The organism is Chloroflexus sp. (assembly GCF_049970315.1).
Lineage (GTDB): Bacteria > Chloroflexota > Chloroflexia > Chloroflexales > Chloroflexaceae > Chloroflexus.
On record NZ_JBMFNE010000009.1, the window covers coordinates 39,782 to 97,452 of the forward strand.

At 55.1% G+C, this 57,671-nt stretch carries 48 protein-coding genes, 1 other RNA gene and 1 pseudogene (1 of these 50 cut by a window edge); 34 read left to right on the forward strand and 16 right to left on the reverse strand.

The window, feature by feature from the left end; all coding sequences use genetic code 11:
* The first annotated feature begins 664 nt into the window (after positions 1-664).
* From ACP5OT_RS08195 to ACP5OT_RS08235, 9 genes are all read left to right on the forward strand, one after another.
* The gene (locus tag ACP5OT_RS08195) at positions 665-976 is read left to right on the forward strand and encodes an RNA recognition motif domain-containing protein (protein ID WP_424677030.1); all 312 of its coding nucleotides are present in this window, start codon (positions 665-667) and stop codon (positions 974-976) included.
* A 99-nt stretch (positions 977-1,075) separates the two neighbouring features.
* Positions 1,076-2,155 (forward strand): calcium/sodium antiporter, encoded by a 1,080-nt coding sequence (locus ACP5OT_RS08200; RefSeq protein WP_428131875.1) that lies wholly within the window; start codon positions 1,076-1,078, stop codon positions 2,153-2,155.
* Positions 2,156-3,055 carry a histone deacetylase family protein gene (locus ACP5OT_RS08205; RefSeq protein WP_428131877.1) on the forward strand — a complete coding sequence of 300 codons (900 nt, stop codon included), beginning with the start codon at positions 2,156-2,158 and terminating at the stop codon, positions 3,053-3,055. It begins immediately after the preceding gene.
* Positions 3,056-3,173: 118 nt separating this feature from the next.
* On the forward strand, positions 3,174-3,908 hold the full coding sequence (locus ACP5OT_RS08210; protein ID WP_428112744.1) for a hypothetical protein: 735 nt from the start codon (positions 3,174-3,176) through the stop codon (positions 3,906-3,908).
* A 195-nt stretch (positions 3,909-4,103) separates the two neighbouring features.
* On the forward strand, positions 4,104-4,688 hold the full coding sequence (locus ACP5OT_RS08215; protein ID WP_428112743.1) for a sigma-70 family RNA polymerase sigma factor: 585 nt from the start codon (positions 4,104-4,106) through the stop codon (positions 4,686-4,688).
* 5 nt (positions 4,689-4,693) lie between these two features.
* Complete coding sequence (locus ACP5OT_RS08220) at positions 4,694-5,470, forward strand: anti-sigma factor (RefSeq protein ID WP_424675826.1); 777 nt, start codon at positions 4,694-4,696, stop codon at positions 5,468-5,470.
* A gap of 113 nt (positions 5,471-5,583) precedes the next feature.
* On the forward strand, positions 5,584-8,529 hold the full coding sequence (locus ACP5OT_RS08225; protein WP_428112741.1) for a GAF domain-containing protein: 2,946 nt from the start codon (positions 5,584-5,586) through the stop codon (positions 8,527-8,529).
* Positions 8,530-8,701: 172 nt separating this feature from the next.
* Positions 8,702-10,783 carry a putative glycoside hydrolase gene (locus ACP5OT_RS08230; protein WP_428131880.1) on the forward strand — a complete coding sequence of 694 codons (2,082 nt, stop codon included), beginning with the start codon at positions 8,702-8,704 and terminating at the stop codon, positions 10,781-10,783.
* Between the two features lie 167 nt (positions 10,784-10,950).
* Positions 10,951-13,350 (forward strand): DUF5719 family protein, encoded by a 2,400-nt coding sequence (locus ACP5OT_RS08235; RefSeq protein ID WP_428131882.1) that lies wholly within the window; start codon positions 10,951-10,953, stop codon positions 13,348-13,350.
* Between the two features lie 72 nt (positions 13,351-13,422).
* Here the strand turns inward: ACP5OT_RS08235 and ACP5OT_RS08240 are convergent, their stop codons facing one another.
* Together ACP5OT_RS08240 and ACP5OT_RS08245 are read right to left on the reverse strand one after the other, a co-directional pair.
* Complete coding sequence (locus tag ACP5OT_RS08240; protein ID WP_424675830.1) at positions 13,423-14,043, reverse strand: SRPBCC family protein; 621 nt, start codon at positions 14,041-14,043, stop codon at positions 13,423-13,425.
* 106 nt (positions 14,044-14,149) lie between these two features.
* Positions 14,150-14,980 carry an NAD(+)/NADH kinase gene (locus tag ACP5OT_RS08245; protein ID WP_424675831.1) on the reverse strand — a complete coding sequence of 277 codons (831 nt, stop codon included), beginning with the start codon at positions 14,978-14,980 and terminating at the stop codon, positions 14,150-14,152.
* A 136-nt stretch (positions 14,981-15,116) separates the two neighbouring features.
* Between ACP5OT_RS08245 and ACP5OT_RS08250 the strand changes: the two genes are divergently transcribed.
* From ACP5OT_RS08250 to ACP5OT_RS08300, 11 genes are all read left to right on the forward strand, one after another.
* Positions 15,117-16,094, forward strand: a complete 978-nt coding sequence (locus ACP5OT_RS08250; RefSeq protein WP_424675832.1) for an AAA family ATPase — start codon at positions 15,117-15,119, stop codon at positions 16,092-16,094.
* Between the two features lie 23 nt (positions 16,095-16,117).
* A complete protein-coding gene (locus ACP5OT_RS08255; protein ID WP_424675833.1) occupies positions 16,118-16,351 on the forward strand; it encodes a hypothetical protein in 234 nt (77 codons plus the stop codon).
* A complete protein-coding gene (locus ACP5OT_RS08260; RefSeq protein ID WP_428112737.1) occupies positions 16,308-18,362 on the forward strand; it encodes an anti-sigma factor in 2,055 nt (684 codons plus the stop codon). Before ACP5OT_RS08255 ends, ACP5OT_RS08260 begins: the two co-directional genes overlap by 44 nt.
* 456 nt (positions 18,363-18,818) lie before the next feature.
* The gene (locus ACP5OT_RS08265; protein WP_428112736.1) at positions 18,819-19,634 is read left to right on the forward strand and encodes an FAD-binding domain-containing protein; all 816 of its coding nucleotides are present in this window, start codon (positions 18,819-18,821) and stop codon (positions 19,632-19,634) included.
* An 87-nt stretch (positions 19,635-19,721) separates the two neighbouring features.
* Positions 19,722-20,195 (forward strand): hypothetical protein, encoded by a 474-nt coding sequence (locus ACP5OT_RS08270; RefSeq protein ID WP_424675836.1) that lies wholly within the window; start codon positions 19,722-19,724, stop codon positions 20,193-20,195.
* Entirely contained in the window at positions 20,195-20,965 is a 771-nt protein-coding gene (locus ACP5OT_RS08275) for an SDR family NAD(P)-dependent oxidoreductase (protein ID WP_428131885.1), read from the forward strand. Before ACP5OT_RS08270 ends, ACP5OT_RS08275 begins: the two co-directional genes overlap by 1 nt.
* A gap of 25 nt (positions 20,966-20,990) precedes the next feature.
* Positions 20,991-21,239: a molybdopterin converting factor subunit 1 gene (gene moaD / locus ACP5OT_RS08280; protein WP_424675838.1), complete on the forward strand. Its 249-nt coding sequence runs from the start codon at positions 20,991-20,993 to the stop codon at positions 21,237-21,239.
* A gap of 46 nt (positions 21,240-21,285) precedes the next feature.
* The gene (locus tag ACP5OT_RS08285) at positions 21,286-21,699 is read left to right on the forward strand and encodes a molybdenum cofactor biosynthesis protein MoaE (protein WP_424675839.1); all 414 of its coding nucleotides are present in this window, start codon (positions 21,286-21,288) and stop codon (positions 21,697-21,699) included.
* Positions 21,700-21,710: 11 nt separating this feature from the next.
* Positions 21,711-22,538, forward strand: a complete 828-nt coding sequence (gene mutM, locus ACP5OT_RS08290) for a bifunctional DNA-formamidopyrimidine glycosylase/DNA-(apurinic or apyrimidinic site) lyase (RefSeq protein ID WP_424675840.1) — start codon at positions 21,711-21,713, stop codon at positions 22,536-22,538.
* Between the two features lie 77 nt (positions 22,539-22,615).
* On the forward strand, positions 22,616-23,269 hold the full coding sequence (locus ACP5OT_RS08295; protein WP_424675841.1) for a response regulator: 654 nt from the start codon (positions 22,616-22,618) through the stop codon (positions 23,267-23,269).
* 115 nt (positions 23,270-23,384) lie between these two features.
* Positions 23,385-23,942 (forward strand): HD domain-containing protein, encoded by a 558-nt coding sequence (locus ACP5OT_RS08300; protein ID WP_428131887.1) that lies wholly within the window; start codon positions 23,385-23,387, stop codon positions 23,940-23,942.
* 44 nt (positions 23,943-23,986) lie between these two features.
* On the opposite strand, the gene ACP5OT_RS08305 is transcribed toward ACP5OT_RS08300, so the two are convergent.
* The gene (locus tag ACP5OT_RS08305) at positions 23,987-25,108 is read right to left on the reverse strand and encodes a trans-sulfuration enzyme family protein (RefSeq protein WP_428112733.1); all 1,122 of its coding nucleotides are present in this window, start codon (positions 25,106-25,108) and stop codon (positions 23,987-23,989) included.
* Between the two features lie 382 nt (positions 25,109-25,490).
* Here ACP5OT_RS08305 and ACP5OT_RS08310 point away from each other — a divergent pair, with 382 nt between their 5' ends.
* Positions 25,491-26,675: a glycosyltransferase family 4 protein gene (locus ACP5OT_RS08310; RefSeq protein WP_424675844.1), complete on the forward strand. Its 1,185-nt coding sequence runs from the start codon at positions 25,491-25,493 to the stop codon at positions 26,673-26,675.
* 164 nt (positions 26,676-26,839) lie between these two features.
* On the opposite strand, the gene ACP5OT_RS08315 is transcribed toward ACP5OT_RS08310, so the two are convergent.
* The 4 genes from ACP5OT_RS08315 to ACP5OT_RS08330 all read right to left on the reverse strand — a co-directional run bounded on the left by ACP5OT_RS08315 (position 26,840) and on the right by ACP5OT_RS08330 (position 32,460).
* Positions 26,840-27,622, reverse strand: a complete 783-nt coding sequence (locus ACP5OT_RS08315; RefSeq protein WP_424675845.1) for a succinate dehydrogenase/fumarate reductase iron-sulfur subunit — start codon at positions 27,620-27,622, stop codon at positions 26,840-26,842.
* Between the two features lie 83 nt (positions 27,623-27,705).
* Positions 27,706-29,679, reverse strand: a complete 1,974-nt coding sequence (locus ACP5OT_RS08320; RefSeq protein ID WP_424675846.1) for a fumarate reductase/succinate dehydrogenase flavoprotein subunit — start codon at positions 29,677-29,679, stop codon at positions 27,706-27,708.
* A gap of 37 nt (positions 29,680-29,716) precedes the next feature.
* The gene (locus tag ACP5OT_RS08325) at positions 29,717-30,436 is read right to left on the reverse strand and encodes a succinate dehydrogenase cytochrome b subunit (protein WP_424675847.1); all 720 of its coding nucleotides are present in this window, start codon (positions 30,434-30,436) and stop codon (positions 29,717-29,719) included.
* 407 nt (positions 30,437-30,843) lie between these two features.
* Positions 30,844-32,460: an ATP-binding protein gene (locus tag ACP5OT_RS08330; protein ID WP_424675848.1), complete on the reverse strand. Its 1,617-nt coding sequence runs from the start codon at positions 32,458-32,460 to the stop codon at positions 30,844-30,846.
* A gap of 382 nt (positions 32,461-32,842) precedes the next feature.
* On the opposite strand from ACP5OT_RS08330, the gene ACP5OT_RS08335 reads away from it, so the two are divergent.
* The 3 genes from ACP5OT_RS08335 to ACP5OT_RS08345 all read left to right on the forward strand — a co-directional run bounded on the left by ACP5OT_RS08335 (position 32,843) and on the right by ACP5OT_RS08345 (position 35,524).
* Complete coding sequence (locus tag ACP5OT_RS08335) at positions 32,843-33,349, forward strand: hypothetical protein (RefSeq protein ID WP_428112731.1); 507 nt, start codon at positions 32,843-32,845, stop codon at positions 33,347-33,349.
* Positions 33,346-34,602 (forward strand): glucosaminidase domain-containing protein, encoded by a 1,257-nt coding sequence (locus tag ACP5OT_RS08340; protein WP_428131889.1) that lies wholly within the window; start codon positions 33,346-33,348, stop codon positions 34,600-34,602. The genes ACP5OT_RS08335 and ACP5OT_RS08340 overlap by 4 nt, the downstream gene beginning before the upstream one ends.
* Before the next feature lie 280 nt (positions 34,603-34,882).
* Positions 34,883-35,524: a M23 family metallopeptidase gene (locus ACP5OT_RS08345; RefSeq protein ID WP_424675851.1), complete on the forward strand. Its 642-nt coding sequence runs from the start codon at positions 34,883-34,885 to the stop codon at positions 35,522-35,524.
* A gap of 410 nt (positions 35,525-35,934) precedes the next feature.
* On the opposite strand, the gene ACP5OT_RS08350 is transcribed toward ACP5OT_RS08345, so the two are convergent.
* Together ACP5OT_RS08350 and ssrA are read right to left on the reverse strand one after the other, a co-directional pair.
* Positions 35,935-36,507 carry a hypothetical protein gene (locus ACP5OT_RS08350; protein WP_424675852.1) on the reverse strand — a complete coding sequence of 191 codons (573 nt, stop codon included), beginning with the start codon at positions 36,505-36,507 and terminating at the stop codon, positions 35,935-35,937.
* 442 nt (positions 36,508-36,949) lie between these two features.
* Positions 36,950-37,310: a transfer-messenger RNA gene (gene ssrA / locus ACP5OT_RS08355) on the reverse strand.
* A gap of 230 nt (positions 37,311-37,540) precedes the next feature.
* Between ssrA and ACP5OT_RS08360 the strand changes: the two are divergent.
* From ACP5OT_RS08360 to ACP5OT_RS08375, 4 genes and pseudogenes are all read left to right on the forward strand, one after another.
* Positions 37,541-39,191: pseudogene (locus ACP5OT_RS08360) on the forward strand (acyl-CoA synthetase).
* 119 nt (positions 39,192-39,310) lie between these two features.
* Positions 39,311-40,219, forward strand: coding sequence for an alpha/beta hydrolase (locus ACP5OT_RS08365; RefSeq protein WP_424675853.1), 909 nt, complete (start codon positions 39,311-39,313; stop codon positions 40,217-40,219).
* Positions 40,219-41,607, forward strand: a complete 1,389-nt coding sequence (locus ACP5OT_RS08370) for a histidine kinase (RefSeq protein WP_424675854.1) — start codon at positions 40,219-40,221, stop codon at positions 41,605-41,607. Before ACP5OT_RS08365 ends, ACP5OT_RS08370 begins: the two co-directional genes overlap by 1 nt.
* 99 nt (positions 41,608-41,706) lie before the next feature.
* Positions 41,707-42,636, forward strand: a complete 930-nt coding sequence (locus tag ACP5OT_RS08375; protein WP_424675855.1) for a DUF1338 domain-containing protein — start codon at positions 41,707-41,709, stop codon at positions 42,634-42,636.
* A gap of 65 nt (positions 42,637-42,701) precedes the next feature.
* Here ACP5OT_RS08375 and ACP5OT_RS08380 read toward each other — a convergent pair whose 3' ends face one another.
* The 3 genes from ACP5OT_RS08380 to ACP5OT_RS08390 all read right to left on the reverse strand — a co-directional run bounded on the left by ACP5OT_RS08380 (position 42,702) and on the right by ACP5OT_RS08390 (position 44,302).
* Positions 42,702-42,953 (reverse strand): mycoredoxin, encoded by a 252-nt coding sequence (locus tag ACP5OT_RS08380; protein WP_424675856.1) that lies wholly within the window; start codon positions 42,951-42,953, stop codon positions 42,702-42,704.
* Positions 42,954-43,133: 180 nt separating this feature from the next.
* On the reverse strand, positions 43,134-43,682 hold the full coding sequence (locus ACP5OT_RS08385; protein WP_424675857.1) for a YceI family protein: 549 nt from the start codon (positions 43,680-43,682) through the stop codon (positions 43,134-43,136).
* Between the two features lie 179 nt (positions 43,683-43,861).
* The gene (locus tag ACP5OT_RS08390) at positions 43,862-44,302 is read right to left on the reverse strand and encodes an OsmC family protein (protein ID WP_424675858.1); all 441 of its coding nucleotides are present in this window, start codon (positions 44,300-44,302) and stop codon (positions 43,862-43,864) included.
* Positions 44,303-44,432: 130 nt separating this feature from the next.
* Between ACP5OT_RS08390 and ACP5OT_RS08395 the strand changes: the two genes are divergently transcribed.
* Positions 44,433-45,608 (forward strand): lycopene cyclase family protein, encoded by a 1,176-nt coding sequence (locus ACP5OT_RS08395; RefSeq protein WP_424675859.1) that lies wholly within the window; start codon positions 44,433-44,435, stop codon positions 45,606-45,608.
* 254 nt (positions 45,609-45,862) lie between these two features.
* On the opposite strand, the gene aroB is transcribed toward ACP5OT_RS08395, so the two are convergent.
* The 4 genes from aroB to ACP5OT_RS08415 form a co-directional block, all read right to left on the reverse strand.
* Positions 45,863-46,987 (reverse strand): 3-dehydroquinate synthase, encoded by a 1,125-nt coding sequence (gene aroB, locus ACP5OT_RS08400; protein WP_424676887.1) that lies wholly within the window; start codon positions 46,985-46,987, stop codon positions 45,863-45,865.
* Between the two features lie 29 nt (positions 46,988-47,016).
* Positions 47,017-47,154 (reverse strand): hypothetical protein, encoded by a 138-nt coding sequence (locus tag ACP5OT_RS08405; RefSeq protein WP_424676886.1) that lies wholly within the window; start codon positions 47,152-47,154, stop codon positions 47,017-47,019.
* Complete coding sequence (locus ACP5OT_RS08410) at positions 47,151-48,395, reverse strand: molybdenum cofactor synthesis domain-containing protein (protein WP_424676885.1); 1,245 nt, start codon at positions 48,393-48,395, stop codon at positions 47,151-47,153. The genes ACP5OT_RS08405 and ACP5OT_RS08410 overlap by 4 nt, the downstream gene beginning before the upstream one ends.
* A 125-nt stretch (positions 48,396-48,520) precedes the next feature.
* Positions 48,521-50,830 (reverse strand): xanthine dehydrogenase family protein molybdopterin-binding subunit, encoded by a 2,310-nt coding sequence (locus ACP5OT_RS08415; protein WP_428131891.1) that lies wholly within the window; start codon positions 50,828-50,830, stop codon positions 48,521-48,523.
* A 287-nt stretch (positions 50,831-51,117) separates the two neighbouring features.
* Between ACP5OT_RS08415 and ACP5OT_RS08420 the strand changes: the two genes are divergently transcribed.
* The 5 genes in view from ACP5OT_RS08420 to ACP5OT_RS08440 are tightly spaced (at most 44 nt apart) and all read left to right on the forward strand, a layout consistent with a single transcriptional unit that may run on beyond the window.
* Positions 51,118-52,002, forward strand: a complete 885-nt coding sequence (locus ACP5OT_RS08420; protein WP_424676883.1) for an ABC transporter permease — start codon at positions 51,118-51,120, stop codon at positions 52,000-52,002.
* A 3-nt stretch (positions 52,003-52,005) separates the two neighbouring features.
* Positions 52,006-53,274 carry an ABC transporter ATP-binding protein gene (locus tag ACP5OT_RS08425; protein ID WP_424676882.1) on the forward strand — a complete coding sequence of 423 codons (1,269 nt, stop codon included), beginning with the start codon at positions 52,006-52,008 and terminating at the stop codon, positions 53,272-53,274.
* Positions 53,258-54,736 carry a VanZ family protein gene (locus ACP5OT_RS08430; RefSeq protein ID WP_428131893.1) on the forward strand — a complete coding sequence of 493 codons (1,479 nt, stop codon included), beginning with the start codon at positions 53,258-53,260 and terminating at the stop codon, positions 54,734-54,736. The genes ACP5OT_RS08425 and ACP5OT_RS08430 overlap by 17 nt, the downstream gene beginning before the upstream one ends.
* Before the next feature lie 10 nt (positions 54,737-54,746).
* Complete coding sequence (locus ACP5OT_RS08435) at positions 54,747-56,504, forward strand: PQQ-dependent sugar dehydrogenase (protein ID WP_424676880.1); 1,758 nt, start codon at positions 54,747-54,749, stop codon at positions 56,502-56,504.
* A 44-nt stretch (positions 56,505-56,548) separates the two neighbouring features.
* Positions 56,549-57,671: the 5' portion of a nucleotide sugar dehydrogenase gene (locus ACP5OT_RS08440; RefSeq protein WP_424676879.1), read on the forward strand. The gene runs 200 nt beyond the window's last position; 1,123 of the gene's 1,323 nt are visible here — the first part of the coding sequence; its start codon is at positions 56,549-56,551; its stop codon lies off the right edge, out of view.

Consider the following 57,671-nt stretch of genomic DNA (forward strand, 5'->3'; position numbering starts at 1 on the left):
GAGCGTAGTTTTCTCTGTCATTGTGAGCGGAGCGAGCAATCTTCCGCACGCTAGGATTTCTCGGGCGCTGGTGCGCCCTCGAAATGACAGTAGGGGGTTGGGGTGAGTATAGTTCCCTCTGTCATTGCGAGTGCAGCGGTCGCTGCCAGCGCACAGTTGTTTGGGATAGGTGTGTAATATCATCGGGAAGCCGTGCGCTGCCGCTTGTCGCGTGTGTTTTTGAATGGAAGGCCCGGTGCACGACGGGAACGCACGGGAGGCGCTCTGCGGATATAGTTGTGCAAATGACATAACTATGGTCTTGTTCGTCTCATGTATGGTAGCGACCACCGGCACTGCCTTGCCAGCCTTCATAGCGCCGGTGCTTCTCCCTCCCAACTCATATCTGAACTTGAGCCAACCGTCTTTTCATCGTGTGGCGAATGTGTTACACTATAGCCGTTACACAGCGTCACGTTGCCGCGAGAGTCTGTTCGTCCGTTTGAGGCCCGATCGACTCCCCTGTCCGCAAGACCTCCACGCCTGAGGAACAGCACGCGGCGCTGTGGGCCGCCGCCCGCTCTGAGGCGAAGCGTGTGGTGTCGTAGGTTCGGAGGCGTGGTTTGTGGGCAGTAGCCCCGTGAGTGACTGCGTTGGCTAAGCAACGCGGAGGGAGTTGGACCGGATGTATGTGAAGCTCTTTGTCGGCAATTTGGCTTGGAGTGTCGATGATGCAACCCTCGAGCAGTTCTTCCAAGCTTACGGTGATGTACGTAGCGCGCGGGTAATTAACGATCGTGAGACCGGTCGATCGCGTGGCTTTGGCTTTGTTGAGATGGACGTTACTGACGTTGCGAAGGTCATTAGCCAAACCAACGGTCAACCGATCAACGGGCGTGAGATTCGGGTCAACGAGGCAGAGGATAAGGGCTCGCGTGGCCCTCGTTCCGGCAGTGACCGCGGAGATCGCGGCGGCTTCGGCGGTCGGCGTTATTAACGCTTCCCATCGAGCCGGTCGCGCCTCAACTGGCTCGCGTGCGGAATTGCTTTACCCCCCTGTTATCGACAGGGGGTAAATTGTGTCTAGGATGCGAGTATGACAGTCATTCTCTTCCTTGTTGGTGTTGTGCTATTAGTGTTCGGTGCCGATCTGTTAGTCCGTGGTGCTGCAAGCTTGGCCGCCAGTATGGGCGTCTCGTCGTTGATTATCGGGTTGACGGTCGTGGCCGTTGGGACGAGTTCGCCGGAGATTGCGGTGAGTTTGCAGGCTGCCTTTCAAGGACAAGGTGCTATTACGCTCGGAAATATCGTGGGGAGTAATATTGCTAATGTGATGCTGATCTTGGGTGTGGCCGCAATGTTTGGCCCGCTGCCGGTAGATCGGCAGATTTTCCGGCGTGATTTGCCGATGATGATCGGTGCGTCGGTGTTGACGTTGCTGCTTGCCCTTGACCGCGAACTATCACGAGTCGATGGAGGTATTATGCTGCTGGGTCTACTCGGGTACGTGTGGGCGATCTGGCCACGTGATGAGACCAAACAGGCATCGGTTTCGCATCATCATCGACAACATTGGCGGAGCGTAGTGTTACAACTGGCGATGGTGGTCGGTGGTCTTGCCCTACTCATCCTTGGGGCGAACTGGCTGGTCGGTGGTGCAGTTGCCTTTGCGTCGTGGTTTGGTGTGAGCGAACTGATAATCGGGTTAACGATAGTCGCCGTTGGTACGTCATTGCCTGAAATTGCCACTTCGGTGATTGCCGGGTTGCGAGGTGAACGTGATATTGCAGTGGGGAATGTGATCGGCAGTAATATTCTTAATCTGTTACTCGTACTGGCGCTGACGATTGTTTTGTCGCCACAGCCGATTGCCGTGCCTGTCGAGACGGTTCAGCTCGATCTACCGGTGATGATTGGGTCAGCCCTTGTGTGTCTCCCTATCTTCTTTACCCGCCGCATAGTCTCGCAGCGTGAGGGTAGCTTATTATTGGTATATTATCTCAGTTATACACTCTACTTAATTCTCAGTGCTAGCAATAGTGAGGAATTGCCGCTTTATAATGCGGTCGTCGGCTTAGTGCTGGTACCGCTGACAGTTGTGTTGTTGGTGGTGCGTGCATTACGCTGGTTGGGCGAAGAGCGTCGACTGCGTCAAATGACAGGTGTAGCTGAGTAGATGCGAGTCTTTTATTCTGACACCTTTGTCCTGCCGTTACCGCCAGGGCACCGCTTTCCAATGGAAAAATATGCGTTGCTGCGTGAGCGGGTCATAGCCGATAACATTGTGCCGTTCGACCGGCTCCACGTACCCGAACCGGCCAGCGTTGATGAATTGGTCCGGGTTCATACACCGGCATACATCGAACGGGTGATGACCGGTCGGTTAACAGGCGCCGAGATACGTCGGATCGGTTTTCCGTGGTCGCCACAGATGGTTGAGCGCTCACGTCGGTCGGCGGGAGCGACGATTGCTGCGTGCCGGGTGGCCCTGCAAGAAGGGGTGGGCGTGAATTTGGCCGGTGGCACGCACCATGCGTTTGCCGATGCTGGGGCTGGCTATTGTGTCTTTAATGACGCAGCGGTAGCAGCGCGAGCGATGCAGGCGGAAGGTCGTGCCCGTCGGATTGCGATTATCGATTGCGATGTGCATCAAGGTGATGGTACGGCAGCAATTTTTGCCAACGATCCGACCGTTTTCACATTCTCAATCCACGGTGCCCATAATTTTCCCTTTCGCAAACAGCAAAGCGATCTTGATATTGCGTTACCCGATACAACCGGCGATGCTGCTTACCTCGATGCGCTCGAGTGGGGACTACGGCAGACCTTTGCTGCGGCCAAACCCGATCTGGTGATCTATTTAGCCGGTGCTGACCCTTACTACGATGATCGTTTGGGTCGATTGAGTTTGACCAAGGCCGGTTTAGCCGAACGTGATCGACTCGTTTTTGGCTATTGTCGGTCGGCGGGTGTGCCGGTGGCGGTAACAATGGCCGGCGGGTATGCGCGCCAGATCAATGATACGGTCGATATTCATGCCCATACGGTGGCCGCTGCGGCGTTGGGATACTTGTAGCTACATCGTAGAATCCTGAACTTCAATAGATCCGTTATCACAAAACCTTCGCATAGATGTGGTGAAGGGTACATGCAAGGGCAGTACCGGTGACATATCTAATAGCGGAGGAACCACAGTGACAACCGAAAACACCAAGCAAAGCGTCTTCTCTCGGCGAAGTCTGATCAAAGGAGCGGCAAGTTTGGGGGGAGGGTTGATGGTCGCGAGCTTTGCCAGTCTGTTTGGGATTCAAACGGCATCAGCCGGCCATGATCACAAGGACGATCCGCAATTGATCTTGAATTTGGCTGCTACTGCTGAGACGTTGGCGACAACCTTCTACTACGCGGCATTAACTTCGGCAAAGTTCAAACTTGCTGAGGAAGATGTTCTTTACCTCAAATTTGCATTAGACGCCGAGAAGTACCATCTCGATTTTCTGGTAGCCAACGGTGGTCGGGCGCTGACCAACCAGTTTTATGTCCCGGCGAACTTGCTCAGTGATCCAGCACTCTTTGTGCAAGTAGGGGCTGATGCTGAGACAGCGTTTGTCGGGGCGTATTTAGCGGCCACGCGCCGTTTTGCCGAGTTGGGGGTAGATCGGATTGCCGGTACGACGGCCCAGCATGCGTGCAGTGAAGCGCAACATCTGGCATTGATTCGCGAGATCGGTGGCTTTGTGCCCAATAATCTGGCGCTGCCGTTACCGATTTATTACAACGTTTCAGATGCGGTGCCAACCCTGGCGCCGTTCTTGCAAGGCGGGCAAGGGTTTATCGGTCCGGTAATGGCACCGACGGCGGCACAGATTATGGCGGTCCTTGGTGGAGTCAAATCTGACCCAACGAAGCCCTACACGCAAGTGTTCTAAACTCTCGTGGAGAGAAGATGCGCCGGACGGTTCAGCGCCTTGCGTATTGACCGTCCGGCGCTCCCTTGTCTGTTTAGTGCCGCTGCCAAAGCATTGAAAAGGTGCTTCAATGAGTGAACCGAGCCTCTGTTCAAGGCTTGTTCGGCTATAATACAGTATCTCGATTGTCCGGTTGAAGAAAAGGTCTTGCATTCGATGCCTCCAGAACAGCCTGCAGAGAGTGGTTTACGCGATCTGAGTGATGAGTTTCTGATCGATTTGATTGTGCAGCGGGAGGAAGCAGCGTTGGGTGAACTGTACGATCGCTACGCTGCTTTGGTGTATGCCATTGCCCTTCGGATCACCGGTGACCGACAGACCGCCGAAGAAGTGATGCAAGACGTGTTTCACAACATTTGGCAAACGGCAGGTGGATTCCGTCGGCAGGCCGGTTTGGTTGTGCATTGGTTGATCGGAATAAGTCGGCATCGCGCAATTGATGCCTTGCGTAGCAAACGAGAACAGGCGCGGCGTCGCGAGGTGACAGGAGTCGATGTTGGAACATTGTTGCCTGCCGGTGTCGAAAGCGTTCTCGAACAACGCATATTACGTGAGACAGTACGAGCAGCTCTGGCCGATCTCCCACCAGCTCAACGACAGGCCATCGAAATGGCATATTATGGTGGTTTGACGCAACGCGAAATTGCTGAACAGCTTGGCGAGCCATTGGGTACGATCAAAACACGATTACGGCTTGGTTTGTTGAAATTACGCGATGTACTACGTTCGCTGGTGGAGTAAATCGTATGGAACAACCGTCGGAAGAAGAAATAACGGAGCTGTTGACTGCATATGCGCTCGATGCGCTTGACCCATCAGAACGGACGCGCGTACAGCGATTGTTGACCGAACGGCCCGAATTGCAGCAGATGCTCACCGAACTACGCGCAGTTGCCGATCTATTGCCGCACAGCCTTGATCGTCCGGTATTGCCACCCGAACTACGGCAGCGCACGATTGATTATGCGGTTGGTCGGCGCCGGCGGAACGAGCAAGGGCCTCCCGTCGTTTTATCCCGTCGATGGCGTCTATTGAGGGTGGCTTGGAGCAGTGTAACGACCGTCCTCTTCATCGGATTGGTCATAGCGATGGTTTATCTGAACAGTTTGCGCCAAGAGCTATCGCTTGCCATTCAAGAGCGTGATCGGGCACAAGCGCTGGCAGCAACCGTGCAGGCCTCTGCCCGGCAATTAGCAACTCTCTTCACGTCATCCGAACCGATAGCGACACTTACCGGTGACGGTGGGCAGGGCGTAGTCTTCCGTGATACGACGGGTCAGATCGTCGTGGTGGCCGCCTTGCCGCCGTTGCCTGCCGATCAAGTATACCAACTCTGGCTCATCGAAGGTGAGACTGCACCGGTGAGTGGTGGTGTCTTTACCGTGGATGTCAGCGGGTACGGTCTGCTGCGCTTGCCAACGACGAGCGCGATGAGTGGTACAACGCTGGCGGTGACTGCCGAACCGGCACCAGGTAGTCCAGGTCCAACCGGTACGATCTTGATGGTCGGGAAGGTAACATAGATAGACGTTACAACATAAGGTACAAAGTATACGTTTGGCAAAAAGGCTTGCTTTAGATAAGCGCTTTCAGACGTGCTATACTAAACACAAGTCAGGCACATCAGGGAGCGCTTATGACCGAACCGGCACATATTTTGGTCGTTGAAGACGACCCCGATATTCGGCGAATCTTTCAAGCGGTACTCTCCCGTGACGGCTTTCGCGTCTCAATTGTCAATTCAGGCGAAGAGGCGTTAAGTTTTCTGCAACTGATTACGCCGGATTTAATCTTACTTGATTTAGCTTTGCCCGGTATTGGTGGGGATGAAGTAACCAAGCGAATAAAGTCGGATCATTCGAAGCCTTTCATTCCGGTGATTATCGTTTCGGCCCACGCCGATCTCGATACAAGCGTCAGTAATCTCGATGCCGGCGCCGATGATGTACTGGTCAAGCCGGTTGATTTCAACCTCTTGCTGGCACGGGTACGCGCTTTGCTGCGTCTGCAACGGGCACAACGTAGTTTGCAGCAAGAGCAGCGCAAAACGGAATTATTGCTCCACCTCTCTCGCGATCTAGGATCGAGCATCGATCTCGATGTATTACTCACCGGTTTTCTCAACCATTTGGCCGATGCTGTTGGCGCAGTACGGGCGAGCATTATCCTGACCGGTTTTGTCGAAGATAAAATCTTGCTCTACTCAAGTAGTCGCCATCCGGCAGTCGCCGAGTTGCAAGATATTGTGCGTTACGGAGTGGCCGGTTTGGCCTTGCGTGAACGCGGCCCGATTTTGATTGCCGATACGCGGCTCGATCAGCGCTGGTTGGTCACCTCGCCGGTCCATAACGATGTACGGTCGGTCGTGGCGATGCCGATCATCCGTGACAATCGGGTATGGGGAGTGATCACACTCGTTCACCATACACCGGGCTATTTTACCGCAGAACATTTAGAATTGTTAGCTTCGGTGGCAGCCCAAAGCGCGGTGGCCCTAGAGAGTGCGCGTCTGTATCGGTTGAGTGAGCAACAGAAAGAGCTGCTCGCGCGACGGGCCGAAGAATTACGTCAGATCAACGAGATCAATCGACTCTTGTCGGAGTTAATGCAGATCGATCAACTGGGGCGCTTGTTGGTGCAGATGCTCCACCACCAATTCGGATACCCATTGGTGGCACTGGTGCTGCGTCAAGCCGAACAACTTGTGGTGCAGTCCGCTGCCGGCACCCAGCAGTTTGAGACGGGAAAGATGGTGATCGGCGCCGAGCGTGGTATCAGTGGGTGGGTGTGTCGTAACCGTGAGCCGTTGCGGATCGACGATGTGACCCAAGATGCCCGCTTTATCCCTTTCTTGCCCGATGAAGCGCGGATGCGGTCGGCGTTGAGCGTGCCGGTGCTGTTGCCGCGCGAAGGGGTAGTAGGCACCATTGAGCTGCGTAGTCCGCAGCTTGCTGCGTTTAGTCCGAACGATGAAGCCATTGTATCGGCGATTGCCAATCAGTTGGCGATTGCGATCTACAATGCCCGCTTATTTGCGAATGAGCAACGGCGGATTGCCCAACTTAGCGAGATCAACCGATTGTCGCTGGCCCTGACCGCACAGTTCACGGCACCTGATAATCTCCAACGCACGGTCGAAGCGGTTTCCCAGATCTTTCAGGTAGACCAGGCAGCAATGGTGTTGTTTGGTATTCAGCCCAGTGAGACGGTTGTCGTAATGAGTGGGCCGGCATCACTACACGATAACGATCTCATCAATTTTGTCAGCAATCATTCCTTGCTGGCTACCTATGTCGCCAAATTGGAGCAGCCACAACAATATACAGATTTAGATGCGCACGATATAGGAGCTCCGCTGCGAGCGTTCTTTGCCGCCCGTGGGATTCGATCAATCGTGATCGTTCCACTCGTTGTCACCGGTCAAGCTCAGGGCATTCTGGTGTTGGATATTACTCGACGGGGGGCGCTGGAGAAGACGGAATTAGAGATGGCCTCGACCGTCGCCAGCCTGATTGTCCAGATTTTGGAAAATGCTCGGCTATACCGAGTTGTGAATGACGAGCGTTCAACCCTCGATGCAGTCTTGCGGAGCGCAACCGACCCCATTTTACTGATAGATACTGATGCGCGGTTGCTCTTGGCGAATCCGGCCGCCCATGAGCGCTTGCAGATCGATCCGGTCGTTCACCGTGATCAACCGGTTGATCAATTCCCAGCGTTGCGTGCTGTGTTGCCGTTTCTTAATCGAGACAGTCCGACGACGGTTGAGATCGAGCCGAAGCCGAACGTCAATTTTAGCGTCAGTATTGCGCCAGTGCGAGGTGTGGATAACAAAGAGATTGGCCGCGTTGTCGTCTTTCGCGACATCAGTGCGATTAAACAACTCGAACGGCAAGAGCGTGAACGGGTGCGCAGTGTCTTCCGTCGCTACGTTTCACCACAAGTCGCCGAACGGTTGTTGAGCGCCGGAAGTGATTTTGGCGCACCAACCGAGCGTACTGTGGCGGTGCTGTTCGCCGATATGCGCGGTTTTACCACTCTGACCGAGCAAATCGGTGCGCGGGTGTTGGTCGAGCGGATTCTCAATCGCTATTTCACCGCTATGACCGAAGCGCTTTACGCTTACGATGGCACGATTGACAAGTTTCTCGGCGATGGGCTGATCGGTGTGTTTGGTTCACCTATTGCCCATCCTGATGATCCACAACGAGTGATTCGAGCGGCAGTGACGATGCAGCGAGCCTTTGCCCGGCTGGCTAAACAGTGGCAGGAGGAGCTGAATCTACGAATCGGGATGGGAATTGGGATCAGTTATGGCACGGCCGTTGTTGGTAATGTCGGTTCGGCGCAGCGCCAAGATTATACGCTGATCGGCGATGTGGTCAATACAGCCTCACGTTTGTGTGGCATTGCGCAGGCCGGTCAGATAATTGTCTCATCACAGTTGGCGAGTGTGCTCGGTGAACAATCGCCTTACCCGCTGCGGTTACTGGGCGTGACACGCTTGAAGGGGAAACAGGAAGAACATATGATTTACGAGGTGGTGCTTGATCAGATGGTGCGTACCTCGCTGGCCCGTTGATGTTTCTGGTTGGATGAAGAACTCGTTCGCTTTTTGCGAATTAATCTGACACTACTTGTTGAAAAACGTCATACAGAAGCTTCTCTTGACAGGTTGTTGTCAACCCTTTAAGATACGCGCAACCGGTAAGATTATTTCCCGGCTTACTTCATGCTAGAGGAGTAACGTAACCATGGGGTTGTCTGTGCGGCGAATCGCTCGCTTTTGGCTGTTCTGTTGTCTGATTGCAGGAGTATTGGTGAGCTGTACGACACAACCGGTTATTCTAACCGGTGTCGTTACCGATGCCTATACCGGTCAACCGGTTGTTGGGGCGACGGTCACAATCGGTGAGCTGACGCTTACCACCGATGATCAAGGTCGGTTTCAGACAGAACGCTGGCGTCCAGAGGATACCTTATCGTTCAAAGCACCGGCTTATGAGCCGCTCGAAATGTCATTGGTCGATCAGCCTGGAGTAGGTGAAAGCAGGGTGCTGACGGTAACAGTCACAACCGCTCTGCGTCCGAATGTATTGAGCGGTACGATCACCGATATGTATACCGGTCAACCGGTGGGTGGGGCTGAGGTGCGGATCGCCGGTAATGACGGGATGAGTGCCGTCACCGATGAGAGCGGTCGGTATACGCTGACGAATGTACCCGAAGCGTTTACGGTGACGGTCAGCGCTCCTCAGTATGCGCCTGTTACCGAGCAAGTGGCGCGAGTTACGGTGTTCGATATGAGTCTGCGTCCGAACACGCTGAGCGGTACTGTTACCAATAGTTACACCGGTAAGGCGGTGGCCGGAGCGACGGTCACGCTTGGTGCAATTAGTGCGACGACGGATGACACCGGCCGTTATCTGTTGCGTGACGTGCCGGCGGAAAGCGGCAAAATCACCGTGACCGCCGATGGGTTTGCTTCTGTGACACAGCCGTTTACGCGCACGACGACGCTCGATGTCGCCATTCGGCCTGATACCCTGGTTGGTCAACTGATCGACGCTACCACCGGTAAGCCGGTACCCAACGCAGCAATCATCGCCACAGAGACGCTCACCTCGACAGCCGTTGCTTTTGTGCGAATTAACGACAGTGTTGAAGGTCGTTTTCGTCTACCGAATCTGCCTGAACGTGGCTTTGTGCAGGTCTTGGCACCGGGGTACGCTAAGCGCGTGATCCCGATTGAACCGGGGAAGATGCCCGATCGGATTGAGCTTGAGCCGTTCTACGTGCGTGGTATCTATATCACGGCGGCAGTGGCGTCGGTGCCGAGTCTCGTTGACAAATTTCTCGACCTGATCGAGCGTACCGAGTTGAACACGCTGGTAATCGATATCAAGAGCGATTTACGCGATGATCTGGGCGTTGTTTATTACGATTCACAGGTACCGTTAGTCCGCGAATTAGGTCTGAGTACACCGCGGGTCGATTTTGCTTCCATCTTGGCGAAGGCTAAAGAGCGTGGCATCTATACTATCGCCCGCGTCCAACTCTTTTCACACGATAATGCTCTCTCTGATGCTCGCCCTGAGTGGTCGATCCGTCTACGTTCGACCGGTGAGGTGTATGCTGATTATCCGGGGCCGGGGATTCGATATGCATACCTCGACCCGACCAACCAAAATGTGTGGGATTACAACATTGCGTTGGCGGTCGAGGCGGCGCAAATGGGTTTCGATGAGATCAATTTCGACTATATCCGCTTTCCCGATTGGTTTGGGAAGTACAGTGAATTCAGCGAGAAGCTGCTCTTTAGTGAGCCGATCGATCCGGTGACGAACCCCGGTCGAATGTACGATGTGATCCTTGAGTTTATGCAGCGTGCCCACTCTGCGGTCAACGCTGCCGGTGCGTTTATGTCGATTGATGTCTTTGGGCGGGTGGTCAATGGCCCTTCACTGACGATTGCCCAAGATATGACCCGCATGGGTGAATTTACCGATTATATCTGCCCAATGCCTTACCCGTCGTTGTGGTGGGGTGGACTGGAGAACATTGCGGTGCCGGTGAAATTCCCCTACGAGACGATTAAAATTGCCGTTCGCAACGGTGGCCGGCAGATGATGGCAAGCTATGCTAAGCAACGGCCATGGCTGCAAGATCATACCGATCCGTGGGCACCGGTCGTGGTTGAGTACGGCCCGGTGGAAGTGCGTGCCCAGATCGATGCCACCGAAGAGCAGCCAGAGGCGGCGAGTGGTTGGATTTTGTACGACTCGGCAAATATCTATAAGGGTGCATTCAACGGTGCAGTGCGTCCGGCGCCATAGGGCATTGTTATAACAGCGCGTTTCCAGATCATCGTCGCTGTCTGTCCGATGGATGATACTCGTAGGTACCGGTATAATCATCGGTATGACAACGTTCAATGGTCATGGATATTGCAGCCTAATCTGGGCCGAGTGGCAATAGTCGCTCTGGCGGCGAGGCATGGGTTATGATCCAACACAAAGCGCTGCGGATTGGTCTCCTTCTCGTGTTCGCCGGAATCCTCGCGGCAACATTACCGGTTGCAGCGCGGCCAAGCGCACTAGCCGCACAAGTTTCGAGTTGGCGATTGAGCAGTGTACGTGATTGGGAGGCCGGCTCGATCTCCGATCTGTTGGTGGTGAATAATGCCGGCGGCGAGTTACGGTTGGCTGCTGAGGCGAGTACAGGTACCTTTGTCTCGGCGCCGTTTGAGACGGCGTTTGCCGTGAATGCAGCCGGTGCGGTGTGGCGCGCCGAGGTCATTGACGGGACTGATGTGCGCCTTGAGTTACGGGCGCGTGCAACTCCGCCGGGTGAGAACGACGAGGGATGGGGGCCGTGGACACCACTGGTCGTGGCCGATAAACCGCCGGCTGCTGACCCCGATGCGTTGACGACAGCCGTGCCGTTGGCATTGCCCGACGATACGCGCTATCTGCAATTGCGGGCAACGTTCACCAGCCAGATACCACGTGCCTCTGCCATTCTTAATGAAGTGACCGTCTCGTATCTCGCCACCCAAGTCTCACCGCCGATCTTCGCTGCCGGTTTGCCGCAGCGTCCGATCTTGTTCGGTCAGCCGGTGCTTACCGAACGCCCATTACAAATTGCTCGTGCCGATTGGGCTGAACCGGCCGCCGCTCGTCTCGAGCGGCGCGATCCACGTGGGGTTGTGATCCATCAGATTCCGGTTGATGTGCCACCGTCGGCAACGTTGGCTTATCTGCGCGCGTTGCTGGTCTATCAGACGAGCATTCTTGATTGGGATGATCTGATGTATCACTACATCATCGATAGCGAGGGTAATCTGTTTGAAGGTCGTCTTGGTGGGCCGACATCGCCGGTACGGTTGGTTGAGGGTAGTGTCGCCGATGTGCAGATTGCGCTGTTGACCCCGGTCGATCAGCCGCCGACCCTGGCGGCACAAGCTCGCCTGACGGCGCTGCTCGCATGGCTAACGCAGATTTACAACATTCCACCGACCGGTCAGCGGCCGTCAGCCGGTGGTGATGGGCTACGACCAACGATTGCCGGTCATTATGAGGTCAACCCAACAGCACTCGATCCGTATCCCGCGTTCCGTGATCGTTTACCAACCTTGCGCACGCAAGTCGATGCGGCAACGGTGCGCGCACGCTGGTATTTCGCTGAAGGGAATACCGCCGGTTATAGTCAACGGCTAAGCTTCTATAATCCGGCCGGCCGTCCGGCAACCGCACGAATTACACTCTTCCCCGAGGGGGGGCAGCCGGTTGTGCGTGAATTGCAAGTCCCCGGTGGTGGACGCGCCGATCTAAATGTGAACGAGCTTGTGCCCGGTGCGAATGCACTACCGGCAATGGTAGAGGCGAATGAAGCGATCCTCGCCGAGCGATCGATGGCCTTGACGAGTGACATCGATAGCGGTCCCGGTGTCGATCGGCTATCGCGGGTGTGGTACTTTGCCGACGGGAGCACCACCGCACAGACCCAGACTTATCTGATCATCTTCAACCCGCAGCCGAATGACGCGAGTGCGCAAATTACCTACATGCGACGCGATGGGACGGTCTTTACGCAGGATGTGCAGATCGGTGCGCGTAATCGGTTGGTGGTTGCGGTACACGACATCACCTTACCTGACGGCACACGGCCGTTGGCCAATACCAACTTCGGGATGCGGGTGATCGCTACCTTGCCGGTAGCAGTTGAGCGGACAATGCGGTTTGGTCCTGGTGGGAGTGGTTTGCACACCGGTCGCGGGATCGATCAGCTCGGTCGGCACTGGTTCTTCGCTGAAGGTACGACCGAAGGCGAGTTTCGTACTCAGTTGTTGGTATTGAATCCGAATAGCCAACCGGCCAATGTCGAAACGATCTTTCGCGGTCCGCAGGGGGTGGCGGCAACGCGCCGTTATGCGATCCCGCCCCGCACTCAATTGGCGATTGACGTGAACGAAGTGGTGCCGAATCTCGGTTTTGCCACTGAGGTGAAGGCTGACCGACCGGTAGCCGTTGAACGTGCGATGTGGTTTGCCGGTGGTAATGTAGGCACGATTAGCGCCGGTGCGCGCGAACCGGCCTACCGCTGGGCGTTCATTGACGGTCGGACAATTGATGCGACGTATTATCTGTCTCTGAGTAATCTCAGCCCGCTCTCGGCGATGGTGAACGTCGAGGCAGTTTTCGGCGATGGGACGAAAACTGAACTCGGTGTGCGTATCCCTGCCGGTGCGCGCTATACGCTAGCCTTGCACGAAGCATTTCCTAACAAATCGGCAGTGACAGTGATCGTGCGAAGCAACCAGCCGATTGTTGCCGAACGTTCGCTCTTTCCCGGTGGTGGTGTACGTGGTGGTAGTACGGCCCTTGGTATTCCATTACCGTAGGCAGCATAGTGGTGAGGTGCCCAGCGCAAAGCTGTAGTGCGAGCATCCGCTTTACAGCTCTGCGCTTTGCCATCACGATTTTCGCAAGCGCCGCCGGAGCGCTAGTACGCCGGCAACGCCGGCAATCGCGGCGGCTACCATCGTGGTGCCGGGGATGATCAATGGTGGGAACAGAGCGGTTAATTCGGTCGGTGGCTCGGTCACAACCCGCACATCTTCTGGCGGTGGTGCATTGACGAGGCGGGCCAAATTATCGAGGGTTGGAATGATCGAATTCGCATAGCCTTGGGCGATCCGCTTACGCAGTAACGAGAATGGGAAGAACGTAGGTAATACATAAATGAGCGCTACACCATTGGTCACACGGGTCCCGTTGGCTTCGGGTTGTAACGCAAATATCCATGCTTGGGCAATACCGGGAGCGTTGGGTAAGCCAACCCGCCAGGCAAAGCGGTAGGGTGGATCCCAAATCACAACGCGATTGGCAGTGACATAGTGAATGCCACGCATCAACTGTTGTGACTCAAACACACTGCCCACGTGCAGCGGTTGATTGTCTCGAATAGTAACAGCTTGCACTTCACCGCTGCCGGCAATCTGCGGATGGCGCTCAACATCACTCACCAATTCCCAAATAGATTCGACCGGTGCATTGATGCGACCGCTCACGGAGGCGCCAGTATACCGAATCATACTCTTTCGTATCTCCTTACATAACTCCTGAATGGGGTAACGAAACCGATAGGCGATAGGGCGTACTGATCTACAGGATAGTGTACCGTAGGTCAGTTGTACCGACTCACGAACGGCGCAGACGTGCCACCAATTGGGTATAGAATTGATTACTCGGACGCAAACGCACGAACGTACATACTTGTGGGCTGCGGCGAACGATCACCTCATCTCCTTCTATCAAATCAATGTTCTCACGACCATCGACCGCGAGCAGAGCATGGTGACGGGAGCGTAACTGCATCGTCACTACTGCATCCTCGTGTAACACCATCGACGGAATATTGGTGAGATGGGCTGCAATCGGCACTAGCACCAACGCCTGTGAGCGCGGATCGACAATTGGCCCACCGGCAGCTAGTGCATACGCCGTCGAGCCGGTGGCGGTAGCAACAATAACGCCGTCGGCGTGATATGTCGTTAGCGGACTATCGTCAATAGTGACGTGAACGTTGACAATCCGGCTAATATCGCTCCGTGAAATGACCACCTCATTGAGTGCCGTATGCTGACCGAGCTTTTGACCGTTACGCCAGAGCTGTGCTCGTACCAGGGTACGCTCATCAAACCAGCCGCCACCGTTCATGATTTGTTCGCAGCCACTGTAGACCTCTTCCGGTCCGATTTCGGCCATAAAACTCAGATGCCCAAGGGCAACTGGCAAGACGGGGATGTTATGTGGGAAACAGAGACGGGCGGCACGCAAAACGGTCCCATCGCCTCCCAAGGCAATCATGAGATCACAATCGGCAACCAATTGTGGTTGATCGCGAAACTCTTGTGACACACCCCGCGTGGTTTTGATACCACGTGCAGTTAACCAATCGGTTAATTCGCGCGATACTTTAATCGAGGCGTCACTGAGCGGATTGTACAAGACCGCCACGCGCTCTAACATTACGAAACCTCCGTTCACGTTGTTTGCATCAGGATACCATAGAAACGAGTCGGTAGCGAGAACAACCTGACTTGCCAATAGTGATCGTGGTATACTGCTTGTGCATTCCGCAAAATAACCGCGCTATCTGAGGTGTATGTTGGAACATGTTCAGCAACTTGCTGCGCGTATCGTGACGAATGTCGAACAGGTAATTATCGGCAAGCGTCAGATCGTCGAATTAGTGTTGGTCGCGTTACTCTGTCGCGGTCATGTGTTAATCGAAGATGTTCCCGGTACCGGTAAAACGATGCTAGCGAAGAGCATTGCCCGCTCAATTGGGTCGAGCTTTAAGCGCATTCAGTGTACTCCCGATCTGCTGCCGAGTGATGTCACCGGCGTATCGATTTTCAATCAGCAGACACGTGAGTTTGAATTCCGGCCTGGCCCGATTATGGCCCAGATTGTGTTAGCCGATGAGATTAATCGGGCTACGCCGAAGACGCAATCGGCTTTGCTCGAGGCGATGGAGGAGCGGCAAATTACTGTGGACGGCATTACGTATCCGTTGCCGCAACCGTTTGTCGTGTTGGCGACGCAAAACCCCATCGAATACGAAGGAACGTTTCCGTTGCCGGAAGCGCAACTCGACCGATTTCTCGTGCGTGTCCATCTCGGTTATGCCGACCGTCTCGATGAGATTGCTATTCTCAAGCGACAAAGAGAGGGTCATCCACTAGAGACGTTGTCTAAGGTCGTTGAAATTGACGAACTGTTGACCCTCCAAGAGGCGATTAAGCAAGTTCATGTTGATGATCTCATCGTTGAGTATATTGTGGCGCTGACGACGGCGACGCGCAATCATCCTGATGTGTATCTAGGGGCTAGCACCCGAGGTGCGTTAGCGCTCTATCGTGCGGCCCAAGCCTGGGCTGCGCTCAACGGGCGTGATTACGTCACCCCCGACGACATCAAAACGTTGGCTATACCGGTGCTCGCCCATCGCCTGATTGTCAGCCCGGCGGCGCGGGTGCGTAATGTAACCGCCCAGGCAGTGATTGAAGAAGTGCTCACATCGGTACCGGTGCCGGGAGCGCGGGCCGGTCGTCGTTTTGAGCGGGTGATTGCCGGTTGAGCAGGGTTACCATAGGTGCAACGATGGCTGATACACAGAACGAGGCAGGTGTTCGTCGCCAAGAGGTTTTGCGGCTCGCTTTGCAACGGATTGTATTGTTGCGTGAGACCGGCCCGAAGAGTGCTGTATGGCAGCGGGCCCGGATCAAAACAATGTGGCGTCTCCAACAGCAGTTGCTCACCGATGCTGCAATGATGCAGACGGCGAATACTTATGATCACGAATCGACTGTCGCAGTGGTTGACTCAAGCGGGTGACGAACTCTACGGCTTTGCATTGGCCTTGGCACCTGATGAACGAGCGGCACGCAGGTTGTTGCGGCAATGGGCGGTTGCTTTGCGTTCTCATCCACCTACTACGTGGAACGATGATGAGCTGTTGACGCGGCTCTATCAGGTGGCGACGGTGATGTTCACGCAGCCGGTGCAGCGCCGTCCGGCACCGCCGGCAATACCACTCCTTGGCCCACTCCGCGCTTTGCCACTCCCGCAACGGATGGTCGTGCTGGCGTATAGCGTGTTAGGCGCTGAACATACACGTCTAGCACGGATCGTTGGCCTCGAAGCCGATGAAGCGCTCTCACTCCTTGAACAAGCAGTACGACAGTTAGCTCCTGTCACCGGTCATGCCCTTTCTGTTGATGTTAGCAGTTCTGAGTGCCAAATCATCCACCGTGCCTTCCTCGATCCGCCGAACTATCTGATGATGTTTGAGAAGGTTCGGCAGCATCTTCAAACGTGTCCCCACTGCCGCATCTTCGAGCGTGAATGGCAAGAAACGATACGCTCGTTGCGACCGGCGCTGCGTCGGTTGGTTCAGGCGACACCGCTACCGGCAGCCGAGTGCAAACGGTTGCTGCAAGCAACAATAGCGCCTCGAACGCGGCTAGGACAATTGGCTCCGCTGGTCGGACTGCTTACCTTCGTCGGGTTGATGACCGTCATCGTGCTGCCCGGCTTGTTCAGGAATCCGTTTACCGTGATCGCGACCGGTGCTGCCGAACCAACCGTGAGTGCTGCTGAATTGGTAGCACGAGCGCTGATGCACGGGGGCATTCCCGAACCCGAAGGACCACCGATATGGCATGCCCGTTACCAGACCATCTGGTATTTCAACAATCGCACGGTTGCTCCGCTCTATGCCGAAATCTGGCACGATCGTGCTAATCCGGCGCGTCATCGCTTGCAATTACGTCACATCGAAGGTGGTGCGCCGTATGAGTTTCAGTTGGGTGATGGTTTGCGCCGTCTGTATTATGCCATTGATGGGGCGTATGCTCCTTCTCTCTACGGCGATCTCCCAATACGCGCCTTACCCAACGAGCCAGAGTTAGTTGTCGCCGAGCTTGATCCGACTGAGCAGCAGGTTGCTTTTCACGCCCGCCGAACAACCGGCCCATGGTCAATCGTGCCGAACTATCTGCACCAAGCCGCTGCTGCACCCGATCTGCGCTTATTGGGACGGCAGCGCATCGGTGAGCGATTGGCCTACATCGTTAGTTTTCGTGGTATTAGTCCGGTTGATCTACCGGCTGATGAAGCGGAACCGGTTACCGTTCTGATGGCTATCGGTGAGCAAGATGGTCACGTGCTCAGCGTGACCGAATTGATCGGCCCACCCGGTAGTACACAAACGAGTCGGGTTGTTTGGCGACTCGTCGAATTTAATTGGCTGGTGAGCGGTGAACAGATCCGCGATGCGTTTACCTTTATACGGGCGTGGAACGGGCGGGCCGAAGCGACGAGTGGATCGGTACAAGACCTGTTTGATCCTGCGTGGCCGTTAGTGCGTGCCGGATATGTGGTGTTACCGATTGTATCTGACGGTGGCTATCCATCGCCGAGTGATGACCAGAACGGGTCGTTTGGTAATATTCTGAGTGATTCGCAAATCATCCCGGCCAAGCCACCACTAGGCATTGAGCAGGCAATGCTGCTGCGGTTGCAGGGGCCGACTTTGAATGGCGCGATCTACAGTGGCCCTGGGAAGCGATTGGTGATCGCGTTTGATCGGTTACCCGGCGTTGATACGTCGATCTCGGTTGAAATCATTGGACCGTGGCGTGTGCGGATTGAACCAATGCGCGGTCAGCGGTATCGGGTGGCAATAGAGAGCAATACGCGACAGCGTCGCGGTGTTGGTGGAGGACGTCTCGCTCTTGATGTGTTCGGTTTTAGTCGTGATGAACTGCGCGCGTTGATTAGCTCATTGCAGCCGATCTATCGCGTCGATCTGTCCGCGCAGGCAGCACTGTTTGGGATAAAATAGAACGAACAAGTGTGTATTTTCAGCGAGTTGTCAGAACTCACCTGCATGTATGCTGAGTGCAAAAGAGAAAAAGAGTGGTCATCGGCATTAATGCAACAAGTGTATATTCAGAGATATGATGGTAGAGCATAGATAGGTTCAGGAAAAGAGGAAGATTATTGACGCTAGATATAGATAGATTAGGTCATTGCCCACCTAATGCAATGCCATGCGTATGTGGTTTGTACTCATCTTCCTGCGAGGAAGGTATCAGTTGATCTTGAAACACTTGGTTTTTCAGCGCCATTCGGCTGTGCGTCTGATAAATCATGGGCATTCCGGTCGCTCTCTGCTTGTTATGGAAGCAGCGGATCGAGACGTTATTTCTAGACTGAATATTTGGCTGGTCAGGTAATTTACCGGCCAATCGTCACCTAACTCGTGGTATACTCGTTAGCAATGGGGATAGGCAAAGCAATGCAACTCCGTACCGATCTGACGACACGCACCGAACAAGCAGCCTATCTCGCCGATGCGCTTGCCGGCTTGTACCAGGGACCGGCCACCCCGTCACCGATCCGTGGTGGGCGGCGGGCTGCGTTACGGCGGTTGCGCGCCTTTGATGTGCGCAACTATGCGCGGACCCGTAACGATGTAGCGCGGCGTACCGTCTCACAACTCTCGCCATACCTTCGTCACGGCGTCCTCACACTTGCTGAAGTGCGTGATTCGATTCTGAGTCGATTCGGTCATACACCCGATACTGAAAAGTTTGTCAACGAATTAGTATGGCGTGCATTCTGGCAAATCGTCTATGCCCATCTCGGTGAGCGGATTCATCACGATCTTGAGCCGGCAAAGCATCGCTCCCGTGTAGCGCGTCGTTTGCTCCCACCCGAAGTGCTCACTGCGACGACCGGTCTTGTGTGTATTGACGAGTCGTTGCAGGAGTTGTACACAACTGGCTATATGCACAACCACGCACGCATGTGGGTCGCCGCTTATCTGCAACACTGGCTCGGTGTGGATTGGCGCGAGGGGGCGGATCTCTTTTACCGTCACCTCCTCGACGGTGATCCGGCCTCGAATAGTCTGTCGTGGCAATGGGTGGGTAGTACCTTCAGTCACAAGCCGTACATCTTTAACCGCCAAAACGTTGAAAGGTTTAGTGGTGGTACGTTCTGTAACCGCTGCCCACTTGCTAACGGTGGTTGTCCGTTTGATGAGAGCTATGAACAACTCGCCCGTCGTCTGTTTGGGGTAACCTTAGCCGAACTGGATGGGCAACGATGAACGATTGGTTTTGCCGCGTTACATCCAACGCTTGGGCGATTACGGTTTGACAATGGTACCATAGTGTCAACCACCGGTGACTGTGGTATGAGTAACAGTATTGTTTGGTTGCACGGCGATAGTCTTAGTCCTACCGATCCAGCGCTACTGGCGAACCCTGCTGCGCCGGTAATCTTTGTCTTTGATGAGCCACTGTTGCGCACCATGCAGCTCAGTTTCAAGCGGCTGTTCTTTCTGTACGAGTGTGCGCTAGAGGCCATTGCCGGTCGGAGCGGAAGTATTCGGCGCGGCGTCGTTGTTGAAGAGGTACGTGCCTTTGCGGCAGAATACGGGGTGACGGCGGTGCATGTCACGGCGAGCGTTGCACCACGTTTTCGCCAGTATGTGGCCGAGTTGCAGGCTGTCGGCTTGACGGTTGTGGTGCATCCGCTGCCACCCTTCGTCTCGTGGCATGGTGAACCGCCACGCCGATTTAGCGCCTTTTGGCGTTGGGTAGCAGCCGAGGCATTACATCCGACCGGGCTGGGTCCGGTGTTGCCTGACGAGCACGAGGTGGAATAATGGAGTTTCAAGGCAAAGTCGCAATTGTCACTGGCGGCGCCCAAGGCATTGGGCGGGCTACTGCGCTCGCATTGGCGCGCGAAGGGGCTGCGGTTGTCATCGCTGACCGCGATGCTGCGGCGACAACGGCGTTGGTCGAGGGGATCAATGCATGGGGAGGTCGCGCGCTTGCCGTTATCGCCGATGTCAGCGACGAGGGCGATGCTGCCCGCATTGCCAACGAGGCAGTCTTGGAGTTCGGTGGGATCGATCTGTTGGTCAATAATGCCGGTATTCAACAGCCGGGTACCATTGAAAGTACAACTTTACAACTTTGGCAAGAGATTATCAATGTTAACCTGACCGGTGTCTTTTTAGTTTCACGCTTTGTGATGCCTGAGTTGCGACGGCGCGGCGGAGGAGCCATTGTCAACGTGGCCTCGGTCTATGGGTTGCGGGCCGAAGCAGGGTGGGCAGCGTATGCTGCCTCAAAAGGCGGGGTGATTGCCTTAACCCGAGCAATGGCGCTCGATGGCGCTCCTGACGGTATTCGCGTGAATTGTGTTTGTCCCGGCTTGATCGATACATCTCTCCTACGGGCAAATGCGGCGCTCGTCAACACCCAGCGCCCCGATGAGGCGTTGCGAACGTTTGCCCGTCGGGTACCGCTTGGTCGCTTGGGGACCCCGGAAGAGGTTGCAGCGGTGATCCTCTGCTTGCTCAGCCCGACGGCTGGGTACCTGACCGGTGCGGTCATTACTGCCGATGGCGGCTGGGAAGCACGATTGTAAGCATCGAATAACGAGGAGGTCGGCGATGATTACGGTGATAGTACGGTTTTTTGCCAGTCATCGCGATATTGTGGGACGGGCAACAGCCCAGTATACCGTGGCCAAAGGTACGACTGTTGGTCAGTTGTGGGAGCAGTTGGTTGCCGACTACCCGCGCTTGGCCGGGTATACCGGCCGGTTGCTGTTTGCCGTCAATCAGCAGTTTGGTCAGCCGGCGACGGTGCTCGCTGATGGTGATGAAGTCGCATTTATTCCGCCGGTCAGTGGTGGATAACAACGTTCTGCGAGTGCGATCAGGGTAGATTCGTTGAGGATGGGGTATGGTTGAACCATTTGTGATCACAACTGAACCGCTCGATCCGGCACCGTTGGTCGCTGCGGTACAGACACCCGATGATGGTGCAGTCGTGACGTTTAGCGGTGTGGTGCGGAACCATTTTGATGGTCGGCCGACGGCATTTTTGGTCTACGAGGCCTACACCGAGATGGCCGTACCGGTGCTGCGTCAAATTGCCGATGAAGCGCGGGCACGATGGCCAATTGGGCGCGTTTGTGTTCATCACCGGGTGGGACGGCTGGAAATTGGTGAAACAGCAGTGCTCGTCGTTGTCGCTGCTCCGCATCGTGATGCAGCCTTTGCTGCCGCAGCCTATATTATGGATCGGATCAAAGAGATTGCTCCGATCTGGAAACAAGAACATTGGGCCGACGGTTCAGCTGAGTGGCGTGAATAGGTGAGGATGCGATGCCAGAATTGCCCGAAGTTGAGACCGTCGCTCGTTCGTTAGCACCACAACTGTTGGGCCGCACGATTGTTGGGTTGGCAAAACTCGATTGGCCCCGAATGTTGACCCCACCGCTGTCCGAATTTGCAACGTTGGTGGCCGGACGTCGGATCGAAGCGGTTGGCCGGCGTGCAAAGTGGTTGCTACTGACTCTCGATGCCGGGTGGACGCTGGCAATTCATTTGCGGATGTCGGGTCATTTGCTCGTTGCCGAACCGGCGGCTGTCGATGCTCCGCATGTCCATTTTGCGCTCGATCTCGATAATGGTCGACGCCTCATTTTCGACGATCAGCGGAAGTTTGGCCGAGTCCATTTACTCGATAGTACCGGTTTGCTGGCGCTTGACGCGGCCCATGGTCCCGAACCGTTGGCAGACGATTTTACGCCGGCGATACTGGCCGAGCGCTTGCGCAATCGGCAGGCGCCGATTAAGGCCCTCTTACTCGATCAGCGGTTGATCGCCGGGCTTGGCAATATCTACGCCAATGAAGCGCTCTGGTTGGCGGGGATTCATCCCCTGACGCCGGGAGGTGCACTGACGCTAGATCAGATTGCTGCTTTATACCACGCTATTCGGCTCGTGTTAGCCGAAGCTATTGCCAATCAGGGTAGCTCGCTGCGCAATTATCGTGATGGGTATGGTCGTCGTGGCAACTATCAAGAGCATTTCAACGTCTATGATCGGGTAGGAAAACCGTGTCCTCGTTGTCAAACTGCAATCGAACGGATCGTAATAGCGCAACGGAGTACCTTTTTCTGCCCATCGTGTCAAGGGTTGGTGCAGTAGTGAATATACCTGTGTACAATACAAGCACGATACGAGGAGATTGTAGTAACAAACGTTCTGTGTGAGAGGGTAATTACGTGCAAGAGCCGATTCTGCTGGTTGAAGATGATTATATTTTACAATTTTCGCTAGCTACCATCCTTCGTCGCGAGGGGTATGCTGTTGATATAGCGCGTAACGTGTCTGAAGCTCGGCTCGCGCTTGTGTCCCGTCGGCCAAGAATTGTGTTGCTCGATCTCGGTTTACCTGATGGTAGCGGTATTGATATTCTCAAAGCGTGGGCGACGGAGCCAGATCGACCATTGATCATCGTGACTACGGCTAACGACTCGCCGAAGACAGCGTTGGAGGCGCTATCGCTCGGTGCATTTGATTGTCTTACGAAGCCGATTAATCACGAGATGTTACGGTACACACTGCGTCGCGCGGTAAGTTATGACCAGCTCCGTCAGCAGGTGCGTGATTATGAGCGACTTAAAGCCGAGGTAGAAGAGGCATCGATCACGGTACGGAAGGTTGTGCATTCTATTAGTCAAGCGTTGACGGCGATCATGGGAGAAGCGCAATTAGTGCGAGAAGAAGTAACCGATGAATCGTTATTGAGCAGCCTGGATCGGATTGTGCGTATAACCGAGACGGTTGCTCAGCACGTGACAACGATCCGATCACTGCGCCTTTTTGCCTTACGTGAGAGTGGAGGTGAACAGGCTACGGAAGTCAGGCATACGTAGCGTATTTCGAGCACATATTTGGTAGTGACGGGGCGTCGATGCGCCCCATTATCATCAGAGCAAAAGGTATCCAAACCAACCCTGTTAACCGATCATCTACCGACGGAAGCAAAGGATGGATCAGCCCAATCTGAGTGCATTTCTCCCCCGTTTGTTGTCGTTGAAGCTGCTGCCACGCACCGGTTGGCTTCAGCGCGGTGTGCGTGATGTCGAGAGCATTGCTGAGCATTCGTATAGTGTTGCCGTACTCTGCTTGCTCATCGGTGATCAAATCGAGGGTATTGATCAGGGGCGCTTGCTGGCAATTGCGCTATTGCACGATTTAGCCGAGTCGCTGCTCGGTGATTTGCCGGCTACAGCAACACGGTTGTTGGGTAAAGCGACGAAGCGTCAGGCTGAGCGAGATGGTTTGGTGAGCCTGATCGGCCATTTACCACGGGCAGATGAATATCTGGCGTTATGGGAGGAATACACGGCCGGGACATCCCGCGAAGCTCGTCTGGTGAAGGCTGTCGATCGACTCGAATTGATGGCGCAGGCCCTAGCCTACGAGCGAACAGGTGTGCGTGGGCTTGACGAATTTTGGCCACCTAATGACGACTGGGCAGCCGAGTTTCCGCCGGTTGAAGCGTTGGCTGCCCATCTCCGAGCCGAGCGCACCAAACTACAGTGACAGCCCGATCCAGATGTGTAATCGTGTTGGGTACGCTCACCGTATCATGTACTTGCAGCGCGAATAGCCGCATCGAGATCGTTCCACAGATCATGAACGTCTTCGATCCCCACACTGAGTCGTAGTAGCGATGGTGGTAAATGCTCTTGGCCGGCAACTGCTGCGCGCCGTTCCATCGTCGACTCAACTGCCCCTAAGCTGGTTGCGTGGCGGATCAGTCGCACATGCCGACAAACAGCATCGGCGGCAGCCGCTCCACCGGCGACATCAAACGAAATGATCGTTCCAAATCCTTTTAACAGCCGCTTGGCGGTGGCGTGCGTCGGATGGGATGGCAATCCCGGATAACGGACACACGTGACCAGAGGATGTTCGGCCAGCCGTTGGGCGAGGATCATAGCGTTGTATTGTGCCCGTTCGAGCCTCAATGCGAGAGTCCGTGCGCCACGCACGGCCAGAAATGCTTCGAGTGTGCCGGGAATGGCGCCGGCGAGGGTACGGGTTTGGTGGATGTGCTGCCAAAGTGCTTCGTCACGAGTAGTGATGACCCCCGCCAATAAATCGGAATGGCCGCCGATAAACTTCGTTGCCGATTGGACGGATACCGTTGCTCCTAGTTCGAGTGGTTGCTGGTTTAGCGGAGTAGCGAAGGTATTATCAACTGCCACAATAGCGCCGGGTTTGCGCGGTGCAGCACAAATCACGTCGAGATCGGCGACGGTTAGCAGCGGATTAGACGGTGACTCAAGCCAGATCAGATCGGCTTCGGTACAAGCTTGTTGCCAGGCGGCGGTATCGGTCAGGGCAATGCGTTGCACCGACCAGCGTCCGCGAGCGGCGCCGGCCATAGCCAAACCGACAACGCCCTGGTAGCAGTCGTCGGGCAAGACTACTCGTGCGCCAGACGGAAGTTGATCGAAAATGGCAGCGACTGCCGCCATCCCGGAAGCAAAGGCTACCGCTTTGCCGGCTTCTAGCCCACCGATCACCTCTTCCAGTGCTTCCCACGTTGGTGTGGAGTCACCGCGTGCATACGAACGTCCCTGACCAAGAATAAAGTTGGAGGCCGGGATCGGTGGTACGTTTAGCGGTGCGCCGGGATCGACGGTACGTCCGGCGGCTACCAGCCACGATGCGAGTTTCAGGCCGGAGGGGTGCTGCTCCATAATATACCTGCCTTTTCGTTCTATGTGATACGAGGTGCGGAAGGACGGGTAACCAATGTGGTTACAGGAGTCGTATGCTGCGACGGTGATTATTGCATTGCGAGGGTGAACTGTCAATTATCCTGGGCATGGATATATCTGTATCAAAATCAGCTATAATGACAATCAAATAACATGGTCAGCCGCTATAAGGTAACGCCAAGCTGTGCAACAGGTGTGATACGAAGGTGCAGTCAAGAGGGGCTAGTGATGGTATCACATTGCTGGGTTTTGGGTTGCGAAACTGAACGTGTGCGCTAACTTCGCCCTTCTTGTGTTCGCATCTGTGGGTTGTGATGTCGGGATCATCACCTCATCCTCGTTACCTATTGAGGAGGTCGGTGTGCAAATTGTGATTAATGGCAGTTTTTGGTCCCAGCCAACCGTAGGTATCGGTCAATACGTACACAACCTGTTGCCATGGATGTACCGGCTGGCACCACAGCATCGTTATGTGATCTTGTTACCGGCGGGTACCACGATCCCTGCACTACCCGACGGGATCGAGGCGCTACCGGTCAAGATCGGTGGTTCGCGTCAGGTTGCTAAGGTGATCTTTGAACAGGTCGCCGTGCCGGTCATTGCTGCACGCTTGGCGCGCAACGGTGAACCCACAGTGCTGTTCGTACCTTATTTTGCTCCCCCGTTACGCTCAAAATTACCGGTAGTGACGACAATTGGCGATCTCATCCCACTGTTGTTACCGGCCTACCGCGGTAGTTGGGCGGTGCGCGTCTACATGGCATTGGTACGACGGGCCGCGTTGCGCAGTGCTCACGTGCTCACGTTTTCATCGTTCAGTCGGACGACGATCTTGAACTATCTTGGCTTGTCACCCGACCGTGTAACGGTGACGTACTTAGCAGCCGGTGAGCAGTTTTGCCCGCCGATTGACAAGATTGCCGTTCAGCAGTTGGTTGCAGCCCGTTATGAGGTACAACCGCCGTTTATCTACTACGTTGGTGGGTTGGATGAGCGTAAAAATGTGTACACATTACTCCGCGCCTTTGCGCTAGTGCGGAATCGTTATCGGCATGTTACGTTAGTTATTGCCGGGCGCGCACTGGGGCGCGATCGGCGACTCTTTCCCGACATCAATCAGATGATCGCCGATCTCGGTCTCGGCTCGGCTGTACGCCGGATCGATGTACCCGTTGAGGATGGTCCATTGCTCTACCAAGCCTGTACGATCTTTACCTATCCGTCCCGCTACGAGGGGTTTGGGCTACCGCCACTTGAGGCAATGGCTTGTGCTGCACCGGTTATTGTCAGCGATGCAACATCGCTGCCGGAGGTGGTTGGCGCGGCGGCAATCAGGATTGCACCTGATGATGTGGCCGGATGGGCGACGGCGATCACCCGTCTGCTCGACGATGAGGCACTCCGTGCCGAACTCAGTCAGCGTGGTATGGTGCAGGCGGCTAGTTTTTCGTACCAGCGTACTGCAGCGACGACGCTCACCGTGCTTGAACAGGTGGCACAAGCGTTGGTGATCGAGTGCAAGCAGCACCGCAAAGAGGTGGGCTAAGGGGCGACCCACCGGATCGCGCGTACATCGGGGGGCCCGTACTGCCGGGTCGCCCGTAATGGAGGCGCGGTGGAGCGTAGGGGGCGACCCACCGGATCGCGCGTACATCGGGACGTAGGGGGCGACCCGCTAGGTCGCCCGTACATGGGGAGTCGCGCGTACAATCACCGTCTGGTTGCTGCACCAATTGGTGTATTGGGTTCGATCCCGCGCAACGCTGCCACCACTAAATCGCGGTTGAGTTGGGCAATCGTCTCGAGGCTAATCTCCTTGGGGCAGACTGCGGCGCATTCACCGATATTAGTACAATTCCCAAACCCCTCAAAGTCAGCTTGAGCAACCATATTCACCACGCGCTGATACCGTTCAGGTTGACCCTGCGGCAATAGGGCGAGGTGCGTAACCTTGGCAGCGGTGAAGAGCATTGCCGAGCCGTTGGGGCACGCCGCGACACAAGCACCACAACCGATGCAGGCAGCGGCATCCATTGCGCGGTCGGCTGCGGTCTTCGGGACGGGGATGGTATTAGCATCGGGTGCTGAGCCGGTGCTCACGCTGATATAGCCGCCGGCCTGGATAATCCGGTCGAACGCGCTGCGGTCGACAACCAAGTCTTTGATAATCGGGAAGGCAGAGGCGCGCCACGGCTCGACGGTAATTGTGTCACCGTCATTGAAGCTGCGCATATGTAACTGGCAGGTAGTAATTGCGTTTTTCGGTCCATGGGCTACGCCGTTAATCATCAGTGAGCACATGCCGCAGATACCTTCCCGACAGTCGTGATCAAACGCAACCGGCTCTTCACCTTTCATGATCAATTCCTCGTTTAGCACATCGAGCATTTCGAGGAAAGACATGTCGGGATTGACATTATCCATGACATACGTCTTAAACTCGCCGGGTGTTGAACGGTTCTTTTGCCGCCAGATCTTGAGGGTGATCTTCATAGGCTATCTCCGGCCACCGGTTGGCTTGCCAACCGGTGGCAGTAAGGCTGATCGAAGTCAACGAGTGCGCTACCAACCGTCGTCTACTTATAGCTGCGCTGAGTCGGCTTGACGTATTCAAACACAAGTGGTTCCTTGTGCAGACGGGGCTTGGCGGTATCGCCGGTAAACTCCCACGCTGCTACATACGAGAACTGCTCATCGTTGCGCAGCGCTTCGCCATCAGGGGTCTGATACTCTTCGCGGAAATGACCTCCACACGACTCCTCGCGATGGAGGGCATCGATACACATCAGTTCGGCCAATTCGAGAAAATCGGCGACACGGCCAGCCTTCTCAAGAGCCTGATTCAGATCACCGGCCTCACCGGGTACATTCACGTTCTCCCAGAACTCGGCACGGATTTCGGGGATGCGGGCCAACGCCTCACGCAAGCCTTGGGCGTTGCGTGCCATGCCGCATTTATCCCACATGAGCTTGCCCAATTCGCGGTGGAAGGAATCGACAGTGCGCTTCCCGCGAATGCTGAGCAGCCGATTAATCCGCTGTTGGACTTCAGCTTCCGCTTCGGCGAATTCAGGCCGGTCGACGCTTATCCCACCGGGTTTGACTTGAGCAAGGAAGTTGGCGATGGTATAGGGCAGGATGAAGTAGCCGTCCGCCAAACCCTGCATCAGCGCCGACGCACCGAGTCGATTGGCGCCGTGATCGGAGAAGTTTGCCTCACCGATCACAAAGAGGCCGGGTATCGTACTCTGCAAATTGTAGTCGACCCACAATCCGCCCATCGTATAGTGTACGGCGGGATAGATGCGCATAGGCGTTTCGTAGGGGTCTTCACCGGTAATCTGCTTGTACATGTCAAACAGATTCCCGTAGCGTTCGGCAATCTTCTGGCGACCAAGCCGCTTAATTGCATCAGAAAAGTCGAGGTATACGCCGAGACCACCGGGACCAACACCGCGGCCTTCGTCACAGACCTGCTTAGCGGCCCGTGAGGCAATATCGCGTGGCACCAGATTACCGAAGCTAGGGTAGCGCTCCTCAAGGTAGTAATCGCGCTCGGACTCAGGAATATCCTGTGGTCGGCGAGTATCACCTTTCTTCTTCGGCACCCAAATCCGGCCATCATTCCGCAGCGACTCCGACATGAGTGTCAATTTACTCTGATATTCGCCGCTGATAGGAATACAGGTCGGGTGAATCTGGGTAAAGCATGGGTTACCGAAGAAAGCACCGCGACGGTGTGCCCGCCAAATGGCCGTCGCGTTGCAGCCTTTGGCATTAGTGCTGAGGTAGAAGACATTCCCATAACCACCGGTCGCCAGTACCACTGCATCGGCAGCATGGCGCGTAATCTTGCCGGTCACGAGATCACGAGTAATGATACCGCGCGCCCGGCCATCGACGACCACCAGATCGAGCATCTCGGTGCGTGGGAACATCTTCACCGTACCGGCTGCGATCTGACGGCTCAGCGCCTGGTACGCACCGAGCAACAATTGCTGCCCCGTTTGACCACGAGCATAGAAGGTACGGGCCACTTGGGCGCCACCGAACGAGCGGTTATCGAGCAGACCGCCATACTCGCGGGCGAACGGCACACCTTGGGCAACGCACTGGTCGATAATATTTACCGAGACTTGAGCCAGCCGATAGACGTTACTCTCGCGAGCACGGAAGTCGCCACCCTTAATCGTATCGTAGAAGAGGCGGTAGATACTGTCGCCGTCGTTGCGATAATTTTTCGCGGCGTTAATCCCACCTTGTGCAGCGATGCTGTGCGCGCGGCGTGGACTATCCTGATAGCAAAAGCAGAGCACATTGTAGCCCGCCTCGCCCAGGGTAGCTGCGGCTGATGCTCCGGCCAGCCCAGAACCGACCACGATAATCGTGTACTTGCGACGGTTGGCCGGGTTGACCAGCTTCATCTCGAAGCGGTGCTTATCCCAACGTTGCTCAATAGGTCCGCTCGGTACCTTCGAGTCAAGGACACTCACAAACTCGACCTGCCGGGTACCGGTGCGAACCGCCGTTTCATTCTTCGTCTCGCTCATGCGGAGTTCCTCACTCTTCTAGCGTTGGGCGGAAGGTTTACGCGACAAAACCGAACAAGACCGCCAACGGGAAGGAGACATTACCGATAAAGACGGCTGCCGCTACCAGGATTGCTAGCCCGCGTAACAGCCGATCGTAGGTGCGATTGTTCCAACCAAGGGTTTGGAACATACTCCAAACGCCGTGGTACAGGTGTAGCCCAAGAAAAACCATCGTTAGCAGATAGAAACCGACGATCAGCGGATTCTGAAACCCATACACGACGTTGTTGTAGGTCTCATACACATCGCCGTGCGGATGGATGAACTGACCCGGCTCGTAGCCAACAACGCCAAAGGTCAAGTGGAGAATGTGATATACGATGAAGAAGAAGATCAACACCCCGCCGAACCGCATCGTGTAGTCGGCGTAGCTCGATTGGCGCTTGTGTTGACCGTAGCGACGGATAGCCGAAATGCTGCTGCCCCGTAGGCTGCGTTGACTCTGTAATGTCAGGCTGGTTGCGGCCCAGATATGCAAAAAGACCGAGGCCAACAGGATCACGCGCGCAATCCACAGGAGGTGTTCGTGTCCGAAAACGGGATAACCGAGTGATCGCAGGCCGGCGGCATACGCATTATAGACTTCGGGACCCTGATACATTTTCAGATTGCCGTACATGTGAAACACTACAAAACCGACGAGAATGAAGCCGGTTACGGCCATTATTACCTTCTTGCCGACCGACGTGCGGGTGAGGGTGAGCACTCCTGTCATCGTTCCATCCTTCCCTTACCGAAGACCACCATCTCCCTATAAAATCAAGAGAATGACAGTCAACTGCCGGCTTGTGCCGGCAGTAGTACATTGTTCGTGACTTGATCTACAAAATATTACACTGCTACTGAATTATAACGGAATTCCGATCAATTGTCTACCAACTACAACGATAGCACTATACTTTGTGAAGAAACACGCGAGGCTTCACAATGCGATCAAACGCGATTGGCATAGCAGTGACGAGACGAGCAAAGAACTTGCTGATCTTGAATCAATAGCAAAAAAGTCTGTAATAGGTCGTAAATATGACGCAATCAAGAATCGGTTGGCTAGAGGTGTTGGGCATGATAACAAAGCGACACAGCGATCTGTGTCGCTTGTTGATCGCGTGCTTATGGTGGTCGTTATAAATCCAACCGCACCTTGGCCCCGAAGTTTTTCTTCTCCTTGCTGGGGAAGTACGAAAGGCACGCTGCATCGAGCAGATCGGGGCTGAGGGTAGGCGTTTCCATATTGTAACGCGCGATCGCGATCAACTGGTCGAGAATATCACGCGGCTGACACATACGGAACGGCCGATTATCAGGACGAAACCACTTTGCGATCAGATAATCGATACTACGGTCATCGTAAGGCACTTTCCGCACCTTACACATAATCTTCCAGATCTCGCGCCATTGGTCTTCGGTCGGATCGATGATTTCGATCTTAAACTTGATCCGGCGCAGCAGGGCATCATCACCAAGGTCCTTGGGATCAAGATTGGTGCTGAACATAATCAGTTGATCAAACGGAATCTGAATCTTCTGCCCAGAGACCGTATTGAGAAAGTCGTAGCGCTTTTCCAGCGGTACGATCCAGCGATTCAGCAAATCAAAGACGCGCACCTGTTGGCGGCCGAAGTCATCGATCAGAAAGATGCCACAGTTGGCTTTCATCTGGAATGGTGCTTCATAGACTTTTGAGGTCGGGTTGTAGACAAGGTTCAGTTGCTCGAGCGTCAATTCACCACCAACAATCACGACCGGACGGCTAATCCGAATCCAGCGCTTGTCGTACTCAGTCTCTTCAGGAAGTGGTCGTCGTGGCGGCTCATGAATCACCGAATCGTACATCTTGATAATCGCACCGTCGGCGTAGATAGCGTAGGGAATGAAGATATCATCACCCATCAGATAGGTGATCCGCTCGGCGATAGTCGTCTTCCCATTGCCGGGGTATCCGAAGAGCATCACCGATGAGCCGGAATTGACGGCGGGACCAACCATATTCAGGATCGACTCGTCTATCACGAGTCCTTCAAACGCATCACGGATATTACGACGAGTAACTTTGACCTTCTTCACCGTCTGCGCTTTCACCGACTCGATCCACGCATCGAGGGGCACCGGGCACACACCGGTGTACTGTACCTTCTCCATCGCCGCTTGCGCAGCCGTTTGACCACGCGGTGTCAAAATGTATTCGTAGTTAATATCGCCAAAACCACGTTGACCGACGATGTCGATTTGCTCCACATTCCGCAGGTCAATAATAATGGGTTCGATCACGCGGTAAAACAGCCCCATTGCATTGGCCAATTCCATACCGGTCGCTCGACCCTTGTTGTAGAGAATGCGAAGGAATTGTTCGGTCAGGAAGGTACGGTTGAGGCCGGTTTCTTCGATAGTGACCGGTTGCGCCGGTAAGAAAGAGTTGTTCATTGTCGGACGGGCCTCTTCGTCCGACGGTGGGGGGTCGCCAAGGAGGTGCAGCGAGGCAATATTTTCGCCCCGAGCGCGTGCTTCGCCGATCAAGCGTTCGAGATCGGTGATGTGCATTTGCAGATGCAAGAGCGCATCAACATCGTTTTTCGCCTGCGCCTCTTTTAGACAGGCATAGACGGCTCGCGCAACCGTGTACTTCACGCCATCGATGTAGATGTGGTGGCAGTACTCCTGGTTGCGCACATAACAATCGCGTGGATGGCTTTTACGCGCCAACATCTCTTCGTATGAGCGTTGATCGAGTAAATAACGCATAAGGCTCCCTTTGTCGGTAGTAGGTGTGAAATGGGAATAACCCGTCACAAGCGTGGGAACGGAGGCATCAATGGTGCCGAGGTAAGGTTCGTACTTCTATTATTGTAACCCAATTAGCGAACCATCGTACTACCAATTGTGACGAATCGTGAGCGATCTAGCTCATGATAATGCCTAAAAACCGACTTGACAAGAACAAGTGTTCTAAACTATAATCAGAACAAATGTTCGATCATTCTGCACACAATGATGGGTACGATAGCGCTCACGCAAGCGCGGGGCAAGTGGTGCCGTCATCGACGGTTGACAATCTACAATCCTGTACTACTTGATAACAGAGCGGAGCAAGTGGTGCCGTCATCGATGAGGAAGGAGGGCAGGTATGGCAACCACCAGTCGCGTATTATCACCGACACGACGTTCAGTTGGAGTGTATACCATTGTTCGGTGGCTCGTGACGGCGACGGTCATCGTAGCAATCGCCATCATCGTGAGCGTCGTGATTGACTTTGGTCGCATCGTGCTCGATGACTGGCGTTATGGGCGACCACGAACCACCCATCTCACCGGCTATGCTGGTTTAGCTGCCGAGCGGACAGGGCATCCGTCTCACTTTATTGCTATGAATCTCGATCGACAAACCGTGATCGTCGTGTTACCCGGTGGTGACCCGACCTACGTGCAGACGTGGCAAGGCCCATACCTATTTGGGTTACATGAAGATCTCACCCCTGTGGTATTATCTTTGGCAGACGCTGATGGTGATGGTTTGGCCGATCTCGTCGTCACCATCCACAACGAGCAAGTGGTGTATCTCAACCGTGACGGTACATTTCGCCTGCCTAACCCCGAAGAGTGGCACCGGCTGGCACAGGAGCGAAGCAAGTGAGTGCCTTCTCTCGCCGCAACCGGAATCGGCGCTTGGGCCAACCGCTCTTTTCAATTGAAGAGACGGAGTCTGTTCAGCGTCTCCCAAGGCAACCGCTTGCTGAATTGACGTCCGATCTCGATGCCTTGCTCGAACAGCATGTTCAGCCGTCTCGTCCTGAAGAGCCTATCGGGTTGCGTGTGCCCGAAGATGTGAGATCGGCGTACCGACGGGCGCAGCGGAGCCGGACGGATGCTTATCATCGCCCACAAACACATCAGGAAACTGCCAAACACGCCCGGCCCGCAACGCCGGAACGGTCCGTCACCGATCACACTGCGCTCTCGGCGCCGCCGCGTGGCAACACAGCGCCGCCAATTCCGTCAGCAAGGCATACTGTTGGCGCTTATGCGAGGAGCAATGGTTCATCGTCAACCGCACAGTTGGTGGCCGGGCCAGAACGAACGCTGGTAACATTAGCCCGAGACGCTGTTGCAGTAGGTGTTGATCGGAGACTACGCAACAACCGATTAGCCGATTCGACATCTGTGGGTTTCACACCTCTGCCCGAAGCAACCGACCTGCCCCTGCCGGTAGGGCAGCGTTCTACTCCATGGTTGTGGGCTGCTCGAGCCAATCAGTGGCCGGTGATGGTAGGGATTGGCTTGGTAAGCCTCGTGATTATCGTTGTTTGGTTAGCGACCTTATCGCGTTCACCTATCTTGAGCTTTCAGTACGCGGTGGATATTAGCCGAGCGGTGCAGGTGAATGCTGCCAGTCTCACCAATATCCCGGCACTAGGTGATCACCGACTGCGTTCGGCGCCAAGTCTGACGCCGGCACAGATCGATGAGATTCTGCGCAGCTATGGCTCGCCGGCAACCGGTACCGGTGAGATCTGGTACCGCCTTGGGTTGGAGTACAACATCGATCCAGCCTATGCGATAGCTTTCTTTATTCATGAGAGTGGTGCCGGGACGAACCCGAATTGGGCCGGTATGAAGCCCGATGGTAGTACAACGCACAATGTCGGTAACATTATTTGTGCTGGTTATCCGACGTGCTATGGCCGGTTTCGTGATTACCCCGACTGGGAGACCGGGATTGCCGATTGGTATCGGCTTATCGATGTCGAGTATATTCGTTGGCGTGGTTTGCAAACCGTGGCTGACATTATTCCGATTTATGCGCCGTCGTTTGAAAATGACGTGCAGGGCTACATACAGGTTGTGACCGGTCTTGTCGATCGGTGGCGGAGTGGTCAAATTCCCTAGCGCTAGTCATACGGCGATTGGTGCAGCCTCAGTGCGCTGCTGTTGATGGCGGTGAATGTATACCGAGACGTTCGGCTTCGCTCTTTCAGAATTACTGTCCCTCTCGCGGTCGGTGATGAGTCAATGAGTGCTTGTGCTGTGGGCCGCGATCTTTTGTGGGCAAGACATGTCGTTGAAAACATCGTACTGAAGAACGTTGGCGATGAACAATTGCCCGATAGTTCAAGATATTTCAATCACGAATACCAATGTTCAGTGGTGTTATTAGGTTTTAAGCTCCATGCGACCAATTATGATTATTATCACACTTCTAGTTCTTGTCTTCAGCGCTCTACCGCGCTTGTTCACCCCTTCCCAACCTGTGCTAAGCAATTGGCGTGGTTCGGTTGATCAGGCACTGAAGGTCAACAGTATCAATGCCGCAGCGCAGGAAGCGTTAGTCGGCGTGGCACAGCCGCAGGGTCGTGGCTTTGATGCTGCTATGATTCCGAGTGGTAATCCATTGCGGGCAGCTAATACTGTCATGACGCAGGGCTATGGTGTGGGTACGCATGCCCCGGCACAGGTTTGGGGAGCCGTCGATCTCGCGCTCGATGGAGATGGCGATGGTAAAGCCGATCCCGCCGGGACGCAGAACCAACCGGTGTATGCAACGCACGCCGGGCACGTCACCTTAACCTACGATAGCTGGCCGGCAGGAAATCATATCTGGGTGACGAACGAACTCTACCGCACCGGTTACTCGCATCTTAGTGGGTTTGCGGTGAGTGATGGTCAGTGGGTCAATCCCGGCGATCTGATCGGCTATATCGGCTCGACCGGTATGTCAAGTGGGCCACATTTGGATTATCAGGTTTGGGTTTGGCGTGATAGCCAGTGGATAAATCAAAATCCCCTTGATTATGGTGTGTTTGCGCAGTAAGTTTTTTTGCCTGCCTTGTGTCTGTGATGGGAGGTGCCCCAGCGATCACGAATGAAAAAAGTGCTCCGAGTAGTGTGTGCGCTGCGGGGTGACCGGTATGCCAGAAGTTGGAGTGGCAATTGATGCACTGTAGTTTCTAAGCCCTCGATGATGACCCGCCGTCCCAGCGAACATACCGACATCTGCGTCTGAGGTGGGGCGATCGTCCTCCGGCGAATGCACTGGGTATCGCGGCGCGCCCCACTTGCGGTTTGCCTGTTCAGCGAACATACCGACATCTGTGTCTGAGGTGGGGCGATCGTCCTCCGGCGAATGCACCGGGTATCGCGGCGCGCCCCGCTTGCGGTTACTGGGTTCTCTGTGGTGATCCACTCTCCAAGAGCGACAGGCTCATCGGAAGATAGCCTACGTCAGATAACTTTATACTCAACCACCGCAAACCGAAAGCCGCAATGCGGCTCAGCCTCTTTTCTGACCAACTGCGATATTGCGTTGAGCATTGACTGTGCAACGATATTGTTCGGTTCAAGATAGCAAGTACGTTCGAGATAGCGTATTGTCCAATCAAATTGGTTACGCTGTGAGGCACTACAGGCGAGAAGTAGCCATGCTTTAGCATTATTTGGGTTGAGCTTGAGGGCGACGTGAATATATTTCGCTGCATCGTGATACCGACTTTTCCCCAGTAACTTTTCTGCATGCTGTAGAAGGAAGGTCCGACTCAGGAACCACACAATGGCGGTAAGGCAGATGAAACTATTGATAACGTTCAAGCCAGTCTGCATCATCCACAGACCACCAACGAGTATTACCGGTAATTCTGGCATTTGGAGCAATATCCGACCCAGCTGGTGAGTGGCGAGGCGATGCGGGCGAATGCGCGGACGTGTGACCTTGTCCTTTCCTACCTTGAGAACATCTGCACTAAGGCTGTTATGGGTGAGGCGCTGTTGGCTAATCGTCTTGTACGGACGTGCGGTCATGTCTTTTCCTCCCTCTGAAACAAGCGCTTATCAATCCAAGATCAGTTGATAGGCAGGACGCGCTATCTGTGTTCGGTTGTTGTGTAAGGCTGCTACGCACAAGATAACAGAGGGTTGTGACATGTACAGTCACATTTTGATGGTCCTTACTTCTCGGCTTCCTCGCTTCACCGAGGGAGTGGGAGAGAGACGAATGCCGGCAGCTCAGGGAGAAGTGAAGTATGGTGATTGAGGACGATGGCAGGTTGGCGAAGCGCAAGCAGGACCCCCTCTCCCGCAACGTGGAAGTGGGGCGAGGGCTATCGAACGGCGCCAAGTGGTGCAGCTTTACCCAACCGGAGCTGTCCGCAACGTGGGAGCGGGGCGGGGGTGAGGGCTATCGCAACACTAAAACCAACACGCAGGGCTGCCAAGCGACAACCCTGCGTGTTGTAATGTCTAGTGGTGGAGATGGGGGGAGTCGAACCCCCGTCCAGAAAGCTAGACCGCAGACATCTACAGGTTTAGCCCCTCGCTTTATCTCGCCCGTAGTCGCGCGAGTGGCAGAGCGACCGGCGGGCCAGCCTGTTGTCTTAGCCGATAGTGCTCAGGCAAGCACTACCGGAGCACCCGATATGCGACGCTCGATCCGCAACTATCGGGAAAGCTGCGGTGAGCGCGCTGCCAATCTTAGGCAGCGAGGGCCAGCCGAGGCTGAACCCGAGCGTTGTTGTTGGCAGTTGTTGCCTTGCCCCTTTTACGTGACTGGGCAGCACGACCTGCAGTCTACGGTGTTCACTCCCTGTCGAAACCGGAGCATCCCCCTAGTCCACCAATGTAGTATAGCAACTTTGATCGGTATGTCAATCGGTCTTACGATAGAGATGTGTTAACATGCCCGCTTTCTGCTCGCTTGCACGGAAATGCACGATGCGAGATACTATACATGTCGCAATGATTCTGAAATAAGTCCAAGGTGCCGAGATGGTGCGCAAAGCGTGAATGACGGTGAGAAGGCGACGTCCTTAGGACAAGGTGAGTGGAGGAGAAGTCAATGACCGGGTTGTACGAAGTGGGTTTGGCCAAGACAGCAGCCAACTATGTGCCGCTGACACCATTATCGTTTCTCAAGCGTACAGCAATGGTGTATCCACAGTTACCGGCAGTTATCCATGGTCAGCGTCGTTATACGTGGGCCCAGGTCTATGAGCGAGTACGTCGGTTGGCATCGGCGTTGCGGGCTGCCGGTGTGGGCCAACACGATACGGTTGCTGCTGTGCTGAGTAATACACCGGAGATGTATGAGTGCCATTTTGGGGTACCGGGGGCCGGCGCTGTGCTCAATACGATCAATGTTCGTCTCGATGCGGCGACCATTGCTTTTATCCTTGAGCACGGCGAGGCTAAGGTGTTGATCACCGACCGTGAGTTTGCGCCGGTGGTGAAGGCTGCGCTTGACCGGATTGAACGTTCGTTGTTGGTGATCGATGTCGATGATCCAGAGTATACCGGTCCCGGTGACCGACTTGGTACGGTTGAGTATGAGCAGTTTATTGCTAGTGGTGATCCGGCGTTTGAGTTGATCTATCCTGCTGATGAGTGGGAGGCGATTACGTTGAATTATACCTCGGGCACTACGGCAAACCCAAAGGGGGTCGTGTATCATCATCGCGGTACGTACCTCAATGCACTCTCAAATATTGTCTCGTGGGGAATGCCGCATCATGCGGTGTATCTGTGGACACTGCCGATGTTTCATTGCAACGGTTGGTGCTTCCCGTGGACGATGGCGGCCAACGCCGGAACCAATGTCTGTTTGCGTAAGGTGGATGCCGGTTTGATCTGGCAAGCGATTGAGGAACATCGGGTGACCCACTATTGCGGTGCGCCGATTGTGCATTCGCTGATCGCCAATAACGCACCGGCACACTGGCGGGCTGGACAGGGGACACATAAAGTCAGTGGCTTGATTGCAGCCGCTCCGCCACCGGTAGCCGTCTTGCAGGCAATGGCTGAGATCGGGTTTGAGATTACCCACGTCTATGGCTTGACCGAGACATATGGTCCGGCAGCGGTGTGTGCGAAACAGCCCGATTGGCATCGCTTGCCGATCGAAGAACAGGCACGCTTAAATGGCCGGCAAGGGGTGAATTATCACGCTGAAGAGGCAGTCAGTGTGCTTGATCCGGTAACGATGCAACCGGTGCCGTGGGATGGGCAAACGATGGGTGAGGTGATGTTCCGTGGCAATATTGTGATGAAGGGGTATCTGAAAAACCCAACGGCAACCGAAGCTGCTTTTTCGCGATGGATGGTTCCATTCCGGTGATTTGGCTGTCGTACATCCTGACGGCTATATCAAGATTACCGACCGTGCGAAGGATATTATCATTTCAGGTGGCGAAAATATTTCGTCGATTGAGGTTGAAGATGCGCTTTATAAACATCCGGCGGTGTTATTGGCCGCAGTTGTGGCGGCTCCCGATCCGAAGTGGGGTGAGGTGCCACACGCCTTTATCGAGTTGCGTGATGGGATGACGGTCACTGAGGAGGAGTTGCAGCAGCATTGCCGACAGTATTTGGCCGGTTATAAGATTCCGAAGAAGTTTACCTTTGGGCCATTGCCTAAAACCTCGACCGGTAAGATTCAGAAGTATATCCTGCGAGAACAGGCTAAATCTCGACAGGCTATTGCCGATGTTTGAAACGCAAAGACGCAAAGACGCAAAGACGCAAAGACGCAAAGGCGCAAAGGGTGCAAAGGATGAGGTTGTGGTAACAGCAATACTTTGCGCCTTTGCGTTATTAGGCTTGGAGAGGAAGGATGGAGATCGATCCACGGGCACGGCTTATCGAATGGCCGAGCACGGTGTTGGGCGTTGATGGTCGGATGTGTGTGTATACTCCACCGGAATACCGACCCGATGGCCCACCGCTTCCGGTTGTCTATTTGCTACGCGGTCACGAGCGCGAGTGGGTGAATCGCAGTGAAGACGATAGCCGGATCGGGACGGCCATTGATGTGTATGAGCGGGTACGGTTGCGTGGCGAGATTGGGCCGTTATTGTTGGCGATGCCAGGTTTGGCCAGCGCTGATAATCGTATTCCCGGCCTGTTGACCGATTTTATCGCACCGCACTTGACCGATGCCCCCGGTATTGGTACCGGTCGATTTGCAACCTTCTTCTTTACCGAGGTATTGCCGTTGATGGAGCGGGAGTTTGGCGCTCACCCTGTAGCACGAGCGATCACCGGTTTTTCACTCGGTGGGTATATGGCGGTCAAGGCGGTGGCGTTGCGGCCTGATCTGTTTGTCAGTGTTAGCGCCTACGATGGCTCATTTCCTTATGCGAGCGACGGCGGGCGCAGAGCGAGACGGTATGATCCGCTTTTGTTTGCGGAGATGTTCGATCCGGCGTTAGGGCGTCCACGTAATTTGGAACGCTTGTCCGATCATAATCCAATCTGCTTGTTGTTGCGCGCGGATCGTACTGCTCTTCGTCGCATCACGTGGATGATCCAGTACGGTCCAGAGCATATTGAGCCGTGGGGGTCAAATTTCTATCGCGGTGAGTATCTGTTGCGCGTATTGGCGACGTTGGGTATCACTAATGCAGCGCCGGTTGCCGCTCTGCCCGATGGAGCCCATACGTGGGCTGTTGCCGATCGGCATCTGGAACAGGCGTTACCGTTGCATTATCGGGCGTTTGAGCGGGTGATAGCAGGGCAGTAATGAAATCACCTCCTCGTAATACTATCGAATTACTGGTACGTCTGCGCTGGCCGTTTGCGGCAGTTGTTGGACTGCTGTTTGCCCTCACTCGACTAGTCGAAGGGTTTTTCTTCGATTCGGCAATGGAGACACCAACCGGACGAGCCGTTGATCCGATTGTGTGGGGCGTGTTGGCGTTTGCGGCAATCTGGATCGTCTTAAGTTGGGCGATCCGGCAAGAGCGAGAGCGGCTCTCGACTGAGGCACGCATGCTCGAAGCATTACGCGAGAGTAACGAACGGCTCGAACTCCTGTATGAGATCAATCAGCGGGTCGCGTCAAGTGCGACGCTCGATGAGGTGCTCAATTACGCCATCACCTTACCGGCTCGGTTGGTCGATGCCGTTGCTGCTACCATTGTGCTGACCGATGAGCAGGGTCAGCCGTATACGGCACGGGTGGTTGGGCTTGATGCAACGGCACTTGAACGGGCAAGGGCGGCCTTTGGGTTGTGGTCTACGGCGAAACCACAGCTCAATCCGGTTATGTTGTATCCGCAGCATCCGTGTGGATGGAGCGCCTGTTTGATTGTGCCGCTGATCGAACGTGGTACGCAACCCATCGGTTGGATTGAGGCGTTCCTCAAAGAGGGTGAATCGGCTCGGCGAGAGATTCGCCAACCGTTGCTGGCTACCGTTGCTAGTGAACTGGCCGAGGCAGTGATCAATAGTCGGCGGCGCGACCGCGTCGTCGCGAGCGTGGCGGCGGTAGAACGGGCAATTAGTGCTGAACGCACTCGCATTGCCCGTGATCTGCACGATGGGGTGGCCCAATCACTTGCGTTTATGCGGATGCGGATAGATTTGTGGGAAGATTGGCTGCAACAAGAACCGGAACGATTACGGGAAGAGTTTGTAACCTTCAAAGCAAATCTCCGTCGCCAAATCGAAGAATTACGGCGCGCCATTTTTGCGCTGCGCCCAATTGAGATCGGTCAACTGGGATTCGCCGGTGCACTCCGTCGCTTTATCACCGAGTTTGCCGATCAGCAAGATTGGGATGTTGAGATCGATCTCACCGATGTACCGCCCGATCTGCCGCCGGTGCTTGAATTGGCTGCGTTTCGCTTTGTCCAAGAGGCGCTCAATAATGTCGCAAAACATGCGCAGGCGCAACGGGTATGGGTTAAACTCGGTGTGCGCGATCAGGGGTTGATCATTCACGTCCGTGATGACGGCGTGGGGTTTAATCCAGGAGTTGAGCCACCGTCAGGTCATTTTGGGTTGCGTCAGATGCGGGAACGGGCGGCAGCACTCGATGGGCAGGTAACGATCATCTCGCGACCCGGTGATGGTACTGAGGTGCGCGTGTGGTTGCCGTTGATCTATTCGACGGTCACGGTGGTTTAAGTGCGACTTTCGGCGGATTCCATCGCACAGTAGTTGTCGGGTAAGATACGATTATGAGCCGACACCACGAAGACGTGGTGTGATCAATGGTGAGGAGTTATGACAACGACAACCACCGACCGTATCCACATCTTTGAACAAGTACTCCAAGGATTAATGCACCGCTACCGCGAACGTGTGCCCGATGTGACCGCTATTGCCCAAGCGATGGTTGCTGAGGGGATCATTGCTGCGCCCGACCAGATCGAGAATGATCATATTGCGTTTCGCACGATGGGCGTGCCGCAACTTGGTATTCGCTCGCTCGAAAAGATTTTTCTGTACTACGGTTACGCGCGGCGCGATCGCTATCACTTCCCGGCTAAGAAACTCGATGCCTTTTGGTATCACCCACCGCGTCCCGATCTGCCGCGGATCTTCATTTCTGAATTGCGGGTTAATGATCTATCGCCGGAGGCGGCTGTAATTATTCGCAGCTATACTGATGAGGTGCCATCCGATCCGGTTGATGAACTCGATTTGAACGATGCGGCCCAGGTTGATGAGTTCTTACACCGGCCACTCTGGCGTTTGCCTACGTGGTCTGACTATCAACGGTTAGCCGCCGAGAGTGAGTATGCGGCGTGGGTGATCTACAACCGCTACTACCTGAATCATTTTACGATTACAGTGCATAATCTGCCGGCCGGCTACAATACGATTGCCGATTTTAACGCCTTCCTTGAGCGGCATGGCTTCAAACTCAACGATTCCGGCGGCAAGATTAAAGTTAGTCCCGATGGCAAACTTCTCCAGTCGAGTACGGTGGCCGAGATGATCTGGGCCGAGTTTGCCGGTGGCGAGCGGCATCTCATTGCTGGATCGTATGTCGAGTTTGCCGAACGGCGTCCACTCGACGAGTTTGCCCATCTGCCACCCCATGAGCTGCGGCGCGAACATCGTCGTGAGGGGTTTGAAGCCGGCAACGCCGACAAGATTTTTGAGAGTACCTATAGTACGCAGACGGTGAAACGAACGGCTGAGGTGTAATCTGGTGCAATGTGAAGAAGGGCACAACAGCGCTGTGCCCTTCGCCGTCGTTCTGGTGCGGTTCGTTATGCGAATTGGCTCAGCTTCTCTTGCAGCGCCCGGTTCGATGGCTCAACAAGGATCGAGCCGTCAGGGAAGACGATGGTCGGCACACTGCGGTTGCCGTTGTTGAGCTTAACCACGAATTCGGCCGCAGCTGGATCGTGTTCGATATTGATGTAGGTATAGGGCGTTCCATGCTGATCGAGGACGCGTTGGGCGCGGCGGCAGTCAGGACACCAGTTGGTACCGTAGACGATAATGGGTTGCACTGACATAGTCTCCTCATATAGATGTAGATTGGTGAACAATGTCAAAGCCGCTCAATGCAGCTTCATAGTATACCAGTTTTTGCAAGAATAATAGCAGAATCCTTGTGAAAAGGGAACTGATACTAGCTAGCGCATCCCTTCCCCTAATCGCTTGACATACCCGTTTGATAGCGAATTTGGTGGCCGCTAGGCGGTGATCGGATTTTCTTGCGGCACCTGCTTCATGATCTCCAGCTCAATCTCGATTGACACCTCTTCGCCGACCAATACTCCGCCGGTTTCAAGGGCAACATTCCACGTCAACCCCCAGTCTTTGCGATTGATCTTGGTGCTAGCACTGAAGCCGGCGCTCGTCGTGCCCCACGGTGACTTTGACTGGCCGTTGTATTCGACATCGAGGACGACTTCGCGCGTGACGCCGCGGATCGTCAGATCACCAATGATGCGACCATGCGTCTCATCGATCAGCTCAATGCGCTTACTGGCGAAGGTGATCGATGGGTAGTTGGCAACGTCGAGAAAATCGGGTGACATCAGATGACCGTCGCGTCGCTCGTCGCGCGTGTCAATGCTTGTGGCATCAATGGTTACCTGCACCGACGAGTTGGCCGGATTCTGTTCATCAAAATTGACGGTACCTTCAAACCGGCTAAAGCGGCCACGCACCTTTGAAATCATCATGTGGCGAACTGAGAAGGTAATCGTCGAATGTGAAGCGTCAATTGTCCATGTCATACGTTGTTGCTCCTTTAATCGATTATGCTCACGTAAAGGAGCATAACAGGCGTGCGTAGACAAGCGCGTAGACAGAAGCGTGAACATTAGCGGGCAAGCTAAGTGGGGAGTAGAGTAGTAGAGACGGCCTGGCAGGTCGTCTCTACGCTGCGGTAATAGGAGAATGGGAGTAGTTCAGCTTAATTCGCTTCATCCAGCGATGGTACAATCTCGTAACGATAGCGAATGGTGACAGTCGCACCGAGCATGCGCCAAACCGGGCAGTAACGTTCGCGTGACAGCTCGATGGCGCGTTCGAGTGCCGCCGGCTCGACATCGCCAGAGCAGCGGTATACCAGTTCGATTTCGGTGTAGGGTTTCGGATACTCATCGCCTCGTGTACCTTGTGCCCGCACTTCGAGGCCGGTAACCGGCTGACGCTTCTTGCGCAAAATGCTAATGACGTCCATTGCGGTACAACCGGACAGCGCCATCAAGACAGTTTCCATCGGTGAAGGTCCGGCGAGATCGCGCTTCCCTTCGTGCGGGCTATCGAGTTCGATCGGGCGGCCTGAGTCGGCAACGGCGGTAAAGTGCAGACCTTCGCGTAAGCGGACGCTAGCATTGATGACTGATCCCATATGTAGCCCTCTTGTTGCATAAACGGCGTGAACAAAGCAGTACAAATACTGAGAAATCTCATTGTTAGTATACTACTCCGGGTTATAATGCAAACAGGGCAGGCCAAATGGCCATGGGAGAATCGAGCGTATGGATTACGACTACATCATTGCCGGCGCAGGTGCTGCCGGTTTGAGTTTAGCTTATCATCTTGGTCAGAGTCCGTTAGCCGGTCATTCAATCCTTTTAGTAGACCCCAATGCTGTCCGACGCAATGATCGCACATGGTGTTTTTGGGAGGTGGGTACCGGCCCGTTTGAGGCCGTGGTATCCCGGCGTTGGGATTATCTCTGGCTGTACGATGAGAGTTGGTCGGCGCGGTTGGCGATTGTCCCGTATCAGTATAAGTTGATCCAGGGAATTGATTTTTACCGCTACGTTGACGATTGGATCGCGCAACGACCGCAGATCACCCGCTTACAGGGGACTGTTGATCGGTTTATCGAGTTGCCCGATGGTGTAGCCGTCGTTGTTGGTGGTAGGACGTACACCGCGCGGTTTGGTTTTAATAGCGTGTATCGCCCGACTCCTACGCCACCCGGTTATCACTCGTGGCTGCAACATTTTAAAGGGTGGTTTATCACCACGTCCCGTCCGGTGTTTGATGCCGAAGCCGCTACTTTCATGGACTTCCGCATTCCACAGGTTGGTGATGTCCGGTTTGGCTACGTCTTACCGTTCGATACCTATACTGCGCTCGTCGAATATACTATCTTCTCACCCCAACTTGTCAGCCAGGCCGAATACGAAGCCGGTCTGCAGCGGTATATTGCCGATCAACTCGGTATTGACCGCTATGAGATTACGCACGTCGAGTATGGTGTCATCCCGATGAGTGATGTGCCGTTGCCACTGCGCCCTAGCCCTCATGTGCTCAATATCGGTACCGCAGGGGGGATGAGTAAGCCTTCGACCGGTTACACCTTCCAGCGTATTCAGTGGCAGGTGCGCCAAATTGTCGAGAGTCTGCTACGGAATGGGCACCCGTTCTACAAGCGGCCACGCTTCAACCGACATGCACTGATGGATAGCGTGCTGCTTAACGTGCTCGATGCCGGACGCACGCCGGGGCATCGTTTCTTCGCCAATCTGTTCCGTCATAACCCGATCCAGCGCGTACTTCGCTTCCTCGATGAGGAGACAACACTTGCTGAGGATTTGGCCTTGATGTCAACGGTGGAGATTACGCCGTTTATGGTTGCGGCGTTGGCGGTGGCGTGGGGGCGTATGAGTGCGTTGGGTCGGCGTGAGTTGGAGATGGGGTGAGGGGAGGGCACACGGATGGGACGGATAGGAAGGATGGGCACGGAGGGGGAGGGGAGGGCACACGGATGAGACGGAGGGGCACGGAGGGAGGAAGGGGAGCACACGGATGGAACGGATGGGCACGGATTCGAGTGAAGTTGATAAGGCAAATTGGCGCGATCCGTGCTATCCGTGAGGTCCCGTGTACGTCCGTGTTCCTTCCTAAAACGGTGCGAACACGGCGGGGGGTGGCACGGTTCGCCGGTTTACATCTACTATCCCGCTGATGATGATAGCACCTTTTCAATCACCTCAATCGGTACGTCGTTGCGCACAACCACCTGCCCGATGGTCGTCGGCAAGACCCACCGTACTTTCCCGGCCTGTACCTTCTTGTCGCGCGTGATGAGACGCAGAATCGCGGTGTGGTCAAGCTCGTCCGGTATCGCAACGGTGAGGCCATAGGCTGCGAGCAGGGCGCGCTGTCGTTCTACCAATGCAGGTGGACACAGACCGAGGGCGACGGCAATCCGTGCTGCTGCATCCATCCCAATCGCGACGCATTCGCCGTGCAGTAGGCGGTAGCCGAGCAGTTGTTCAATAGCGTGGCCGATGGTATGCCCATAGTTGAGCGTGATCCGTTCACCGCGCTCGAACTCATCGTTTGAGACTACCGCAACTTTCACCGCGACGGCACGAGCAATGATCTCGGTCAGATAAGTGGTGAGTTCTGCATCGGTGGCGTTCCATGCGGCGGGATGCGCGGCGTTCCATCCGCGGGTGGCGGCAAGATCTTCGAGGGCGGTAAACAGGCCGGCGTCGCGAATGACCCCATGTTTGATCACCTCTGCCCAACCGGCGCGTAACTCACGGGGCGGCAGTGTTGCCAGCAGGTTGGTGTCGGCTAGCACCAGCCGGGGTTGATGAAACGCACCGATCAAGTTTTTACCTAGTGGGTGATTAATTCCGGTTTTGCCGCCGACCGCAGCATCGACCATCGCCAAAAGGGTGCTCGGCAATTGTACGAGAGCCACCCCGCGCAAGATAGTAGCCGCAGCAAAGCCGGCTAGATCGCCGATCACACCACCACCAAGCGCGAGCACGGCGTCGCGTCGCTCGATACCATGCTCGATCATCCAATTGTAGAGTCGGTGCAGTTCGGTGAACGATTTGCTCGTTTCACCAGAAGGAACAGTAATGGTGTGGGCGCGGTAACCGGCGGCCTGTAGCATTGTTGTGGTCTGCTCGGCGACGGCAGTCAGATGTTCATCGGCGACGAGCCAGAGCGTACCGCGTAGTCCTAGCTCGGTGAGCCGGTCGCCAAGGGTCGCCAGTACGCCGGCGCCGACAATCACCGGGTACTGGGTCGTGCTGGTAGTGACGGTGAGCGTAGTTGTCATAACAATTGGACTGTCTTTCAGCAGTGTAATCACTTATGGCGCCGGTTGTAGATGGTCATGAGCGCTGCAACGAGGAGCAGCGCCAGACCGATATACGTCAACGGGCCGGGCCATGGTTCGGGTGTTTGTTGCACGATGTCAAGTAAGGTAGCGGATGGCAACGTCACGATGCAGTTCCTTCTCCGATCAACGGGCCGGTCAGCAGGGCGGGCAAGGTGCTCCCTGCCGGATAGATGGTGTCTCCCGCCGGGACAAGGAGTAGACCGTTAGCGCCGCGCAGTGAGAGTAGACGCGAACTGTTTTGGCTTCCGGTTGTGACGGCGACCAGCTTTCCTTCTTGGTACGAAACAACGATGCGCTGGTATTCGGGTCGGTCAGGTGAAGGTCGTACCGGTTGGCCCAGGGTGACGGTAACCTGTGGGCGGAACGGTCGTGCATCACCTTGCAACGCACGCAGAGCCGGTCGCACGAACACTTCAAACGATACTAACGATGAGACCGGAAATCCGGGCAGGCCAAAGACCAGTTTACCTTCGACGGTCGCAAACGTCGTTGGTTTACCCGGCTTGAAGGCGATGCGGCCAAAGTGAACGGTACCGAGTTCGGCGAGCAGGGGTTTGATCAAGTCGCGGGTTCCCATACTCACGCCGCCGCTGGTAATCAGGACATCGGCCTGAGCGAGGCCACGTAAGATCGCCTGCCGTTGCACCTCGACATCATCGCGGGCAATGCCGAGTGAAATCGGTTCACAACCGGCTTCACGCACCGCAGCCATGAGTGCATACCGGTTGCTATCACGCACGGCACCACCGGGACGCGACTTACTCGGTTCGACTACCTCATCACCGGTGGCGAGGACGGCAACGCGCGGGCGACGATAAGCGGTGATGCGAGTGATACCGAGGGTGGCGAGGATGCCAATTTCGGGCGCGCCGATAGTTGTGCCGGCGGTAAGCACCGTCTGACCACGTGCAACATCTTGTCCAACCATATGCACGTAATCGCCGGGTTTTAGTTCGTGCTGAATGTAGAGCATGCCATCACGTTCTTCGGTCATTTCCACCGGAATCATAGCATCGGCACCGGGTGGCATCGGTGCGCCGGTCATAATCCGGGTTGCTTCACCGGGACCAAGTGTTACAGTTGACAGTCCACCGGCGGTCAATTCACCCACGACGTGGCGTGGGGCCAGGCCATCGCCGGCACGGAGGGCATAGCCGTCCATTGCCGATTTTGGCACATCGGGAATGTCTTCTGGTGCGGTAATATCGTTTGCCAATACTCGGCCTAGCGCGCTGAGAGCATCGATCTCTTCACTACCAAGCGGTTGGGCGCGTTCCATAATCATCGCCGTAGCATCAGCGATGCTAACCATCGGGTATGGTGACTCACGAATGAGCACAGACATTGGCTTTCTCCTTTGGTTATGCGCGACACGTTGACTCACCGGTACATTCGATGGTAACTCGGCCATGTAGTGATAGCCTACACATCAGTGCGAGGTTTCGCTGATGTGCAGGTATCGGCATAGTGTTAGCGGCCGTGGATTGCTCGCCAGATCTTTTCTGAGCGGAGCGGAATGTCAAGATGGCGCACGCCAAACGGTGCGAGTGCGTCGATCACCGCGTTTGCAATGGCCGGTGTTGAACCAATGGTCGCCGCTTCACCGATACCCTTGACGCCAAGCGGGTTGAGCGGAGTCGGCGTCTCGGTCTTGTCAACCGTGAAGGGCGGGAAGAAGTCGGCGCGCGGTAAGGCGTAATCCATCAGCGTACCACTGAGTAATTGGCCGTTTGCGTCGTACACGACCTCTTCGAGGAGTGCTTGAGCAATACCTTGTGCTAACCCACCATGCACCTGACCGGTGACGATCAACGGGCTAATGCGAGGTCCACAATCATCGACCGAATAGTACTCGCGAATACGAACGTGGCCGGTCTCGCGATCAACCTCAACTACTGCAACGTGGGCGCCAAAGGGATAGATCAAGTCGGGTGGCCGGAAATAATCGACTGCTTCCAGACCGGGATCGAGATCTGGCGGGAGTTTGTTACTGTAGGCGCGACGGGCAATCTCGGTTAAGGTCAGGGCACGGTCGGGCACGCCGCGTACCCGATAGCGACCCTCGTGCAGTTCAATATCGGCCACACTAGCTTCGAGCATCGCTGCCGCAATCTGGCGCGCTTTCTCACGCACCTTTGTCGCTGCCCGCACGAGTGCTGCACCACCGACGGCTAGCGAACGTGAACCCATCGTCCCGATACCCATCGGTGTGATCGCGGTATCGCTGTGCTTAATCACAATCCGCTCAAAGTCAGCCCCGATCTGGTCGGCAACAATCTGAGCGAATGTTGTGGCCGTCCCTTGACCATGCGGCGAAATGCCGGTTGTCACCGTCACCGTACCGCTTGGTTCAACTCTGATCTGGGCGCTTTCGTAGGGGCCAAACCCACACATTTCGACGTAGCACGCGATCCCGATACCAAGCAACATTCGATCACCGGTAGCACGGCGGGCAGCTTGTTCGGCGCGTAACTGTTCGTATCGCGATAGTGTCAAGGCTTTAGTCAAGGCGCGATCATACTCGCCGCTATCATACGTCAGGCCGGTCGGCGTCTTGTAGGGGAAGGCGTCGGGCGGAATAAAATTGCGCCGGCGCACTTCTGCCGGGTCTAAACCGAGTTCGGCGGCGACCAGATCCATGAGCCGTTCGATGTAATAAGCGGCTTCGGGCCGACCCGCACCACGGTAGGCAGCGACCGGTGTGGTGTTGGTATAAACACAAATTGCTTCCAGATCGACGGTAGGGATTTTGTAGACGCCAATAGCCATAGCAGTGGTCAGATCGGGTAGACCGGGGGCGAGAGGATAAGCGCCGAGATCGGCTACGATCTGCATACGCAGTGCAGTCACTTCGCCATCGGCGGTAACGGCAGCCTCGACATCACACACCTGCCCGCGCCCATGAGTCGTCGCCTGTACGTGTTCGAGGCGGTGTTCGACCCAACGCAATGGTACGTTGAGCTGACGGGCAAGCGCGGCAAGGAGTGCCTCTTCGGGGTAGATACCGATCTTAACCCCGAAGCCACCGCCGACATCAGGCGCAATCACACGCACTCGATTCTCGTCAAGGCCGACCACTTTGGCGATCTCACCACGCACCTGGTGCGGGGTCTGCGTACTCGTCCATACCGTCACACCATCGTTAGCGGGATCGGGTGCAGCAACCACTGCGCGTCCTTCCATCGGGAAGCCGAGCAGGCGTTGATTGACCATTCGTTGGCGGATAACCCGATGAGCAGTGGCGAAGGCGGTCTCGACATCACCCTTTTGCCGGCGACGACGGTGGTCGATATTGTCGGGCAGACCATCGAAGATGATCGGGGCGTCAGGTGCAATTGCGGCGAGCGGATCGACCACTGCCGGTAGTGGCTCCCATTCGATGGGCAGGGCGAGCGCTGCATCGAGCGCGGCTTCTGGCGTCCGGGCGATCACTGCGGCGACCGCTTCACCGGCGTGACGCACCCGCTCGACGGCGAGCACATAGCGAGTGCGGCCCGTGTAGCGCTGCGGCCCGCCGCCTTCGCCTGAGCTGGCCAACGGCAATGGCTGGCAACAATCGAGCAGGTCGGTACCGGTATAGACAGCTACGACATCAGGCATTGCCAGCACGGCAGCTTTGTCGATGGCGACAATCCGGGCGTGGGCATACGGACTACGGGCAATGGCAACGTATAACATCCCCGGTAGACGCAAATCGCTCACATACGTGCCCTGACCCCGGATGAGACGCGGATCTTCACGGCGTTTCACTTCTGCGCCAATCAGGGCTGCATAAGCCATAGCGAGTGTCACCTTTCTGTTTTGTTAGCAATCAACCCCTGTGGTGCTATGGGTATGATACCAGATTTACAACCCAGTGTATGGCAGGGAGTAAGCTGTACCATGTTTACCTAATTGACGAATTTGTAATTGCAGCAAGGGTAAAAACCGACTATGCTACAGTAAGAGGTACGACATCTCCTCTCGTGGATTCTGCTGATCGATGTGATCGATATCTGCTCTATGGTTGCCTACTCGCATCGTTAAGCTCTGTATTCTGGCACGCACAGTGAGGAAACAAGCTTCATATGGCAACATTAGAACCGCCTACCACAACATCATTGACCAATCACACATCATTATCAACTGAATATACTCACGTGCCAACGATTATTGAACCACGCAAGGGTTGGTGGCAACTCAATTGGCGTGATCTGTGGGCATATCGCGAGTTACTCTTCTTTCTGGTGTGGCGCGATGTCAAAGTCCGCTACAAACAGACTCTCTTAGGGGCAAGTTGGGCAATTATTCAACCGGTGCTCCAACTTGTCGTGTTTACGATTATCTTTGGACGGTTGGCCGGTGTGAATACAAACGGCATTCCCTACCCACTGTTCAATCTGGCCGGGCTATTGCCGTGGCAGTTTTTTGCAAATACCGTTGGTCAAGCGGCAAACAGTCTTGTTGGCAGTGCCAGTATCGTGCGGAAGGTCTATTTCCCGCGACTAGCCATTCCAACTGCCAGTGTCTTGGCCGGCGTTGTGGATTTTGGTTTGTCGTTCCTGATCTTACTCGCGTTGATGATCTGGTATCGGTGGCTACCAACACCGGCTGCGTTCCTCTTGCCACTCTTCCTCGTCTTGGCGATGATCACGGCGCTTGGCGTGGGGTTTTGGCTTTCAGCAATTAATGCTCGCTATCGAGATGTGCGCCATGCTACGCCGTTTCTCATTCAGCTTTGGCTTTTTGCTACGCCGGTGGTCTATCCAAGCAACCTCATCGAAGGGTATTGGCAAGTAGTCTACGCACTTAACCCAATGGTTGGGGTAGTGGAAGGGTTCCGTTGGGCGTTGATCGGTACGCAACCGCCGAGTTTGTTAATGCTGGTCTCGGTTACGATGGCGGTCATGATCTTCTTTTCCGGTTTGATCTATTTTCAGGCTGTTGAACGCAAGTTTGCCGATATTATCTAGCCTATGCAATACGCAATCCGTGCCCGTGATTTAGCAAAACAGTACCGGATCGGTGCGATCAAACAACGCAGTGCAGGCTATATCACGCTCCGTGATGCCATTGTTGAGCGATTGCGCGGGCGAGGTGGGGCCTCTGCTACTACCGAGCTGTGGGCGCTCGATGGGGTGTCATTCGATATTCACCAAGGCGAAGTGGTTGGGATTATTGGGCGGAATGGCGCCGGTAAGAGTACGTTGCTCAAGGTCCTCTCGCGGATCACCGAGCCGACGCGCGGGCGGGCTGAGTTGTACGGGCGCGTGGCCTCGTTGCTCGAGGTGGGGACCGGTTTTCATCCCGAATTGACCGGGCGTGAAAATATTTATCTCAATGGGGCCATTCTCGGTATGCGCAAGCGCGAGATCGATCGCAACTTCGATGCGATTGTCCACTTCGCCGAAGTCGAGAAGTTTATCGATACGCCGGTGAAGTTTTATTCATCCGGGATGTATGTGCGTTTGGCGTTTGCCGTCGCTGCTCACCTGGAACCCGAAATCCTGATCGTCGATGAGGTGTTGGCCGTCGGTGATGCCCGCTTCCAAAAGAAGTGTCTCAACAAGATGCAAGATGTTGGTCAGCAAGGTCGTACCGTGCTCTTCGTTTCGCATAGCATGCAGTCAATTTTGCGCATGTGCCAGCGTGCTATCTTGCTCAATCAGGGGAAGGTGATTGCCGATGGGTCGGCTCAGCAGGTGGTCAGTGTATACCTTGGGAAAGGTGCTCATTCAATAGCCGAGCGAGTCTGGTCAGATCGGAAGACGGCACCAGGTGGTGAGGTCGCGTATTTGCAAGCAGTGCGGGTGCGCGATAGCGATGGTGATGTTGCCGATACCATCGATATTCGTACTCCGGTGACGATTGAGCTTGAGTTTGTAGTTGTGTGCGATGGATATATCCTGATGCCACACATCCGTCTCTACAACGATGATAACGTGGCGGTATTTACCAGTCTTGACCTTGATCCGACATGGCGACGACGGCCCCGTCCTTCTGGTCGGTATCGCGCACAGGTGATCATTCCCGGTAATTTTCTGGCCGAAGGTTCGTTTTATGTGGAGGCTGCACTAACGACGCTTGAACCGCCGATCAAGCAGTTTGCCGAACGTGATGCCGTCGCGTTTCAGGTGATCGACAGCCTCGATGGTGATACGGCTAGAGGAGACTGGGCCGGTAGTTTGTCGGGTGTCGTGCGGCCCATCCTTCCGTGGACGACAACCTATGAGCCATTGGTGTGATGCTCGTGATCCTCGCTTGGTGCGGTACGGGGTAGCGCTGTTGCTACTCGTGCTGGTCGGAATCCTCAGCCTGACATTATATCCCTTCGATTTTTCTGATCCATGGCCGATCCAGCCCTGGCATGTTTTGGTGTTTGGGTTAAGCCATGGTGTGGATATGCTGCAAAACGTCATCCTGTTTGTGCCACTAGGGGTGGCGTTGTCTTGGTTATTGGCCGGATTCGGGATGGGGCGACGCGGTCAGATTAGTGGGGTGTTTATTGTAGCCGCTGTGGTGGCATTCGGTATTGAGTGCGCGCAATTACTCATTCCCGGTCGTACTGCTGCGCTGCTTGATGTGTTGGCGAATGCCAGCGGCGCGGCGTTGGGTGGATGGGTACTAGCTCCCTTGGTGATACCGGTGGTTGATCGGATCATTCGGGCCGGATTATCGATCGTTCAACGTGTGCCAGCGGGGGTTGTGGTCGGTGGAATGGTGGTCTGGCTGGTCAGTGCCGGCTGGGTACAGATCCATTGGCAACGGGCGACGTTACCGGTCAATTGGTCAGAGCGCTACACGTTTCAGATCGGGGCGGCGAGCGATGGCCGTCGCTTTTGGCCGGGGTATGTCAGGTTTGTCGCCTTGTACGACCGCGCCTTTGATCATGCCGATGCCCAAGCGACGCTGACGCCGGACAACGCTTTTGCCCGTGCCCCGCTCCTTGCTTACGATTTTACCCACTATCCGCCAGCACAGGTTGGGCCTTTGGTGCGTCCTCTTGTTGCGAAAGGCAAACTGACCTTTACCACAGAGGGAGTGGGTGTGGGCTACCAATGTTGGCTCATGAGTGACGAACCGCTGACCGGTGTGGCAGCGGCAGTCGCCCGATCTCGTGCGTTCACCGTAGTAGCCCGGCTCGCCCCACGAGACCCGGCACGTCCTGCCGAAGGATTGATGATTAATTATGGTTGGCAAATTGATTCCCATAACATCAGTCTGATCCAGTCAGGGCCTGATCTACTGGTTCGGATGCGCTTACCATTTACCCGTCCGGTCGATGATCGACCACCGTTACGGTTTGCCGATGTGTTTCACGATACGCAACCACAGGTCGTAGTATTTAGTTACGACGGCGTCATCGCGCGTTTGTTTGTCGATGGGCAACCCCACCGTCAGTGGTATGCCTTCGGGCCGGGAGAAGTACTGGTGAACCGTCTATTACCGGTGCAGTCGCACCAGATCGGTGGTTGGAGCATTGCCTTAGCTGCCGTTTTGAGTGTGCCATTGGCGTTGGCCGGTTTGCCATGGCGTTATCGTCGTTGGTGGGTGTGGCTACCGGCCATTGTCGGGCCACTGATCATCGGTGGTGTACTGTGGCTGGCAGTAGCCCAACCCTTGAGTATCGTGATGGTTTGCTGGAGTGGTATCACGGTGTTGGTGAGCAGTACCGTAATCCGTTGGTTCTGTAGCTTATACCTCTAGAGGGTATCTTATGGCATTTGGGTGGCGTGTTGTTCTACTCGTCTGCTTAATCATCATCGGTAGCTCATTGAGTGGATTGGTTCTGGCTCAAGCGCCAACATTTGACTGGCGTAGCGATTGGGCGGTGGCAGAAGGATTTACGATTGTTGAAGATACGACTGGCTATGCGTTCCCTAGTGCGATTGCTTTTGTTCCGCAACCTGGCCCCGATCCGAAAGATCCGCTCTATTTTGTGACAGAACTGCGTGGAACAGTCAAAGTCGTGACCAATGATCGCAGTGTGTATACCTTCGCCGAGAACGTCTTCCATTTTCAACCAACTGAAGAATTGCCTTCCGGACAGGGCCAAGGTGGTATGGGGGGATTATGTCTCGATCCTGTGCATGGCTATGTGTTCGTTACGTTTCTGTATAACGATGCCAATGGGCGGATGCGCAACAACATTATACGCTACCAGACTAAACCCGGTACCTTTGGCCTGACGCCGGATGGTTTTATTGCCTTTACCGATGCGTTTGCCAACTACGAATCGGGTTTAGCTCATCAGATTGGTACCTGTCAAGTCGTTGGTAATCAGCTCTTTGTCGGGATTGGGGATGGGTGGCAACCGTATTTGGCTCGTGATCCTGATCAGATGGTCGGCAAGATTTACCGCATGAGCCTCGACGGTAAGCCGTTGCCTGAAAATCCCTTTTACATCGATGATGATATTACCAAGGCCCGCAATTATGTATGGGCGAGCGGTTTTCGCAACCCGTATGCGCTGAGGGTGGTGAATGACCGTGTATTTGTCGGTGATAACGGAGTTGGTACTGATCGCTTTGTTGAGGTGCAACGTGGTGAAGATTATGGCTGGAACGGCCAAGAGAGTAGTATCCATCTGCGAACGGCATATGTATGGGTGCCGAGTTTGGCGCCGACAACGTTACAGTATCTACCCCCCGATAACCACTTGTTGGGCGAGGAGAATGCCGGCAAGTTCTTCCTTGGTATGGCCGGATCGGTACGACGCGGCAAAATGCCGGGTATTGTACGTATTTGGTACGACATGGATAAACGTCGGGTGATGGCTGTGCCCGACTACTTCTTACGATACCGTGGTCAGCAAGAGCAAATGGTCGTAGCTGTCGCTATCGGGCCTGATGGTCTCTATTTTGCTCCGATCTACGCTAACCAAGCCGGTCAGACCTCGATTTACAAGATCGTGCCCGATTCCACCAATAGCTACCCATACCGACCCACGCAAGTAGATGATCCTCGTCAGATCATCCGCGAACGTGGTTGTTTAGGTTGCCATCAGATCAACGGGGAAGGCGGATTTGGTGGATCAGCTGGACCGCCGCTAAGTCGTGAATTACTCATCGCCAACATTCAGGCCCGGTTGAGTAATCCGCAATACCGACAACTGTTAGACGAACTCGATCAACTTAATGAAGAGCCATGGCTTTCCACGCGTGCAGCACGGGCCGCAGTTCGTGAACTGTCCGGTGAAGCAGCAGTCCGTCAGTGGATTATTAACCAAATCGTGGAACCGCGGTGGGATAACCGTGGCTCGCAAATGCCAAACCTTGGCGTACCTCCATCCGAAGCGGCGATTGTGGCCGATTACCTGCTGGCCCGTCCTACTCAGACTAACTGGATGACACGGCTCACGACGGTGTTGCGGTCACGGTTGGCATGGCTGGCGTTTGGCGCCGGTTTGGTGGTCGGCATGGTCGTTGTCGGGAGTGGAATGTGGCTTTGGCGGCGACGATACTCTCGCCTATAATACCTGCTATTGAGAGAACTTACTCAATTCGGAGCTGACAAACTATGTTTCACACATTGATGAACCGCATCCACGATCGGTCGGTCTGTGTTGGTGTCATTGGTTTGGGTTACGTGGGCTTGCCGCTGGCCGAGCGTGCCGGTCGGGTTGGCTTTCGGGTACTTGGATTCGATGTAAGCCCGACGCGAGTGGAGCAGGTTAATCGCGGTGAGAGCTATATCGGTGATGTGTCGAGCGTGGCGTTGGCCGCACTGCGCGAGGCAGGACGGATCGAGGCAACCACGGATATGCGACGCATGAGTGTGTGTGATATTCTCGTGATCTGTGTACCGACGCCACTCAATGCGACCCGCGAACCCGACATGCGCTACGTGAAAGCGGCAAGCGATGATGTCGCCGCCAGTATTCGCCCCGGTCAGTTGGTGATTCTCGAGAGTACGACCTACCCCGGTACGACCCGTGAACTGATCAAGCCTCGGATCGAGCGGAATGGGTTGCGTGTCGGTGAACAGGTCTTTCTGGCCTTTTCTCCCGAACGGATCGATCCCGGGCAGACGAGTAGCAAAGGGTATAGTGTTGAAAACACTCCTAAAGTTGTAGGTGGGATTACCCCCCAATGTACCGAACTAGCCGGGGCCTTCTACGGCTATATCACCAACCGAGTGGTGCCGGTCAGCTCGCCAGATGTGGCCGAGTTGACTAAGTTGTTCGAGAACATCTTTCGGGCAGTCAATATTGCCTTAGTCAACGAGTTGGCTCTTCTCTGTGACCGGATGGGGATCAACGTCTGGGAAGTGATCGAGGCGGCAGCTACGAAGCCTTACGGCTTTATGAAGTTTACACCCGGCCCTGGTCTTGGTGGGCATTGTATCCCTATCGATCCGTTCTATCTCACGTGGAAGGCACGGTCCTTTGATTTAACCACTCGGTTTATCGAGTTGGCCGGTGAAATCAACACCCAAATGCCGCGCCACGTCCATGATTTGGTGGTACGCACCCTTAATCGGGCGCGTAAGCCGCTGAACGGCAGCACTATTATCTTGCTAGGTATTGCCTACAAGCCCGATGTTGATGATTATCGCGAATCACCCGCGTTTAAGGTGTACGATCTGTTAACTGCCGATGGCGCGACGGTAATCCCCTGTGATCCCCACATTACTGAGTTTG

Excerpts from the sequence above, each read along its gene's own strand:
- moaD (WP_424675838.1), top strand. The coding sequence starts at position 20,991 with ATGATTACGGTGATAGTACGGTTTTTTGCCAGTCATCGCGATATTGTG.
- ACP5OT_RS08195 (WP_424677030.1), top strand. The coding sequence starts at position 665 with ATGTATGTGAAGCTCTTTGTCGGCAATTTGGCTTGGAGTGTCGATGAT.
- ACP5OT_RS08350 (WP_424675852.1), bottom strand. The coding sequence starts at position 36,507 with ATGACCGCACGTCCGTACAAGACGATTAGCCAACAGCGCCTCACCCAT.
- ACP5OT_RS08330 (WP_424675848.1), bottom strand. The coding sequence starts at position 32,460 with ATGCGTTATTTACTCGATCAACGCTCATACGAAGAGATGTTGGCGCGT.
- ACP5OT_RS08395 (WP_424675859.1), top strand. The coding sequence starts at position 44,433 with ATGGATTACGACTACATCATTGCCGGCGCAGGTGCTGCCGGTTTGAGT.
- ACP5OT_RS08410 (WP_424676885.1), bottom strand. The coding sequence starts at position 48,395 with ATGTCTGTGCTCATTCGTGAGTCACCATACCCGATGGTTAGCATCGCT.
- ACP5OT_RS08365 (WP_424675853.1), top strand. The coding sequence starts at position 39,311 with ATGGAGATCGATCCACGGGCACGGCTTATCGAATGGCCGAGCACGGTG.
- ACP5OT_RS08260 (WP_428112737.1), top strand. The coding sequence starts at position 16,308 with ATGATCACGAATCGACTGTCGCAGTGGTTGACTCAAGCGGGTGACGAA.
- ACP5OT_RS08380 (WP_424675856.1), bottom strand. The coding sequence starts at position 42,953 with ATGTCAGTGCAACCCATTATCGTCTACGGTACCAACTGGTGTCCTGAC.
- ACP5OT_RS08255 (WP_424675833.1), top strand. The coding sequence starts at position 16,118 with ATGGCTGATACACAGAACGAGGCAGGTGTTCGTCGCCAAGAGGTTTTG.
- ACP5OT_RS08275 (WP_428131885.1), top strand. The coding sequence starts at position 20,195 with ATGGAGTTTCAAGGCAAAGTCGCAATTGTCACTGGCGGCGCCCAAGGC.
- ACP5OT_RS08375 (WP_424675855.1), top strand. The coding sequence starts at position 41,707 with ATGACAACGACAACCACCGACCGTATCCACATCTTTGAACAAGTACTC.
- ACP5OT_RS08300 (WP_428131887.1), top strand. The coding sequence starts at position 23,385 with ATGGATCAGCCCAATCTGAGTGCATTTCTCCCCCGTTTGTTGTCGTTG.
- ACP5OT_RS08385 (WP_424675857.1), bottom strand. The coding sequence starts at position 43,682 with ATGACATGGACAATTGACGCTTCACATTCGACGATTACCTTCTCAGTT.
- ACP5OT_RS08250 (WP_424675832.1), top strand. The coding sequence starts at position 15,117 with ATGTTGGAACATGTTCAGCAACTTGCTGCGCGTATCGTGACGAATGTC.
- ACP5OT_RS08220 (WP_424675826.1), top strand. The coding sequence starts at position 4,694 with ATGGAACAACCGTCGGAAGAAGAAATAACGGAGCTGTTGACTGCATAT.
- ACP5OT_RS08245 (WP_424675831.1), bottom strand. The coding sequence starts at position 14,980 with ATGTTAGAGCGCGTGGCGGTCTTGTACAATCCGCTCAGTGACGCCTCG.
- aroB (WP_424676887.1), bottom strand. The coding sequence starts at position 46,987 with ATGACAACTACGCTCACCGTCACTACCAGCACGACCCAGTACCCGGTG.
- mutM (WP_424675840.1), top strand. The coding sequence starts at position 21,711 with ATGCCAGAATTGCCCGAAGTTGAGACCGTCGCTCGTTCGTTAGCACCA.
- ACP5OT_RS08235 (WP_428131882.1), top strand. The coding sequence starts at position 10,951 with ATGATCCAACACAAAGCGCTGCGGATTGGTCTCCTTCTCGTGTTCGCC.
- ACP5OT_RS08390 (WP_424675858.1), bottom strand. The coding sequence starts at position 44,302 with ATGGGATCAGTCATCAATGCTAGCGTCCGCTTACGCGAAGGTCTGCAC.
- ACP5OT_RS08225 (WP_428112741.1), top strand. The coding sequence starts at position 5,584 with ATGACCGAACCGGCACATATTTTGGTCGTTGAAGACGACCCCGATATT.
- ACP5OT_RS08320 (WP_424675846.1), bottom strand. The coding sequence starts at position 29,679 with ATGAGCGAGACGAAGAATGAAACGGCGGTTCGCACCGGTACCCGGCAG.
- ACP5OT_RS08370 (WP_424675854.1), top strand. The coding sequence starts at position 40,219 with ATGAAATCACCTCCTCGTAATACTATCGAATTACTGGTACGTCTGCGC.
- ACP5OT_RS08240 (WP_424675830.1), bottom strand. The coding sequence starts at position 14,043 with ATGATTCGGTATACTGGCGCCTCCGTGAGCGGTCGCATCAATGCACCG.
- ACP5OT_RS08305 (WP_428112733.1), bottom strand. The coding sequence starts at position 25,108 with ATGGAGCAGCACCCCTCCGGCCTGAAACTCGCATCGTGGCTGGTAGCC.
- ACP5OT_RS08205 (WP_428131877.1), top strand. The coding sequence starts at position 2,156 with ATGCGAGTCTTTTATTCTGACACCTTTGTCCTGCCGTTACCGCCAGGG.
- ACP5OT_RS08345 (WP_424675851.1), top strand. The coding sequence starts at position 34,883 with ATGCGACCAATTATGATTATTATCACACTTCTAGTTCTTGTCTTCAGC.
- ACP5OT_RS08335 (WP_428112731.1), top strand. The coding sequence starts at position 32,843 with ATGGCAACCACCAGTCGCGTATTATCACCGACACGACGTTCAGTTGGA.
- ACP5OT_RS08285 (WP_424675839.1), top strand. The coding sequence starts at position 21,286 with ATGGTTGAACCATTTGTGATCACAACTGAACCGCTCGATCCGGCACCG.
- ACP5OT_RS08430 (WP_428131893.1), top strand. The coding sequence starts at position 53,258 with ATGAGCCATTGGTGTGATGCTCGTGATCCTCGCTTGGTGCGGTACGGG.
- ACP5OT_RS08270 (WP_424675836.1), top strand. The coding sequence starts at position 19,722 with ATGAGTAACAGTATTGTTTGGTTGCACGGCGATAGTCTTAGTCCTACC.
- ACP5OT_RS08415 (WP_428131891.1), bottom strand. The coding sequence starts at position 50,830 with ATGGCTTATGCAGCCCTGATTGGCGCAGAAGTGAAACGCCGTGAAGAT.
- ACP5OT_RS08265 (WP_428112736.1), top strand. The coding sequence starts at position 18,819 with ATGCAACTCCGTACCGATCTGACGACACGCACCGAACAAGCAGCCTAT.
- ACP5OT_RS08420 (WP_424676883.1), top strand. The coding sequence starts at position 51,118 with ATGGCAACATTAGAACCGCCTACCACAACATCATTGACCAATCACACA.
- ACP5OT_RS08315 (WP_424675845.1), bottom strand. The coding sequence starts at position 27,622 with ATGAAGATCACCCTCAAGATCTGGCGGCAAAAGAACCGTTCAACACCC.
- ACP5OT_RS08230 (WP_428131880.1), top strand. The coding sequence starts at position 8,702 with ATGGGGTTGTCTGTGCGGCGAATCGCTCGCTTTTGGCTGTTCTGTTGT.
- ACP5OT_RS08425 (WP_424676882.1), top strand. The coding sequence starts at position 52,006 with ATGCAATACGCAATCCGTGCCCGTGATTTAGCAAAACAGTACCGGATC.
- ACP5OT_RS08435 (WP_424676880.1), top strand. The coding sequence starts at position 54,747 with ATGGCATTTGGGTGGCGTGTTGTTCTACTCGTCTGCTTAATCATCATC.
- ACP5OT_RS08325 (WP_424675847.1), bottom strand. The coding sequence starts at position 30,436 with ATGACAGGAGTGCTCACCCTCACCCGCACGTCGGTCGGCAAGAAGGTA.
- ACP5OT_RS08215 (WP_428112743.1), top strand. The coding sequence starts at position 4,104 with ATGCCTCCAGAACAGCCTGCAGAGAGTGGTTTACGCGATCTGAGTGAT.
- ACP5OT_RS08200 (WP_428131875.1), top strand. The coding sequence starts at position 1,076 with ATGACAGTCATTCTCTTCCTTGTTGGTGTTGTGCTATTAGTGTTCGGT.